Below are 56,336 nucleotides of genomic sequence, written 5' to 3' on the forward strand. Positions count from 1 at the left end.
AAATCGCCGTCCTTCATGCCCGTCGCACGCCACAAACCACGGGCCCCGGCCATGTTGCGGCCATGCGTCGTCGTACGAGAGCGATAGGGAGGCATCTTTTTAATCCTTTGACTGGCTTGATCCGGCTTGCGCCGACCGGGATCATGATCCTGATTGTTCGATCCGGCTTGTCTGCATGCGCGGGCCGATGCCGCAACGTCAGCCCGCGTTCACAGTCCTTGTGGCCCTTTTCAAACCCGGCGTAAAGGCGGACCCCAGCCAAACGGCTCCCGCAAGAAAGCGCTACAGATCGGTCAGCGTCCCCTCGAAGGCCTCGGCGGCGAAGCCCAGCGTTTCGGAAAGCGTCGGGTGCGGGTGAATGGTCAGCGCGAGATCCGCCGCGTCGGACCCCATCTCGATAGCGTGGCAGGCCGAGGCGATCAACTCGCCCGCATTGACGCCGACGATGGCGGCACCGAGGATGCGCCCCGTATCCGGGTCCAGCACCAGCTTTGTCAGGCCCTCGCCGCGCCCCATCGACAGCGCCCGGCCCGACGCCGCCCAGGGGAACGTGGCGGACTTCACCTTGCATCCTTCCGCCTTGGCCCGGGTTTCGGTGAGGCCGGTCCAGGCGATCTCGGGGTCGGTATAGGCGACGGAGGGGATGCAGCGCGGCTCGAACGCCGCCTTGTGGCCGCAGGCGACTTCGGTCGCCACCTTGGCCTCGTGCGTGGCCTTGTGAGCGAGCATCGGCTGGCCGACCACATCGCCGATGGCGAAGATGTGCGGCTGGCTGGTGCGCATCTGTGCGTCGACGGGGATGAAACCCTGTCCGGTGACGGTCACGCCCGCCGTCTCCGCCGCCAGCGCCGCGCCGTTGGGACGGCGGCCGACGGCGACCAGAATGGCGTCGAAGTCACCCTGCCATGCGCCGGACGGACCCTCGAAGCTGACGGTGAGGGCTTCACCCGGCTCGACAGCCGTGACACTGGTTTCCAGATGGATGGCTTCGTATCGGGCCTTCAGCCGGTTCATCAGCGGCTTGATGATATCGGCGTCCGCGCCGGGGATGAGCTGACCCATGCGCTCCGCTATGGTGATGCGCGAGCCCAGCGCGTGATAAACCTGCGCCATTTCCAAGCCGATGACGCCGCCGCCGAGAACCAGCAGACGCGACGGCGCGGTCTTCAGTTCCAGCGCGCCGGTGCTGTCGAAGATGCGCGGGTCGTCGGGCAGGAACGGCAGCCATACGGGGCTGGATCCGGCCGCGATGATCGCCTGATCGAAGCTGATGCGGCGTGGTCCGTCCGGCGTCGCCACCTCGACCTGGTGCTGCCCGGTGAAGCGCGCCGCGCCCTGTATGGTCGTGACCTTGCGCCGCTTCGCCAGCCCGGCGAGGCCGCCGGTCAGCTTGCCGACGACCCCTTCTTTCCAGTTGCGGACCGCATCGATGTCGATTTGGGGAGCGGAAAAGCTCACGCCATGTGAAGCGCCTTCGGCTGCGTTCCCGATCAGCCCAGCGACGTGCAGTAGCGCCTTGGAGGGGATGCAGCCGACGTTGAGGCACACCCCGCCCAGGGTCGGGCGCGCATCGACAAGCGTAACCTTGCGGCCAAGATCGGCGGCGCGGAAAGCGGCCGTATAGCCGCCCGGTCCCGCGCCGATGACCAGCAGATCGGCATGTTCGCTCATGCTCTTCTCCTCACAGGCTGATGCGCCGGAAATCGGACATGATGTCCTTGATGAAACCGAGGAATCGCGCCGCCGCCACCCCATCGACGGCGCGATGATCCCAGGACAGCGACAGCGGCTGGATCAGGCGCGGCTGAAAGGCTGCGCCGTCCCAGACAGGCTTGATCGCGGAGCGGGTCATGCCGAGGATGGCCACTTCCGGCGCATTGATGATGGGCGTGAAATTCGTCCCGCCGATACCGCCGAGCGATGAGATGGTGAAGGTCGCGCCCTGCATGTCGGAGGGCTTGAGGCGTCCGGCGCGGGCGTCGGCGGCCAGATCGGCCATCTCGGCGGCGATTTCGCGCAGGCCCTTGCGGTCGGCGTCCCTGACCACCGGCACCACCAGCCCTTCAGGCGTATCTGCGGCAACCCCGATGTTCCAGTATTTCTTCAGCACCATGTCGTCGCCGTCCAGCGACGAGTTGAAGGCGGGATAGGTCTTGAGCGCCGCCACCGCCGCCTTGACCACGAAAGGCAGGATCGACAGTTTCGGCGCGCCGTCCTGTGTGTTGATCTCCCTGCGGAAGGCTTCCAGATCGGTCACGTCGGCTTCGTCGAAATTGGTGACGTGCGGGATCATGATGGCGTTGCGCGTCAGCGCCGGGCCGGAGATGCGCACGATGCGTGACAGCGGCTTGCGCTCGATCTCGCCGAATTTGGCGAAATCGACGCGGGGCCAGTCAGGCAGGCCGAGGCCGATACCGCCGGCCGCAGACGGAGCCTGAAGCGCGGCCTTCACGAAGCCCTGCACATCCTCGCGGGTGATGCGGCCTTTGGGGCCGGTGCCGGCGATGCGGGCAAGGTCGACGCCCAGTTCGCGGGCGAGCTTGCGGATCGAGGGAGATGCATGCGGCGGCGAGCCATCCTGTGCAGATGGTGCCGGGGCTGGCGCGGCGGGCGATGGCGTCGCCGCGACCTGCGGCGCGGCTTCGGTCGGCGGTGCGGGAGCGGACGCCGGGGCCGGGGAAGGCGCAGGCGCGGCAGACGGCGCGTCCTGCATGTCGCCCTCCATCTCGATTTCGGCCAGCAGGGTGCCTTCGCTCACCTTGTCGCCCATGCCCACATGAAGCGCTGTGATGCGCCCGCCAATCTCGGTGGGCACGTCCAGTGTCGCCTTGTCGGACTCGACCACGACCAGCGTGTCGCCGGCGGCGATTATATCGCCGACCGCCACCGGCATTTCGATGATGGGCACGTCGCGGAAATCGCCCAGATCGGGAACCGCGATCTTCACCGGATTGCTCATCTCGGCTCCTCCTCAGACAGTCCACGGGGCGGGCGCGTCGGCCCCGACGCCGAATTCGGCGATGGCCTCCACGAGCACCTTCCGATCGACATGGCCATCGCGCACCAGCGCCTCGATGGCCGCCAGCGCGATGCTGGGCGCATCCACCTCGAAGAAGGCGCGCAACGCCGTTCGGGTGTCGCTGCGGCCGAAGCCATCGGTGCCGAGGGCGATGAAGCGTGCGTCGAGATAGGGCGCGATCATCTGCGGCAGGGCGCGCACATAGTCGGTCGCCGCCACGATGGGCATGTCTCCGGCCAGCAGCTTTGCTGCATGGCCGATCCGGGGCTCCTCGGCGGCGGAAAGCCGGTTGGCGCGCTCGATCCCGCGCGCCTCGCGCGCCAGCTCGGTGAAGGAGGTGGCGCTGAATATATCGCAGGCGATGCCGAAACGTGCGGCCAGCAGGTCGGCGGCGGCGATGACCTGTTGCAGGATCGTGCCCGAGCCCAGCAGCCGCACGCGGGTGGTTGCGCCCTCGTCGCCGCGGGTGGACAATTTGTAGAGACCCTTGATGATGTCCGCTTCCGTGCCCGGTTGCAGCGAGGGCTGGGCGTAGTTCTCGTTCATCACGGTGACGTAGTAGAACTCGTCGACCTGCTCCTCCATCATGCGGCGCATGCCGTAATCGAGGATGACGGCCAACTCGCCGGCGAAGGCCGGATCGTAGGCGCGACAGTTGGGGACGGTCGAGGCTATGAGATGGCTGGCGCCGTCCTGATGCTGCAGGCCTTCACCCGACAGCGTAGTGCGCCCCGCCGTCGCTCCCAGCAGGAAGCCCCGCGCGCGCTGGTCGGCCGCCGCCCAGATCAGGTCGCCGATGCGCTGGAAGCCGAACATCGAATAGTAGATGTAGAAGGGCAGGGTGGGGGTGTCGTGCACGCTGTAGGAGGTGGCGGCCGCCGCCCAGCTTGAGATCGCGCCGGCCTCGGTGATGCCTTCCTCCAGCAACTGCCCGTCCTTGGCCTCCTTGTAGTACATCATCGAGCCGGCATCCTCGGGCTCGTAGAGCTGGCCCTTCGGCGAGTAGATGCCGACCTGCCGGAACAGGTTGTCCATGCCGAAGGTGCGCGCTTCGTCTGCGACGATGGGCACGATGCGCGGGCCGATGCCCTTGTCCTTCAGCAGTCCGCCCAGCATGCGCACGGCGACCATGGTGGTGGACATCTCCTTGCCGTCGGCGCCGGTGGCGAACTTGCCATAGCTTTCCAGCGCGGGAACGGCGATGCGGCTTTCGGGCGTGCGGCCGGAGCGGCGGGCGGGCAGGGCCCCGCCGAGCGCCGCGCGTCGCTCGCGCAGATAGATCATCTCGCGGCTGTCCTCGGCCGGCTTGTAGAATTTCAGGCCCTCCAGATCGCTTTCCGAAAGCGGCAGGTCGAAGCGGTCGCGGAAGGCGACCAGAGCCTCCATGTCCAGCTTTTTGGACTGATGCGCGGTCATGCGGCTTTCGCCCGCATTGCCCATGCCGTAGCCCTTCTTGGTCTTGGCGAGGATCACCGTCGGGCGGCCCTTGTGCGCCCTGGCGGCGGCGAAGGCGGCGTGAAGCTTGCGGAAATCATGGCCGCCGCGCTTCAGCGCGTGGATTTCGGCATCGGTCATATGGGCGACAAGCGCGCGGCTGGCCGGATCGGCATCGAAGAATTTGGCGCGGTTATAGTCGCCGTCCTTGCTGCCGAGATCCTGATACTGGCCGTCGACGGTCTCGGCAAAGCGGCGCAACAGCACCAGATCCTTGTCGCGGGCGAACAGTCCGTCCCATTCCGAGCCCCACAGCACCTTGATGACGTTCCAGCCGGCGCCGATGAACAGGCTTTCCAGTTCCTGGATGATCTGGCCGTTGCCGCGCACCGGACCGTCGAGCCGCTGCAAATTGCAGTTGACGATGAAGGTGAGGTTGTCGAGGTTTTCGCGCGCGGCCAGCGTCAGACCGGCGATCGATTCCGGCTCGTCCATCTCGCCGTCGCCGAACACGCCCCAGACGTGGCGGCCGGCGGTGGTGGCGAGCCCCCGCCCCTCCAGGTAACGCATGTAGCGGGCCTGATAGACGGCGCTGATCGGCCCGAGGCCCATGGAACCGGTCGGAAATTGCCAGAAATCCGGCATCAGCCAGGGATGCGGATAGGAACATAATCCCTCGCCGCTGACCTCCTGACGGTAGTTGGCGAGCTGCTCCTCGCTCAGGCGGCCTTCCAGAAAGGCGCGGGCATAGACGCCTGGCGCGGAATGCGGCTGGAAGTAAACCAGATCACCGCCGAAACTTTCGGTGCGACCACGGAAGAAATGGTTGAAGCCTGTCTCGAAAATCTCGGCGACGCTGGCGTAGCTGGCGATGTGGCCGCCCAGTTCGCCATAGGCCTTGTTGGCGCGCACGACCATGGCCAGCGCGTTCCAGCGCATGATGGACGTGATGCGTTCTTCCAGTTCCAGATCACCCGGGTAGGGCCCCTGCTGGGCGACCGGAATCGTGTTGCGATAGGCGGAATAGGGCTGGCCTTTCGAAAAGACGCCATTGGCGCGGGCCACATCGTCGAGCTGGCGCAGCAGGAATCCGGCGCGCTCGCTGCCCGAACTGGCGGCGACGGCGGTGAGCGCCTCCACCCATTCCCGCGTTTCGACAGGGTCTATGTCGGACTGGTCGCTGCGGTCCGGAGAAAAGTCGCTCATATTGCCTCCTCCCAATTCTTCCGGAGACAACTGTAACGGCGGGTACGGAAAATATGATGCCGAAAATGCTTCTGCTCGCTAAAATATCAGCATGAACTGCCGCCATTCTGATAACTGTGAGCATAAAATATGGCAATGCCGTCCTGACGATGTGGTGGCTTATGGCGTGCGCAGCTGCCATGGCCGGAAAGTCAGATGGGGAGCGCGGTCTTGTACTTCACCTGCTTGAGGGCGAAACTGGAGCGAATGTTGGAGACGCCCGGTATCTTGGTCAGTTCGTTGACGATGAAATGTTCCAGCGCCTTCATGTCCGGCACGATGAGGCGAACCAGATAATCGCTGTCGCCGGTCATCAGATAGCACTCCATCACCTGCGGGAAGGAACCCATCTTCTGTTCGAAGGTCCGCAACGCCTGCTCGACCTGTTTTTCCAGCGTTACCTGGATGAAGACGTTGATCGACAGGTCGAGCGCTTCCGGATCGACAAGAGCGACATAGCCGCGGATGAAGCCATCGCGTTCAAGTTGCTTGACTCGGGCGAGACAAGGTGACGGGGACAGCCCGACCCGGTTGGACAGTTCGACGTTGGTGAGGCTGCTGTCTTTCTGCAATTGGGTCAGAATCCGGCGGTCGGTGTCGTCCAGCGGTCGCTTCGGCATGATGTGTTCCTGGTCGCTGATTTTGCGGCATATTCTCCTGACTATACGTGCGATGGCGGCGCAGAACACCATGAAAATGAGCATGCACGGTTATGCAGAGCCTGTCCTTGTGCGCGTGAAACGGGTCGAAATCATGCGTTCCGGCAGGTTGCGCCGCCGGTTTCGTGCAAGTGGAACGAGTCTGGAACGAAACGGCGACGAATCGCTGACTCTCGCCAGTTCGTGTTTCGTTCACGGCTATATGTAGATTTCCATGATGACCTCCATCTAGATGCTGAATCGGATGGGAAGGTATTTTCGGCGGAATCGCCATGAATCGCCCGGAAACGACGGCAGACAGCTCCCGCATGCGCTGAGGGAACATTGAACATGTTGAAAAATATGGATTTTATTAACCTGTGTTAAGCATTCCTCAATGCTATTGCCGGGATGACGTTAACGATCCGGCCAAAGGCGGAACGAAACGGCGACGAATCGCTGACACGCAAACTTTCCCGTTTCGTTCACCACCACATATTGTGGCTTGCACAGTCTATCCACAGGTCGTCCACAGGCTGGATGGGAAAACGGCGTGGCCGATGAGGCCGCGCCGTTAACGATGCTGTGCCTTACCGGCACATGTCCGATGCATCAGGTCAGATACTGCCCCCCATTCGCCGTGAGGGTGGAGCCGGTGATGAAACCGGCGTCGGCGGAAGCGAGGAAGACCACGCAACGCGCGATCTCTTCCGCCTCGCCCAGCCGGCCGACCGGAATCTGGGCGATGATCGCCTCGCGCACTTTTTCCGGCACCGCCATCACCATGTCGGTGGCGATGTAGCCGGGGCAGATGGTGTTGACGGTGATGCCGGCGCGCGCGCCCTCCTGCGCCAGCGCCTTGGTGAAGCCGATGTCGCCGGCCTTGGCCGCCGAATAGTTGGCCTGACCCATCTGGCCTTTCTGTCCGTTGATGGAGGAGATGGTGATGACGCGGCCGAACTTGCGGTCGCGCATGCCGGTCCACAGCGGATGCGTCATGTTGAAGACGCCGTTGAGGTTCGTGCCGATCACCTCGTTCCATTGCTCACGCGTCATCTTGTGGAACATGGAATCGCGGGTGATGCCGGCGTTGTTGACCAGAACCGAAACCGGACCGAGGTCGGCCTCGACCTGCGCGACGCCCGCCGCGCAGGCGTCGTAATCGGCAACCGACCATTTATAGACCGGAATGCCCGTCTCCTCGTTGAAGGTCCGGGCGGCCTCGTCATTGCCCGCGTAATTGGCGGCGACGCTGTAGCCGGCATCCCTCAGCTTTGTTGCAATGGCGGCGCCGATGCCGCGGGTTCCGCCGGTGACGATTGCGACTCTGCTCATGCTGATGGTTCTCCATTATCAGAGCAGTCCGCAACAGGCGACGGGATCAGAGACCGTCCGGTTTCTCGTCCTGTCGTCCTCTCATGGCCCGCCCTGCACCCCGTTGCTGCCTGCTTTATCCTTCAGGATCAGTTCAGTCCCTCAAGACACATGGCAACGCCCATGCCGCCGCCGATGCACAGCGTGGCCAGACCCTTCTTCGCGCCGCGGCGCTTCATCTCGTAAACCAGCGTGTTGAGAATGCGGGCGCCCGATGCGCCGATCGGATGGCCGATGGCGATGGCCCCGCCATTGACGTTGACGATATCGGTGTCCCAGCCCAGCCCCTTGTTGACGGCGCAGGCCTGCGCGGCGAAGGCCTCGTTGGCTTCGACCAGATCGAGATCACCGACAGCCCAGCCAGCCTTTTCGAGCGTCTTTTTCGAGGCGGGGATCGGACCGGTTCCCATGACCGCGGGATCGACGCCAGCCGTAGCCCAGGACGCGATGCGGACGATCGGCGTGATGCCGCGACGCTGCGCTTCGGCTTCCGTCATCAGAAGCATGCCGGCCGCGCCGTCATTGATGCCGGATGCGTTGGCGGCCGTCACCGTGCCTTCCTTGTCGAAAGCCGGCTTCAGTTTCTGCATGGCGTCGATGGTGGCGCCGTGGCGGATATACTCGTCGTCCTCGACGATGGTGTCGCCCTTGCGGCCCTTCACCGTCACCGAAACGATCTCGTCCCTGAACTTGCCGGCTTTCTGGGCGGCCTCGGCCTTGTTCTGCGACGCCAGCGCGAACTGGTCCTGTTCGTCACGCGAAATCTGGAATTCACGCGCGACGTTCTCGGCGGTGACACCCATGTGGTAGCCGTTGAAGGCGTCCCACAGGCCGTCCTTGATCATGGTGTCGATCATCTTGTAATCGCCCATTTTCACGCCGGCGCGCAGATGCTGGGCGTGCGGCGACAGCGACATCGATTCCTGCCCACCGGCCACCACGATGCGGGCGTCGCCGGTGGCGATCTGCTGCATGCCGAGCGCCACGGAACGCAGGCCCGACCCGCACACCTGGTTCATACTCCAGGCCGAAGCCTCCTTCGGCACGCCGGCCAGCATCGAGGCCTGACGGGCCGGGTTCTGGCCCTGCGCGGCAGTGAGCACCTGACCGAGGATCACCTCGTCCACCTCCGCGGCGTCGACGCCCGCGCGCGCCAGCACTTCCCTGATCACGATCGCGCCGAGTTCATGCGCCGGCATGTTTGCGAAAGAACCGCTGAAGGAGCCGACCGGGGTGCGCGCGGCGCTGGCGATGACGATGGAACTGGAAGCGGACATATGTTTCTCCGGACTTTGCGGGGTCTGCATTCGACGATTTCCCCCACTTTTGTTGCCCTTTCCGAAACGCCTGTCAAACCGGAAATGCCGCAGCCGGACGCGGCGGCTGAAGCCGGCTTTGCAATGCTGCGCAGCATTTTGCACCGCCGTTCCTGGCGCTCTCCATTCTGCACTGCACAAAATCTCTTGGAACCGGATCGATTTTGCGCCTATCCTGCAATTCAGGAACGCAAATTGTAAGTATTGGCTTACCAATGTGCCGAAGCTGATCGGGGAGGACGCTGATGGCTGCGAAAGACGAACCGGTGATCATCAAGAAATACGCCAACAGGCGGCTCTACAATACCGGAACCAGCACCTATGTCACGCTGGAGGATCTGGCCGCCATGGTCAAGCGCGGCGAGGACTTCTCGGTGCAGGACGCCAAAAGCGGCGTCGACATCACCCATTCGGTGCTTACCCAGATCATTTTCGAGCTGGAGAACAAGGACGGGCAGAACATGCTGCCGATCCCGTTCCTGCGCCAGCTCATCGCCTTCTATGGCGACCAGATGCAGATGATCGTGCCGTCCTTTCTGGAGCAATCGATGCTCGCTTTCGCCAAGGAGCAGGAACGGTTCCGTGAGCAGATGAAGGATGCGTTGCCGAAGACGCCCATGGACATGATGAAGATGCCGTCGCCCATGAAGGCGCTGGAGGAGCAGACGCGCCGCAACATGGAGATGTTCCAGAACGCGATGCGCATGTTCACGCCGTTCCCGCCCGCAGGGGCCGCCGCACAGCAGGCGGAAGCGCCTACGCGCAAGGAAGGTGGCGAGCGCGGCGACGATCTCCAGGAACTGAAGGAGCAGATCGCCGCAATGCAGCGCAAGCTCGACAATCTGGCGTAGTTTTTCCCGAAAGCGTCGCCGGCCGCATCCCGTTCCGTTTCGGCTCAGGAACTTCCGGGAGCGAACCGTCCGGCGCTTTCGAGAATTTTTTCGGGCGTGATTTCCCCCGAGCGCTTCGTAACGCGTCCTGTCGGTCGCGGTCTCGGTATTCCCACCGTGCAGAAATGCTATTATGTGACCGGCGACGCCGATTTCGTCCTCATCGTCACGGTCGATTCCATGTCCGGCTATGATGCGCTGACGAGACGGTTGTTCTTCGCAAACCACAATGTCCGGCGTTTTCGTGCGCTGGTGGTGATGGACCGCATCAAGGCGGGTCTTGCCGTACAATTGCCAAACGGGTCGCGAGAACCAATCTGACAGTTTTCAGCCCGCTCCCCCAAAATGCCTAAGGACATGACGACGTGACAGAACTGATCCCAGTCTTCGATGGCCACAACGACACGCTGATGAAGCTCTATCAGGCGCCCGAACGAGACAAGGAAAAACTGTTCATCGAAGGCAGCCCGGCGAGCTGGCACATCGATCTGCCGCGCGCCCGCAAGGGCGGCTTCGTCGGCGGCATGTTCGCAATCTTCCCGCCGCCTCTGGAGTCTGCGCCGGCGCGCGTGACGAGGCCCGCCCTCGACGAGCCGCTGGCGCCGGAGCTCGAGCGGGCGGAGGCGCTGACTTCCACCACCGCGATGGCCTCCATCCTGTTGCGATTGGAGCGCGCGGGCGCGCTCAGCGTGTGTCGCAGCGCGGCTGAGGTCAGGACCGCCATTTCCGCGGGAACGCTCGCCGCAGTCTTCCACATCGAAGGCGCGGAAGCCATCGACACAGACCTTGCCGAACTCGATGTGCTGCATGCGGCGGGCCTGCGCTCCCTTGGAATCGTATGGAGCCGGCCAAATGCGTTCGGTCACGGGGTTCCGTTCCGCATGCCGTCGACGCCGGATACCGGCCCCGGCCTCAGCGACGCCGGCAAGGCGCTGGTCAGGGCGTGCAACCGGCTGCGTATCATGATCGATCTGTCGCATCTCAATGAAAAGGGTTTTCGTAATGTCGCCGACCTGAGCGATGCGCCGCTGGTCGCCACCCATTCCAATGTTCACGCGCTGTGCCCGCACGCCCGCAATCTGACCGGGTGGCAGCTCGGCGCCATTCGCGAAACGAAGGGCATGGTGGGCCTGAATTTCGCCACCGGCTTCCTGCGCGACGACGGCAGGATGAACCCGAACACCAGCCTCGACGTGATGGTCCGTCACATCGACGCGCTGCTGGAGGCGCTGGGCGAAGACCATGTCGGTTTCGGTTCCGACTTCGACGGAGCCACGATTCCGGCCGCAATCGGCGATGTTTCGGGCCTGCCGAACCTCATCGGGGCGCTGGCCGAAAAAGGTTACGGGCGTGAACTGATCGAGAAGATCGCCTGGAAAAACTGGGTGGGCGTGCTGGAACGCACGATCGGATAGTCAACCCCAGGCTGTCATCGGGGCGGAACTAATCCGCCCCACATCACGTTTAGGTCGCGGTCCCGTACATGTCCGCGGCTTCTTCGCGACATGCGGGCATAGCGCATCGAGTGTCGGAATGTCGTGATGATCCAGGACAGCATAGAACGCAATTTCATCCGCGCCGCCATGGCCGCGCCCTATCTGGAGCGTGGGGAGGAACAGGCGCTGGCGCAGAGCTGGCGCGACCGGCGCGATCAGGAATCCCTGAACCGGATGACGGTTTCGCATATGCGCCTCGTGATCTCCATGGCGACGAAGTTCCGCAATTACGGGCTGCCGATCGGCGATCTGATCCAGGAGGGGCATGTCGGCCTGATGGAAGCGGCCGCGCGTTTCGAACCGGAGCGCGAGGTGCGCTTCTCCACCTATGCGACATGGTGGATTCGCGCCTCCATGCAGGATTACATCCTGCGCAACTGGTCGATCGTGCGTGGCGGCACCAGTTCGGCCCAAAAGGCGCTGTTCTTCAATCTGCGCCGGCTGAGGGCGCGGCTTGCCGCCGGCGACGACACACTTTCCAGCGCCACCATCTATCAGGAGATCGCGACCGCGCTCGGCGTTGCGGAAGATGATGTGGCGACCATGGATTCGCGCCTTTCCGCGCCGGACAGCTCGCTCAATGCGCCGCTTTCGGGCGAGCCGGATTCGATGGAGCGCATGGATTTCCTCGTCTGCGGCGATCCTCTGCCAGACGAGGTGGTGTCGCAAACCATCGACATCGAGCGCCGCAGCATCTGGCTCAGGGATGCGCTTGGCGCGCTCAATCCGCGCGAACTGCGTATCATCAAGGAACGGCGGCTGAAGGATGAAGGGGCGACGCTTGCCGAACTCGGCGAGGCCATGGGCATCTCCAAAGAGCGCGTGCGTCAACTCGAAGCGCGGGCTCTGGAGAAGCTGAAAGTGGCGCTGGTGGCGCGCAATCCGGAGTTCATGGCCGCCTGAATCTGGGACCCCGCTGGTGCTTCAGTCCCCGGTACGTCAGTTCCCGGTGGCGGTTTCCGGGGCGATGAGGTCCGGTCGCCTTTCGCGCGTGAGTTTTTCCGCTTGCGCCCGCCGCCACGCCGCGATCTTCGCGTGATTGCCGGATGTCAGCACCTCCGGGATCGGCCTGCCCTCGAATTCCTGTGGGCGCGTATAGTGCGGGTGCTCCAGAAGTCCACCCTCGAAACTTTCCTCCTCGCCCGACAGCTCGTTGCCCATGACGCCCGGAAGCAGGCGCACCACGGCGTCGAGCAGCACCAGCGCCGCCGGTTCGCCGCCGGACAGGATGTAATCGCCGATCGACACTTCCTCCAGCTGCCGGGCTTCGATGAGGCGCTCGTCGACGCCTTCGAAGCGGCCGCACAGGATGACCGCGCCGGGCCCGGCGGCGAGTTCACGCACGCGCCGTTGCGTCAGCGGGCGGCCGCGCGGGCTCATGAGAAGGCGCGGGCGGGGGTCGGATGGCGGAGCGGCATGGTCGATGGCGCGGGCCAGCACGTCGGCGCGCATCACCATGCCCGCGCCACCGCCGGCCGGCGTGTCGTCCACGGTGCGATGGCGGTCAGTGGCGAAATCGCGGATCCGCACCGTCTCCAGCGACCAGGCGCCGGCTTCAAGCGCCCGGCCGGCAAGCGACATTCCAAGCGCCCCCGGAAACATTTCCGGATAGAGCGTCAGCACCGAAGCGGAAAATCTCACCGGTTTCCTCCGGCGTCTTTCGGTCCGCGAGGGCGACCGGATGGGTTGGGACCTTCACCCTCGCTATCCGGGTGATCTGGGGGACGGTCGTCATCGTTGTCGTCCTCCACCAGCCCGGCCGCGACGGGATCGACGCGGATGAAGCCCTCGGAGATCGCCACTTGCGGGACGGCTGCCTGCGTGAAAGGAATGAGCACGCCTTTTCTTCCGCCGATCATCAGGTCGAGAATATCGCCGCCGCCGAAATTCTGCACGGCCAGCACCTTGCCGAGCGCGGCGCCGGTATCGTCGCGCACGTCGAGGCCGATCAGGTCGGCATGGTAGAATTCGTCCTCCTCTTCCGGCTCGGGCAGCACTGATCGGTCGACGAAGAGCTCCGTCCCGGTCAGCGCCTCGGCTGCATTGCGGTCCTTCGCCTCGGCGAAACGCACTACGGCCATGGCGCCGGCAGCGCGGATGCTGAGGACCGTGAAGGCGCGGCCGTCCTGGGTGTAGAGCGGGCCGTAATCGCCCAGCGCCTCGGGGTCGCCGGTGAAGGTCTTGACGCGCAGTTCGCCCTTTATGCCATGCGGTGCGCCGATCACGGCCATCTGGACGGGGTTTTCGAGCTTGGCCATGGCGTTCGATCCTTGCGATTCCATGTTGTCCTAGTTTCAGGACGTCTGCTTTTCAAGCAAGCTTCACCGCTTCCTAACCCGATGGGAGGAAGATGCGCGCATGAAGACACAGGAACAATTCCTCATTTCGGCAAAACCGGACCTGCAGGCCGTGCGCGTCGAATGGCTGGCGGCGCTGGCGGGAGAACGGCGGCTGGCGGGGCTGACGGTGGAAGCCTATGAGCGCGACACGCGCCAGTTCCTGCAATTCCTGACCGGTCATTGCGGCGGGCCGCCCGGCATCGCTGACATCGCCGAGCTGAAGCCGGCCGACCTGCGCGCCTTTCTCGCGGCGCGGCGCGGGGCGGGAGCGGGCGCGCGCACGCTGGGGCGGGGGCTGGCCGGCGTTCGCTCGCTGCTGCGCTTTCTGGAACGTCGCGGCATGGTGAACGCCGCCGGAGCCGCCGCCATGCGCGCCCCTCGCCAGCCCAAATCCCTGCCCAAGCCGTTGACCGCGCCCGACGCAAAACGCGTGGTGTCGACCGGCGAGCAACTCGCCGAAGAACCATGGATCGCGGCGCGAAACGCTGCGGTGCTGACCCTGCTCTATGGCTGTGGCCTGCGTATCGCCGAGGCGCTTGGCCTTGTCGGCGGCCACATTGCCGGCGGCGACGAAACGGTGCTGCGGGTGACCGGCAAGGGCGGCAAGACGCGGCTGTCGCCATTGCTGCCGGTCGCCGTGAAGGCGGTGATGGAGTATCGCCGCTTGTGTCCTCACCACCTTGAGGCCGATAAGCCGCTGTTTCGCGGGGCGCGTGGCGGGCCGCTCAACCCGGCCATCATCCAGCGCGAAATGCGCAAGCTGCGCTCGGCCCTCAACCTGCCGGATACGGCGACGCCGCATGCGCTGCGCCATTCTTTCGCCACGCATCTGCTGGGGCGCGGCGGCGACCTGCGCACCATTCAGGAACTGCTCGGCCATGCCAGCCTTTCCACCACGCAGGTCTACACCGGCGTCGATACGGCGCGGCTGCTGGAAATCTATGAATCCGCCCATCCACGTGCGTGACGGTCTTTTCGATTAACTGTTTCGCCGCGATTTGAGGGTAAGGGAGGGGCATGACCCGTGCTCCCGCATTCGCCGACCGCGCCGCGCTGTTCTGCCTGAAGCTTCTGGCGGGGCTGAACCTCGTGTTCTTCCTGTCTTTCCTCATCATGCTGGCCCTGGCGACCGGCAGGGCGCAGGCCGAGGCGATCGCCTGCGCCGGCGTCGACCTGATGGAAAAACTCGAAAGGGACGATCCGGCCGCCTATGCGAAAGCGCGACAGGAGGCCGATGCGGTCCTTAACGGCAAGGGTGTTCTGTGGAAACTGGGGAAGGAAGGCGTCGCGCCGTCCTATCTGTTCGGCACCTTCCATCTGAGCGATCCGCGCGTGATCGAGCTGCCGCCGGCGGCGCAGGCTGCCTTCGACGGAGCCGGCACGGTGGTGATCGAGACCACGGACGTGCTTGACCCCTCGCGCATGATGGCGAGCATGGCCGGGGATCCGGAACTGATGATGTTCACCGGTTCCGAAACGCTCACCTCGCAGCTTTCGGCGGAGGATGCCGAGGTGCTGGGGCAGGCGCTGCGGGCGCGCGGCATTCCCCCCGGCAGCGTTGCGAAGATGAAGCCGTGGATGCTGCTGGCGATGGTGGCGGTGCCGCAATGCGAGACCGACCGCCGCTCCGCCGGCCAGCCAATCCTCGACATCGCGCTGGCGCGGGAAGCGCAGGAAGCCGGCAAGAAGCTGGGCGGGCTGGAAACGGCGGCCGACCAGCTTCGCGCCATGGCCTCCCTGCCGATGGAATTCCACATGCAGGGGCTGATGGAGACGATCCGGCTGGGCGACGGCATCAATGACATGACCGAAACGATGATCCGGCTCTACCAGAAAGGCGAAGTCGGCATGATCATGCCGATGTTCAATGTCGTGATGCCGCAGCAGGCGCAGGATTCCGCCGGCTATGCTGCTTTCGAGGAAGCGCTTATCAACCGCCGCAACAAGGGCATGGTCGAACATGGCCGGCACTATCTTGATGGAGGCAATGCGTTCCTCGCGGTCGGGGCCCTGCATCTGCCGGGGCCGGAGGGATTGGTGGAAGGATTCCGCAAGGTCGGCTACACCGTGACCATGGTTCCCTGATCCGGTCGATCGCCATCTGATGGGGGTCGATGCAACCTGTTGGCGTTCTTTGCGTTGGTCTGGGTTGCTTGATCCTTTTTCAGGAGGACAGAATGGCCAATCCCCACCCACCGGGCCCGGACGATCAGCGCCCGCTCGATCCTTTGAACCCGGTGCCGCCCCTTTCGGGGTCCGATCCGCGCCTCGATCCCCTTCCACCTCCACGTGGTGGTGGCAGCGCCTGGATCATCGCCCTGATCGTCGTCGTGCTGGCGCTTGCCGCCTACTACATCTTCGCTGGCGGCCAGCAGCCCGCACCGGAGGCGCCGCCTCCCGCCGCGACGGAACCGGCGCCTGCTCCGGTCGAACCCACGCCTGCGCCTGCGGAACCTGCGCCTGCGGAGCCTGCTCCAGCTCCGGCTGAACCTGCACCCGCAGAGCCGGCTCCGGGCCCGACCGACAGCGCTCCGGCGCCCACCGAGCCCGCACCCACAGAGCCCGCTCCGGCCGAGCCTGCCCCCGAGCAGCCCGCCAACTGATGGCTACGCAGGGGGCGTGAACGAAAAACGGCCCGCCAACCGGCGGGCCGTTCCTGCCTGCGATAAATTGTCGGCCGATCAGATGTGGATCGGCTTGAAGAAGGTGGCCAGCGCCGCCTCCTTGACCGCTTCCGACATGGTCGGGTGCGCGTGGCAGGTGCGGGCCAGATCTTCCGACGAACCGCCGAACTCCATGAGCACCGTCGCCTCGTGGATCATCTCGCCGGCGCCGAAGCCGACGATATGGACGCCCAGCACGCGGTCGGTCTCCTTGTCCGCCAGCACTTTGACGAAGCCGTCCGTATGCTGCATGGCGCGCGCGCGGCCATTGGCGGTGAAGGGGAATTTGCCGGACTTGTAGGCGACCCCGGCCTTCTTCAACTCTTCCTCGGTCTTGCCGACCGACGCGACCTCGGGGCTGGTGTAGACGACGCCCGGAATGACATCGTAGTTCACATGACCGGCCTGACCGGCGATGATTTCGGCAACGGCCACGCCTTCGTCCTCGGCCTTGTGGGCGAGCATCGGCCCAACCACCACGTCGCCGATGGCGTAGATGCCCGCCACATTGGTGCGCAGGTGACCGTCCGTCCTGACGCGGCCGCGCTCGTCCAGCTCGACGCCGGCTTCCTTCAAGCCCAACCCTTCCGTGTAAGGCTTGCGGCCGGTGGCGATCAACACGGCGTCGGCCTCGATCGTCTCGGCGTCGCCGCCCTTCACGGGCTCGAAGGTCACGGACGCGCCGTTTTTGGCCTTCTTCACGCCGGTGACCCTGGAGCCCAGCTTGAAGGTGAAGCCCTGCTTGCCGAGCATGCGCTGGAACTGTTTCGCGACCTCGCCGTCCATGCCGCCAAGGATGGTGTCGAGGAACTCGACCACCGTGACCTTCGCGCCAAGCCGGGCCCAGACCGAACCGAGCTCCAGCCCGATGACACCGCCGCCGACGACGACCAGGTGCTCCGGAACCTTGCCGAGAGACAGCGCGCCGGTTGAGGAGACGATCACCTTCTCGTCAATATCGACCTCGACGCCGGGAATGCCGGCAACGTCGGAGCCGGTGGCGATGACGATGTTCTTCGTCTCGATTTCCTGCGTGGCGCCATCTTCGGCGACGACCGCCACCTTGCCGGCGGCGACGACCTTGCCGACGCCACGGAACGAGTCGATCTTGTTCTTCTTGAACAGGAAGGCGACGCCGGCGACATTGGCGGACACGGTGGTGTCCTTGTGCGCCATCATCTTTCCGAGATTCAGCTTGGGCGCGGGGATCTCGACGCCGAGCGCATCAAAGGAATGGCCGGCCTCCGCGAACATTTCGGAAGCGTGCAGCAGCGCCTTGGAGGGGATGCAGCCGATGTTCAGGCAGGTGCCGCCGAAGGTTTCGCGCTTCTCCACCACGGCGACCTTGAGGCCGAGCTGCGCCGCCTTGATGGCGCACACATATCCGCCGGGGCCCGAACCGATGACGACGACATCATATGCCATTTGTCCAATCCTTTCCTGCTGGCCGCGTGGGCCATTCGATCGAGTCGCGGCGGCCGGACAGATGGCGCGCCGGTGAAAAATCTATTCCTGACAGCCGCTCAGCATGAAAACGTCGCCGGGAAGTTCGGCCTCGTCGGCATCTTCCGCGAAGATGGAAGCCTGACGCAAGGTCGGCCCAAGATCGGGCAAGATCAACGCCTGCGGGGCAGGGCTGCCCTCCGCCGGCAGCAGTCCGGCCTTGCCATCCGCTCCCACAGCATAGACCGGGCCTTCCCACAGCGTGCATTCGGCGATCTCGTCGCCGGTGACGTCGCCTTCGGGACATTGATAGAGCAGCGAGGCATAGGGGCGCGGCGTTTCCTCGCTCCACATGACGATGCCGTCGAGCTGGACGCCGCTATGCAGATTCATCCTGAAGCTGTTCGTCACCACCATGGATTCGCCTGTCGGCCGGAAATCGATCCCGGCCGTCTTCGCCTCGTCTTCATAGACGGACAGTTCCATGGGGCAGGCCGCCTGCGCGGCGGAAACCCGGGCGATGAGCAGGGCGGCAAGGCATGCCGCCCCGCCGACGCGCCGGATGCGATGCTTCGTCGCCACGGACGGCAGCTCCCTGATCAGAGGTCGAGGACCAGACGCTCCGGATCCTCCAGCGTTTCCTTGACGCGAACGAGGAAGGTGACCGCCTCCTTGCCGTCGACGATGCGGTGATCGTAGGACAGCGCCAGATACATCATCGGCCGGATGACGATCTGACCGCCAACCACCACCGGACGCTCCTGGATCTTGTGCATGCCGAGGATGCCCGATTGCGGGGCGTTGAGAATCGGCGTGGACATCAGCGAGCCGTAGACGCCGCCGTTGGAGATGGTGAAGGTGCCGCCCTGCATGTCGGCGACGGAGAGCTTGCCGTCACGCGCGGCCACGCCCAGACGGCCGATTTCCTTCTCGATCTCGGCGATGGACATGGCGTCGGCGTCGCGCACCACTGGCACGACGAGGCCCTTTTCGGTGCCGACCGCCACGCCGATATGGGCGTAGTTCTTGTAGATGAGGTCGGCGCCGTCGATCTCGGCGTTGACGGCCGGGATTTCCTTCAGCGCATGGGTCACCGCCTTGGTGAAGAAGCCCATGAAGCCGAGCTTCACGCCGTGCTTCTTCTCGAACAGGTCCTTGTACTTGGCGCGCAGGTCCATCACCGGCTTCATGTCCACCTCGTTGAAGGTGGTGAGCATGGCGGCGGTGTTCTGCGCATCCTTGAGGCGACGCGCGATGGTCTGGCGCAGCCGTGTCATCTTCACGCGCTCTTCGCGTTCCCCGTCATCCGCCGCGGATGGCGCACGGGCGGCGACGGGAGCCTCCGCCGGCTGCGAAGGCGCACCCCTGGCGATGGCGTCGAGCACGTCGCCCTTCAGCACCTGACCACGCTTGCCGGAGCCCGAAACCTGGTCGGTCGCCAGGTTGTTCTCGGCCAGAAGCTTGGCGGCCGAAGGGGCCGGCGGCATGGCGCGCTCCTCAATCGGACCCTCGCCGGCGATCTGCGCCTGCTGTGCGGCCGCTTCCTTGGTGGTGGACGCGGCGGTCGGCGCCGACGCCTGCGCCACGGCCACGTTCTGCTTCGGCGCGGGCGCCGCGCCCTTGCCTTCGCCGATGGCGCCCAGCAGCGCGTCGATGCCGACGGTCTCGCCTTCCTGCGCGGTGATTTCGACCAGCGTGCCAGCGGCAGGCGCTGGCACTTCGACCGTCACCTTGTCGGTTTCAAGCTCGACCAGAGGTTCGTCAGCGACGATCGCGTCGCCAACCTTCTTGAACCACTTGCCGATGGTCGCCTCGGACACGGATTCGCCGAGAGTGGGAACGCGGATTTCGGTAGCCATTGTGCCTGTCCGTTCTCTTTATCCAGTTGTTATTCGCCGAGAGCATCTTCGAGGAAGGCGGCGAGCTGCGCCAGATGCTTCGACATCAGGCCCGTCGCCGGGGAGGCGGCGGCCGGGCGGCCTGTGTAGCGCACGCGCTGATGTCTGGCGTCGATATGGGCCAGCACCCATTCCAGATAAGGGTCGATGAACGACCAGGCGCCCATGTTCTTGGGCTCCTCCTGGCACCACACCATTTCCGCATTGCGGAAGCGCGACAGCTCGGTGATCAGCGCCTTGGCCGGGAACGGGTAGAGCTGCTCGACGCGCAGCAGATAGATGTCGTTGACGCCGCGCTTCTCGCGTTCCTCATAGAGGTCGTAATAGACCTTGCCCGAGCACAGCACGACGCGGCGGATCTTGGAATCCTTGACCAGCTTGATCGGCTGGTTGTCGAGATACTGCGCGTCGTCCCAGAGCAGGCGGTGGAAGGAGCTTTCGCCTGACAGCTCCGCGATGGTCGACACGGCGCGCTTGTGGCGCAGCAGCGACTTCGGCGTCATCAGGATCAGCGGCTTGCGGAAGTCGCGCTTCAGCTGCCGGCGCAGGATATGGAAGTAGTTGGCCGGCGTGGTGCAGTAAGCCACCTGCATGTTGTCTTCCGCACAAAGCTGGAGGAAGCGTTCGAGACGGGCCGAGGAATGCTCCGGACCCTGACCCTCATAGCCGTGCGGCAGCAGGCACACCAGACCCGACATGCGCAGCCACTTGCGCTCGCCCGACGAGATGAACTGGTCGAACACCACCTGCGCGCCGTTGGCGAAGTCGCCGAACTGGGCTTCCCAAAGGGTGAGCGTCTTCGGCGCGGACAGCGAATAGCCATACTCGAAACCGAGCACCGCTTCTTCCGACAGCATCGAGTTGATGACCTCGTAGCCGGCCTGTGCGGCCGACAGATTGTTCAACGGGATGTAGCGGTTTTCGTCGCGTTGGTCGTAGAGTACCGAGTGGCGCTGGGAGAAGGTGCCGCGCTCCGAATCCTGACCCGACAGGCGTATATGATTGCCATCGAGCAGGATGGAGCCGAAGGCCAGCGCCTCGGCGGTCGCCCAGTCGACGCCTTCGCCGGTTTCGATGGCGTTGCGCCGGTTGTCGAGGAAGCGCTGGATGGTGCGATGGACCTCGAAATCCTTCGGCACCTCGGTGAGCTTCTTGCCGATCTCCTTCAGCGACTTGACCGGAACGGCGGTCTTGCCGCGGCGCAGCTCGTCCTGATGGTCGGCCACGCGCAGGCCCGACCAGACGCCGTCCAGCCAGTCCGCCTTGTTGGGCTTGTAGCTCTGCCCGGCTTCGAACTCTTCCTCCAGACGAGCGCGCCAATCGGCTTTCATCTTGTCGATGTCGCCCTGCGTGACGAGGCCTTCGCCGATGAGGCGTTCACCATAGAGCTGCACCGCCGTCCTGTGGGCGCGGATGGCGCGATACATGATCGGCTGGGTGAATGCGGGCTCGTCGCCTTCGTTGTGGCCGAAGCGGCGATAGCAGAACATGTCGATGACGACCGGCTTGTGGAACTTCATGCGGAATTCCGTCGCCACCTTGGCCGCGAACACCACGGCCTCCGGATCGTCGCCATTGACGTGAAGGATCGGCGCCTCGATCATCTTGGCGACGTCGGACGGGTAGGGCGACGAACGCGAAAAGCGCGGATTCGTGGTGAAGCCGATCTGGTTGTTGATGATGACGTGCAGCGTGCCGGCGACGCGGTGGCCGCGCAGGCCGGAGAGGCCGAGGATTTCCGCGACAACACCCTGACCGGCGAAAGCGGCGTCGCCATGGATGAGCAGGGGAAGCACCTTGGCGCGCTCGTCCAGCGGCACGATCTCCTCGCGGCTGCGGCCGAAGATCTGGTCCTGCTTGGCGCGGGCCTTGCCCATCACCACCGGATTGACGATTTCCAGATGGGACGGGTTGGCGGTCAGCGACAGATGCACCTCATTGCCGTCGAAAACGCGGTCCGACGATGCGCCGAGGTGATACTTCACGTCACCCGAGCCTTCCACTTCGTCAGGCGCGTAAGAGCCGCCCTTGAACTCATGGAAAATGGCGCGGTGGGGCTTGGCCATCACTTGCGAAAGCACGTTGAGGCGACCGCGATGGGCCATGCCGAGCACGATTTCCTTGAGGCCGAGCGCGCCGCCGCGCTTGATGATCTGCTCCAGCGCCGGGATCAGCGACTCGCCGCCGTCGAGGCCGAAGCGCTTGGTGCCCTTGTACTTGACGTCGATGAACTGCTCGAAGCCTTCCGCCTCGATCAGCTTGGACAGGATCGCCTTCTTGCCCTCGGCGGTGAAGGTGATTTCCTTGTCGGTGCCCTCGATGCGCTCCTGGATCCAGGCCTTCTCTTCCGGGTCGGAAATGTGCATGAATTCGACGCCCAGCGTCGAGCAATAGGTGCGGGTGAGGATGTCGAGCATCTGCCGCACAGTGGCGTATTCGAGGCCGAGAACGTTGTCGAGGAAGATCGGACGGTCGTAGTCTGCCTCGGAGAATCCGTAATTCTGTGGCGACAGCTCGTTGTAGTCTTCCTGCGGCTTGGCGATGCCCAGCGGGTCGAGATTGGCGTGCAGGTGGCCGCGCATGCGGAAGGCGCGGATCATCATGATGGCGTGAACGGAATCACGCGTCGCCTGATGCACGTCCGCCTTGGCCAGAGGACCCGCGGTGTCCGCGCTCTTTTCCCTGACCTTCTTGCCGATGACCTTCTCGATCAGGCCCCAGTCGCCATCGAGCGCCGAGATCAGCTCGCCATTGGCCTGCAACGGCCAGTTGGGCTTTTTCCACGATGCGCCCTCAGCATTCTTCTTTACGATCGAGGCGTCATCCTTCAGGGCGGCGAAGAAATCCCGCCACTCCTGATCCACTGCGGAGGGATCGTCCTGCCAGGCGGCGTGAAGCGCCTCGATATAGTCGGCGTTACCGCCATAGAGGAAGGAGGTGAGAGAGAATTGGTCGTTGTTCTGGTCTTGTCTCGACATGTCGCTTTTGAAGCCTTTGCTTCAACTCCTGACGGTTAGCGGCTGTGCTGCCGATGGTGGGTGGCCAGACGGCCATCCCGTGAATACGTCCCCTCCTTGCCAATCGCGCCGGGCAGGAGGACCGCCCGGCGCGTCGATCAGCCCTTGATGGCTTCGACCAGGGTCTTCCCCAGTCGCGCCGGCGATGGGGAAACCCGGACGCCGGCCGCTTCCATGGCAGCGATCTTGTCCTCGGCCCCGCCCTTGCCGCCGGAAATCACGGCGCCGGCATGGCCCATGGTGCGGCCGGGAGGAGCTGTGCGGCCAGCGATGAAGCCGGCCATCGGCTTGGCTCGGCCCCGCTTCGCTTCATCACGCAGGAACTGCGCGGCCTCTTCCTCGGCGGAGCCGCCGATCTCGCCGATCATGATGATGGACTTGGTTTCGTCGTCGGCCAGGAACATCTCCAACACGTCGATGAACTCCGTGCCCTTGACCGGGTCGCCGCCGATGCCGACGGCCGTGGTCTGGCCGAGGCCCTCATTGGTGGTCTGGAACACTGCCTCATAGGTAAGCGTTCCCGAACGGGAAACAACGCCCACCGAGCCCTTGCGGAAGATGTTGCCGGGCATGATGCCGATCTTGCACTCGTCCGGGGTGACGATGCCGGGGCAGTTCGGGCCGATCAGACGCGACTTCGACTTCTCGAGCCTGGCCTTGACCTTGACCATGTCCATGACCGGGATGCCCTCGGTGATGCACACGATCAGCTCCATTTCGGCCTCGATGGCCTCGATGATCGCAGCCGCCGCGCCCGCCGGCGGCACATAGACGACCGACGCCGTTGCGCCGGTCCTGTCCCTGCCTTCGGCGACGGTGGCGAAGATCGGCAGGGTTTCGCCCTTTGCGCCGGTCCAGCTCTCGCCGCCCTTCTTGGGATGGATGCCGCCGACCATCCTGGTGCCGTGATAGGCCAGCGCCTGCTCGGTGTGGAAGGTGCCGGTCTTGCCGGTCAGACCCTGAACGAGGACCTTGGTGTCTTTATTGATGAGAATGGACATCTGGGGTCAGTTCCCTTTCACGGCCTTGACGATCTTCTGGGCGGCGTCGTCGAGATCATCCGCCGAGATGACGTTGAGCCCGCTCTCGTTGATGATCTTCTTGCCCAGTTCGACATTGGTGCCTTCGAGGCGCACCACCAGCGGCACCTTCAGGCCCACTTCCTTGACGGCGGCGATGACGCCTTCGGCGATCACGTCGCATTTCATGATGCCGCCGAAGATGTTGACGAGGATGCCTTCCACTGCCGGGTCGGCGGTGATGATCTTGAAGGCCGCCGTCACCTTCTCCTTCGAAGCGCCGCCGCCGACGTCGAGGAAGTTGGCGGGCTCGGCTCCGTAGAGCTTGATGATGTCCATGGTCGCCATGGCGAGACCGGCGCCGTTGACCATGCAGCCGATGTTGCCGTCCAGCGCCACATAGGCGAGGTCGTATTTGGAGGCCTCGATTTCCTTCTCATCTTCCTCGCTCGTGTCGCGCAGCTCGACGATGTCGGAATGGCGGAACAGCGCATTGCCGTCGAAGGAGACCTTGGCGTCGAGAACACGCAGGCGGCCATTGGTCATGACGATCAGCGGGTTGATCTCAAGCAGGCTCATGTCCTTCTCGACGAAGGCCTTGTAGAGCAGCGGGAACAGCTTCCCGCCATCCTGGGCCGCCTCGCCGGTGAGCTTCAGCGCCTCGTTGATGCTGGCGACGTCGGCGTCGGTGACGCCCGCATCGGGGTCGATAGCGACGGTGATGATCTTCTCCGGCGTCGCCTCGGCGACGGCCTCGATGTCCATGCCGCCCTCGGTGGAAACCACGAAGGCGACGCGGCCGACGGTGCGGTCGACCAGCAGAGACAGGTAAAGCTCGCGGTCGATGTCGGCGCCGTCCTCGATATAGAGACGGTTGACCTGCTTTCCGGCCGCGCCGGTCTGCTTGGTCACCAGCGTGTTGCCCAGCATTTCCCTCGCGTTGGCGACGACTTCCTCGACCGATTTGGCGAGACGCACGCCGCCCTTGGAATCGGCGGACAGCTCCTTGAACTTGCCCTTGCCGCGGCCGCCGGCATGGATCTGGCTCTTCACCACATAGAGCGGGCCGGGAAGCTTCTTCGCCGCCGCCTCGGCCTCATCCGCCGAGAAGATCGGCACGCCGTCGGCGACGGGCGCGCCATAAGCCTTCAGGAGCTGCTTGCCCTGATATTCATGAATGTTCATTTGCGGGCCTCTCCTTGATTATTTCTGGGCGAGTTGCGGCGCGATGCCCGTGCAGGCCTCGGTGAGGCCCTGGACGGCGGCAAGCGACTTGTCGAACATCGCCTGCTCTTCCTTGTTGAATTCGAGCTCGATGATGCGCTCCACGCCGCCGGCGCCGATCACCACCGGAACGCCGACATAGGTGTCTTTCACACCATACTGGCCATTAAGGTGCGTGGCGCAAGGCAGCACGCGCTTCTTGTCCTTCAGGTAGCTCTCGGCCATGGCGATCGCCGAGGAGGCCGGGGCGTAGTAGGCGGAGCCGGTCTTGAGCAGGCCGACGATTTCGCCGCCACCCTTGCGGGTGCGCTCGACGATGGCGTCCAGCTTCTCTTTCGAAGTCCAGCCCATCTTGACCAGATCGGGCAGCGGAACGCCGGCGACGGTGGAGTACCGCACCATCGGCACCATATCGTCGCCATGGCCGCCCAGCGTCATGGCCGACACGTCCTCGACCGAGACGTTGAACTCCTCGGCGAGGAAGTAGCGGAAGCGGGCGGAGTCCAGCACGCCGGCCATGCCCACGACATGGCTCTTGGGCAGGCCGGAGAATTTCTGAAGCGCCCAGACCATGGCGTCGAGCGGATTGGTGATGCAGATGACGAAGGCGTTCGGCGCGTATTTGGCGATGCCTGCGCCGACCTGCTCCATCACCTTGAGGTTGATGCCCAGAAGATCGTCGCGGCTCATGCCCGGCTTGCGCGGCACGCCGGCGGTGACGATGCACACATCGGCGCCCTCGATGCCGGCATAGTCGTTGACGCCGACATAGCGGGCGTCGAAGCCGTCGACCGGCGAAGACTCGGCGATGTCGAGACCCTTGCCCTGCGGGATGCCTTCGGCAATATCGAACAGGACGACGTCGCCCAGTTCCTTAAGGCCGATCATGTGGGCGAGGGTGCCGCCGATCATGCCGGAGCCAATCAGTGCTATCTTCTTGCGTGCCATGTCAGGATGATTTCCCTATGCTATGACGGCGCCGCGATGGCGTCGAGGTGAAGGCAGGTGGGATATGGAAAGCCCCGCGAATTTTCGCCGACCCCATAGCCCCGGCGTCAAAAAAATTCAATCGGTTATTTCGACTCCTGAAATTTCAATCGTTTAGAACCGGTTTGAATTACGTAAACGTCAAAATTTTCGGCGGCTGTCCCCGAACCGGCGGCAATTAAGCAAAAGATTGTCTCCAAATGGTGACGGTTCGCTCAAGCGCCGCTCGCGGCTGCGGCGGCCGGCTCCCGGGTTTCGCCCGCCGACGCCCTTTGGTTGCGTTTCGTCCACACATCGCGCCAGTCGCGGCTCTGCATTTCGATGAGGCGCGAGGCGGTGCGGTCGAATTCGAAGGCTTCGACGCCCTTGCGTCCGACATAAAGGCCGGTGGGCGGCGCGTCGGCGCTCAGCACCAGCCGCAGTTGCTGGTCATAGATCACGTCGATCAGCAGGATGAAGCGCTTGGCCTCGTTGCGGCGGCTTTCGTCGAGCACCGGCACGTGGTCGATGAATATGGTGGAGTAATGCGAGGCGATGGCGAGAAAATCACGCGCGCCGAGTGGCTTTTCGCACAGGTCGGCGAAGCTGAAGCGGGCGGCGTCACCGGCCGAGCGGGGCACGGGTATGATGCGGCTCTTCACCGTGATGCTGGACGGCGCGGTCGCGTGACCTTCGGTCATCGCTTCCCAGGCGGCGTCGAGCGCGGTGTCGGCGGCCGCATCGGCCGGGGTGATGTAGACCGGCAGGCTGTTCAGCTTCTCCAGCCGGTAGTCGGTGTCGATGTCGAGGTTCAGCACCTCGGCATGGCGTTCCAGCACGGCGATGAAGGGCAGGAAAAGCTGGCGGTTGAGGCCGTTGTGGTAGAGATTGCGCGGGGCCACGTTCGAGGTCGCCACCAGCACCACGCCATTGTCGAACAAGGCCGCGAACAGCCTCGACAGGATCATCGCGTCGGCGATGTCGGTGACGGCGAACTCATCGAAGCAGAGCACCCAGGCCTCTGCGGCCAGCGCGCGCGCCACCGGCGGAATGGGATCGTCTTCACTGACGCTGCCCTCCTTGCGCGCCTGCCGGTGCTTCTGGATGCGATCATGCACATCGGCCATGAAGTCGTTGAAATGGGCCCGGCGCTTGGCGCGTGCCGGGACCATTTCGAAAAACATGTCCATCAGCATTGTCTTGCCGCGACCGACGCCGCCATAAATGTAGAGGCCGCGCACTTCAGTTTTCTTTTCGCGCTTGCGGGCGAACAGCCAGCCGAGCGCGCTGGATTTTCTGGTGAGCCGTTTTGCGGCGATCTCGTCGATCAGATCATCGAGCCGGTCGGCGATGGCGAGTTGCGCCTCGTCGCGGCGCACCGCGCCGGTTTCGACACGGTGCAGATAGCTCTGCCTGACGGTCGCGCGCGTCTGGATACCGTCACGCAGATGCATTGTGATGTGGCCCTGCGGATAGCTCTAGCGGGTCAGCGAGATGGGCATGCCATTGGAGGTCTGACCCTCGAAACGGCCGCCGCCCGACGAAAAGAGGCGCGCCAGAGAGCCGCCGTCCTGATCGTAGAGGGTAAGCTGCTTGCCGGCCACGTTCCATGACTTCACGCTATCGACCGGAGCCGGGCAGCGCAGCGGGCCGGCCCGGTAGCCCTGGCCGAACTTGGTCTGCGGCGTCGCCACCTTGCAGCTCTGGCCGCTGACATTGACGGTCCACACGCCGGCGACGCTGGCGGGCGTCAGGTCCGTCGCCGTCGCAGGCGCGCCGCCATCCGGCGGCAGGGACGCCATCTGCTGGTCCTGCTGGGGTGCGACGGGGAACTGCGAGGGGTCGGTCGGAGCGCCGGGGCCCGTGGGCGGGGGAAGCTGATTGGAGGAAATGGTGCCCGAAGGCGAAGCCTGAAGCGGCTCGGGGCGGGTATTGTCCATGGAGGAGAAGCGCGAACTCGTGCACCCGCTCGCCAGAAGTGCAGCGCCGATCGCCGCAACCGCGCCCGTTCTCAAAAATGCCATACCAACCTCCGCGGGCCTGACCGGCGCCGTCACAAAATACGCCCCTACCAATTCGGTGAAGGTGGCAGAATTTCAACGCCATATGGTTAAAATACAGTTTGTGTCAGTGATTGTTGTATTTTTGCAACGTCATTAGCCGCCAAAGCGGGCATATCTATGGCCTGTCGCCCCGTATATCCATGCCCTGCCGGTTTGTGCGAACCGGATCGCCCGGCCGCCCCCAAAGGCTGGTCCGCACTGGTAATTCACGCCCGTTTCCGCCATATAGCGGGCTAAAGCAGGCCTTCCGAACGCAGAAACCGTTTTTCCCCGGAAAGGCCGATCAATTTCAAGGCTCACAGGCGGCGCGCAACACGACGCCTGCAAGGCAAGCTGGAAACGAAACGGAAATGGCAGCTCCGGCTCCCTTCGCCAGGATGAACGGCATCGGCAACGAGATCATCGTCGCTGACATGCGCGGCCGCGCCGACCAGGTTTCGCCGCAGGCGGCGCTGGCGCTGGCCGCCGATCCGGCCACGCATTTCGACCAGATCATGGCCGTTCATGACGCCCGCACGCCGGGCACGGACAATTTCATCGAGATCCTGAATGCCGACGGTTCGTTCGCGCAGGCCTGCGGCAACGGCACGCGTTGCGTGGTGCAGGCGCTGGCGGCGGAAACGGGCAAGAGCGTGTTCACCTTCGAGACCGTGGCCGGCGTCCTCAATGCGCGCAAGCACGAGGATGGGCTGATCTCCGTCGACATGGGCCGGCCTCGCTTCGGCTGGCAGGAAATACCGCTGGCGGAAGAGTTCCGCGACACGCGCATGATCGAATTGCAGGTCGGGCCGATCGACGCGCCTGTGCTGCATTCGCCGTCCGCCCTCTCCATGGGCAATCCGCACGTCATCTTCTGGGTGGACAAGGATGTATGGTCCTATGAGCTCGACCGTTTCGGGCCGCTGCTGGAAAACCATCCGCTGTTTCCCGAGCGCGCCAACATCACCATCGCGCAGCTGACCGGGCCGGATCATCTGACGATCCGCACCTGGGAGCGCGGCGCTGGTCTGACAAGGGCTTGCGGCTCGGCCGCCTGCGCCGCCGCCGTGGCCGCCGCGCGAATCCGCCGCACCGGACGCAGCGTTTCGCTGACGGCGCCGGGCGGCCCGCTCCACGTCGAATGGCGCGGCGACGATCATGTCGTTCTGACGGGCGCCGCCGAATGGGAGTTCTCCGGCACGTTCGATCCTGCGACGGGCGCATGGCGGCGCGATGAAGAGAGCGCGGCCTGATGAGCGACGGCGACGCCATACAGAGGGAAAAGGGCATCGAGGTGGTCACCTTCGGGTGCCGGCTGAACACCTATGAATCCGAAGTGATGCGCCGCGAGGCCTCGGCTGCGGGGCTCGGCGAGCTTGCCGGCGGCGCGATCATCTTCAACACCTGCGCGGTGACGGCGGAAGCGGTGCGGCAGGCCAAGCAGTCGATCCGCAAGGCGCGCCGCGAAAACCCTGATGCGCGCATCATCGTCACCGGCTGCGCGGCGCAGACCGGGCCGCAGGATTTCGTCGCCATGGACGAGGTGGACCTCGTTCTCGGCAACGAGGAGAAGCTGAAAAGCCATTCCTATCGCGCCCTTCCTGATTTTGGCGTCAACCTGTTCGAGAAGGCGCGTGTCAACGACATCTTCTCGGTGCGTGAGACGGCCTCGCATATGGTCGACGCCATCGAGGGGCGGGCCCGCGCCTTCGTGCAGGTGCAGAACGGCTGCGATCATCGCTGCACCTTCTGCATCATCCCGTATGGACGCGGCAATTCCCGTTCCGTGCCGATGGGCGCGGTGGTGGAGCAGGTGAAGCGGCTGGCCGGCAATGGCTACGCCGAAGTGGTGCTGTCGGGCGTCGACATGACCAGCTATGGCGGCGACCTGCCGGGTGCGCCTAAGCTCGGGCGGCTGGTGAAGGCCATTCTGCGTGAAGCGCCCGATGTGAAGCGGCTGCGCCTGTCTTCAATAGATTCCATCGAGGCAGATGATGAATTGCTGGACGCCATCGCCACGGACAAGCGGCTGATGCCGCATCTGCATCTGTCTTTGCAGGCCGGCGACGACCTGACGCTCAAGCGCATGAAGCGGCGGCATCTGCGCGCCGATTCCATCCGCTTTTGCGCCGAGGTGCGCAAGCTGCGTCCCGAAATCGTGTTCGGGGCGGACATCATCGCCGGTTTCCCGACCGAGACCGAGGACATGTTCCAGCGCTCCCTCGACATCGTGGGGGAATGCGGCCTCACTCATCTGCATGTCTTCCCCTTCAGCCCGCGCGAGGGCACGCCGGCGGCGCGCATGCCGCAGGTGCGGCGCGAGGTGGTGAAAGAGCGGGCGGCGCGACTGCGGGCCGCCGGCGAGGCGGCCTATCGACGCCATCTGGATTCGCTTGCCGGCACCGCTCAATCAATCCTGATCGAGCGCGACGGGATCGGTCGCACGGAAGGTTTCACCCTTGCCGCCATCAACGCCGGCCAGCCGGGCGAGATCATCGAGGCGGTGGTGACCGGCAATGACGGCGCGCAGCTTCAGGCAGTTGCGCTGGCTGCACGCGCGGCCTGAGACAGGAAACAGCATGGCGTTCGACTTCATCAAGAAGGTCTTTTCCTTCGGCAGGAAGGAAGCGGTCGAGGAAAAACCCGACGAGGCGGCACCGCTTCCGCCGCTGAACTTCGACGCGCTGAAGCCGGCGGAGGAGGGGAAGAGCGAGTCTGCGCCTTCCGAACCGGCACCGGAAATCCAGCCGCAACCCGTACCGGAAACGCAGCCCGCTCCGCCACCGGAACAGCCGGTAACGCCGGAGCCTCAACCGCAAGAATCTCCGGCAAAACCGCAGGAGATTCCTCCGGAACCGGTCGGGCCGGAACCCGAGCCGGCCAAACCCGAACCACCGGAAGTTCCCCCGGCACCTGCGCACCGGCCCGAGAAGCCGGAGATTCCCGCGCCCGCGCCGGAGTTGCCGAAGCCGCCGGCGGAAGTTCCCGCACCATCGCCGCAGGAAGAGCCTGCCGCACCGCCGGTCGAGATACCGGCCGAGCCTGAGCAGGTTCCGGCCGAAGTGCCGGGGGAAGCGCCGCCCTCCACCTCCCTCTTGAGGGAAGGTGATGCCGAAGACGCGGATACCCCGGCGGAAGCGCTTGCGCCCGACACCTCCCACGAGGAGGAGAGTGAGCCGGCCGCGATTGATGAGATCGGGCAGGACATACCGGCTGCACCGGCAGGGGCCATCCAGCCGCAGGTGGAACTTGAGCCGGCCGCTATCACGCAGCCGCCTGTCGAAATCGTCTCCGACCCGAAGCCCGCCGCCGGCAAGGTGACGGTGACGAAGAAGGTCGAGGAGAAGGCGGAAGCGCAGCCCGCGCCCGCCGAAGCCCCGAGGAAGTCCTGGTTCCAGCGCATGAGGGAGGGGCTGGCCCGCTCCTCGCGCGAGCTTTCCGGCAACATTGCCGGCGTCTTCACCAAGCGCAAGCTGGACGAGGAGACGCTTCAGGACCTGGAGGATGTATTGATCCGTGCCGATCTCGGCGTCGAAACGGCGCTACGCGTCACCGATGCGCTGGCGGCCAGCCGCTACGGCAAGGATGTCTCCGACGCGGAAGTGCGCGCCGTTATGGCGACGGAAGTGGAGAAGGTGCTGGGTCCGGTGGCGAAGCCGCTGGAGCTCGATCTTTCACACAAACCGCATGTCATCCTCGTTGTCGGCGTCAACGGCACAGGCAAGACCACGACCATCGGCAAGCTTGCCGCCAAGCTTACCGAAGGCGGGCTTTCGGTCATGCTGGCGGCCGGCGACACGTTCAGGGCCGCAGCCATCGAGCAGCTCAAGATCTGGGGCGAACGCACCAAATCCCCAGTGATCGCGACAAAGCTCGGCGCCGACGCCGCCGGTCTCGCCTACGACGCCTTCGAGCAGGCGAAGGCGGCCGGCTCCGACGTGCTGATCGTCGATACGGCCGGCCGTCTTCAGAACAAGGCCGAGCTGATGGCCGAGCTGGAAAAGATCGTGCGCGTGCTTGGCAAGCTCGATCCGGAAGCGCCGCACACGGTGTTGCAGACGGTTGACGCAACCACCGGCCAGAACGCGCTCAACCAGGTCGAGATCTTCCGCAACGTGGCCGGCGTCAACGGGCTGGTGATGACCAAGCTGGACGGCACGGCGCGAGGCGGTATCCTTGTCGCCATAGCCGCCAGGCACAAGCTTCCGGTCTATTTCATCGGGGTCGGCGAAGGTGTCGAAGATCTCGAACCGTTCTCGGCCGGCGATTTCGCCAAGGCCATCGCCGGAACGGGATGAGGCGCGGTAGCGCGCGTGAACGTGCAAGCGATTTGACAGATAGCGAGCCCAAATGAACCAGCCCCTATTCGAGCGTGACCCTTCCGAAACCCGCAATCGGGCTAAGGAAGGCGTCAACCCCCTGCTCAAGCTGGCGCTGGAGCTGGGGCCGTTGATGGTGTTCTTCTTCGCCAATTCGCGCGGCGAATGGCTGGCGCAGAAATTCCCGGTTCTGGCCGAATTCGGCGGGCCGATCTTCATCGCCACCGGCCTGTTCATGGGGGCGACGGCGCTGGCGCTGGCCATTTCATGGCTGCTCACCCGCACCCTGCCGATCATGCCGTTGGTGTCGGGGGCCGTGGTGCTCGTGTTCGGCGCGCTGACGCTCTATTTGCAGGATGAGCTGTTCATCAAGATGAAGCCGACCATCGTCAACACGCTGTTCGGCGCGGCGCTGCTTGGCGGGCTGGCCTTCGGCAAGTCGCTGCTCGGCTATGTGTTCGATTCCGCCTTCCGCCTCGACGCCGAGGGTTGGCGCAAGCTCACCTTGCGCTGGGGCGTGTTCTTCCTGTTCCTCGCCGTGGTCAACGAAATCGTGTGGCGCTTGTTTTCGACCGATTTCTGGGTGGCGTTCAAGGTCTGGGGCATCATGCCCATCACCATCGCCTTCACCATGAGCCAGATGCCGCTCATCATGCGCCATTCGCTCGACGAGCCGTCGGGCAAGAAATAAGCCGGCTACGGCTGCGCGGCCAGAGCCTTTTCGATCTCGGGCATGAGTTTGCCCGCCAACGAGGCGGGGGTGAGCGGGCCGACATGCTTGTAGGCGATGCGGCCGTCCTTGCCGACAAGGAAGGTTTCCGGAACCCCGTAGACGCCCCAGTCGATGCCGGCGCGGCCGTTGTCGTCGGCGCCTATGGCGGTGTAGGGGTTGCCGAGTTCGGTCAGGAACCGCAACGCATTGGCCGGCTTGTCCTTGTAATTGAGGCCGGTGACCGCGAAGCGGCCGTCGCGTCCAAGCTCCATCATCACCGGATGTTCGTCACGGCAGGGCACGCACCATGAGGCGAAGACGTTGACCAGCGTCACCTTTCCGGCGAACGCATCGGAGTCCAGGCCCGGCAGGTTCGCTCCGGCCAGAGGCGGAAGCCGGGTGGCGGGCGCAGGCTCGCCAATCAGGGCCGACGGGATTTCGGAAATGTCGCGGCCGGACAGCAACTGCATCAGAAAGACGCCGCACAGGGCAAGGAACAGGCCGAGCGGCAGCAGAAGAAACAGCCGCCGCGAGGCTGCTCCGGGCGCTTTTCCGCTCATGGCTTCGCGGCCTTGCGGGCGGAGCGACGGCGCACGCCGGCGGCTTCCAGTTCGGCAAGCTCCCGGCGGCGGGCGCGCTGGTCCAGCAATATCCACCCGATCAGGCATCCCAGCACCAGAACGGCGATCCCGTAGGCGGCCGCGACATAAAGATCGTGCGTGGTCACGGCCGCGTCTCCTGCGTCCGGTCGCCTGTCAAGGATGGCTCGTTCAGGGTCGCCATGGCTTTCCTTGCAGCATGTCGCAATATTCAGGCGGCCTTGCGGCTGCGCCACTTGTTCGTTGGACAAGGTTTAGCGTTCCGGTTTCCACCATGCAATCAGTCGCCGCTGCGACGTAACGCCAGCGCCGCGCCCAGCGGCCCGATGACGGCGAGGAACAGCGTCAGCGCGACCAGGATCAGGAAAGGTTGCAGGAAGGGGGCAGGGTCACCCGTCGCGCCATAGCTTGCCGAGACGCCGAAGATCAGCGCCGGAATGGTCAGCGGCAGCACGAGGATCGAGATCAGCAGGCCGCCGCGCGGCAGGGCGACGGCGACGGCTGCGCCCGCAGCGCCGACGAAGGTGATGGCCGGCGTGCCGGCGAGCAGGGTCAGCGCCGTCGCCCCGATCGCCAGCGGCTCCATGTTCATGAACAGCCCGAGCAGGGGGGAGGCTATCACCAGCGGCAGCACCGCACCGGTCCAGTGAGCGAGGCATTTGACCAGCACGGTCAGGGCCAGCATATGGCGATCCGCCTCCAGCACCAGAAGGTCGAGCGAGCCGTCCTCACGGTCGGCCTGAAACAGCCGGTCGAGGGCGAGCAGCGAGGCCAGCAGCGCGCCGATCCACAGGATCGCCGGGCCGATGCGGGCAAGCAGGTTGAGGTCGGGGCCGACGCCGAAGGGTATGGTGGCGATGACGGCGAGGAAGAAGATGATTCCGGTCAGCGCTCCACCGCCGACACGCATGGAAAGGCGCAGGTCGCGCAGGAAAAGAGCCCACATTATCGTGCTTCCCCGCTGAAGCCGGCGAAAGTCTCAGCCACGCAATGCGTCTCCCATGCGCAGTTCCCTCGCCGCGATGCCGAGCGGCAGATGTGTCGCGGCGACGATGATGCCACCTTCGGCAAGATGCTGGTCCATCATTTCGGACAGCCGCGCCTCCGACGCCTTGTCGAGGCCCGCGGTCGGTTCGTCAAGCAGCCAGACCGGCCGATGGCTGACGAGCAGCCGGGCAAGGGCCGCGCGCCGCTTCTGGCCGGTGGAAAGATAGCCGAAAGGCAGGTGCCCGATATGGCCGAGGCCCACCTCTTCCAGCGCCTCGGCGACGCCGAGCGCGGGTTCGCCGGCGAATCGCCGCCAGAAGTCGAGGTTCTCGTTCACCGTCAGCGCCGTCTTCATCGCGTTGAGATGACCGACATAGTGGCAGGCCGCGGCCGGCGTCGGCCAGTCCTCGCTGCCGCCTTCCAGCCGGACCTCGCCGTCGGCGGCGGGCAGCAGACCGGCGACGACCCGCAGCAGCGTCGACTTGCCCGATCCGTTGGGGCCGGTCACGATCAGCGCCTCACCGTCTTCCAGCGCAAAGCCGATATTGGCGAAAACCGGCTCGCCGCCGCGTTCTCCACCCAGCTTGTCGGCGATCAGCCGCATTGGACCTCCTTTTGCCGTTTCCACGTCGCGCCGCATCACGCTGCGGCAAAATTGCCCAAACACCGTCTAGAACTATTCCAGAATATTCTCTATATGCAGCTTACCAACCCCAGCGGTCGGGGAAGGCAAACCATATTGCGCCGAACCGGTGCGCGAGCCGCCTTGAACGGCCCGAGCGCTTGGGAGCGGACAGCGGAAATGGCCGTACCCGCACCTTTGCGCGTGATGAGCATGCCATCGGAGTCCGTTCCCCATCAGGCTGAACTGACTTTAGGATGGGATCGCACGTGTCCAAATCTCTCGATAGCTTCAACTGCCGCCGCACGTTGACCGCTGGCGGCTCCGAATATGTTTACTACGATCTGGTCGAGGCCGAGAAGAACGGCCTTGCCGGTATTTCCAGACTTCCCTACTCGATGAAAGTGCTGCTGGAAAACCTGCTGCGCAACGAGGACGGGCGTTCGGTCACCAAGGAATCGATCCAGGCCGTCGCCAGCTGGCTCGCTGACAAGGGCTCCGCCGGCGTCGAAATCGCCTATCGTCCCGCCCGCGTGCTGATGCAGGACTTCACCGGGGTTCCGGCTGTCGTCGACCTCGCGGCCATGCGCGACGGCATCGCCTCCCTCGGCGGCGACCCGCAGAAGATCAATCCGCTGGTGCCCGTCGATCTGGTCATCGACCACTCGGTCATCGTCGATGAGTTCGGCACGCCGATGGCCTTCGCCCGCAACGTCGAGCTGGAATATGAGCGCAACGAAGAGCGCTACAAGTTCCTGAAATGGGGCCAGCAGGCGTTCGACAATTTCCGCGTCGTGCCGCCCGGCACCGGCATCTGCCATCAGGTGAACCTCGAATATCTCGGCCAGGTCGTCTGGACGAAGGATGAGGACGGCGCCACGACCGCCTATCCCGACACCTGCGTCGGCACCGACTCCCACACCACCATGATCAACGGCCTCGGCGTTCTGGGCTGGGGCGTGGGCGGCATCGAGGCCGAGGCGGCCATGCTCGGCCAGCCGGTCTCCATGCTCCTGCCGGAGGTGATCGGCTTCCGCCTCACCGGCAAGGTTCGCGAAGGCGTGACCGCCACCGACCTCGTGCTCACCGTCACCCAGATGCTGCGCAAGAAGGGTGTTGTCGGCAAGTTCGTGGAGTTCTTCGGACCCGGCCTCTCCAACATGACGCTGGCCGACCGCGCCACCATCGCCAATATGGGACCCGAATATGGCGCGACCTGCGGGTTCTTCCCCGTGGACAGCGAGACCATCCGCTACATGACGACGTCCAGCCGCTCGGACGAGCGCATCGCGCTGGTCGAGGCCTATTCGAAGGCGCAAGGCATGTGGCGCGACGACAGCTCGGCCGATCCGGTGTTCACCGACACGCTGGAGCTCGACCTCGGCACGGTGGTGCCTTCCATGGCCGGTCCCAAGCGCCCCGAGGGTCGTGTCGCGCTGGAGGAAATTCCCGCCGGCTTCGTCAAGGCGATGGAGACCGAGTACAAGAAGATCGCCGAAATCTCCAGGCGCTATGCGGTCGAAGGTACGGACTATGACCTCGGCCATGGCGACGTGGTCATCGCGGCCATCACCTCCTGCACCAACACCTCCAACCCGTCGGTGCTGATCGGGGCGGGCCTGCTCGCCCGCAACGCCAACCGCCTCGGCCTCAAGCAGAAGCCATGGGTGAAGACCTCGCTGGCTCCCGGATCGCAGGTCGTCGCCGAATATCTGGAGAAATCGGGGCTGCAGAAGGAACTGGACCAGATCGGTTTCAATCTGGTCGGCTTCGGTTGCACCACCTGCATCGGCAATTCCGGTCCGCTGCCGGCGCCGATCTCCAAGACCATCAACGACAAGGGTCTGATCGCGGCGGCCGTTCTTTCCGGCAACCGCAACTTCGAAGGCCGCGTCTCTCCCGACGTGCAGGCGAACTATCTCGCCTCGCCGCCGCTGGTGGTCGCGCATGCGCTGGCCGGCACCGTCACCATGGACCTGACCAAGGAGCCGCTGGGCGAAGATCGCGAGGGCAACCCCGTCTATCTGCGCGACATCTGGCCGACCTCCGTCGAAATCCAGGAGTTCATCGAGAAGAACGTCACCCGCGAGCTGTTCGCCCGCAAATATGCCGACGTCTTCAAGGGCGACGAGAACTGGCAGAAGGTGCAGGCCCCGAGCGGCCAGACCTACGCATGGGACGACAAGTCGACCTATGTGCAGAACCCGCCTTATTTCGCGGGCATGGGCAAGGGTGTTGGCAAGATCTCCGACATCAGGGGCGCGCGCATCTTGGGCCTGTTTGGCGACAAGATCACCACCGACCACATCTCGCCGGCCGGCTCGATCAAGGCCGCTTCACCGGCGGGCAAATACCTGCTCGACAATGGCGTGAACGTCGCCGACTTCAACCAGTACGGCACGCGCCGCGGAAATCACGAGGTGATGATGCGCGGCACCTTCGCCAATATCCGCATCCGCAATCACATGCTGGGTGAGAACGGCAGGGAAGGCGGCTACACGATCCACTATCCTTCCAAGGAAGAGATGTCGATCTACGACGCCGCCATGGAGTACAAGAAGGACGGCGTGCCGCTGGTGGTCTTCGCCGGCGTCGAATACGGCAACGGTTCGTCCCGCGACTGGGCGGCCAAGGGCACCAACCTGCTCGGCGTTCGCGCCGTGATCGCCCAGTCCTTCGAGCGTATCCACCGTTCCAATCTGGTCGGCATGGGCGTCATCCCCTTCGTGTTCGAGGAGGGGACTTCCTGGGCCTCGCTCAACCTCAAGGGCGACGAAACGGTCGAGATCGACGGGGTCGAGACCATCAGGCCGCGCCAGAAGATGGTGGCCCGGGTCACCTATGCCGACGGTTCGGTAAAGGAGGTTCCGATCCTGTGCCGCATCGATACGGTGGATGAGCTGGACTACTACAAGAACGGCGGCATCCTGCAGTATGTGTTGCGCGATCTCGCCGCTTAATCAGGCGTAGCCGCCACAGTCGAAAGGCCGCCGGCGTCGTGCCGGCGGCCTTTCACATTCGGCGGGTGTTTTCTCACCGCAACGTGACTTTCCGTTGAGCGCGGCATCTGCCAAACAGGTCGGCAAACAAAACCAGGCCGGGCAAGCCGGCGGATTCGGAAATCGCCATGCCAATCGGAACATCGTTGCGGCTTAGCCTCGTTGCGCTCGCGCTGTTGCTGGCTGGCGGACCGGCTGTCGCAGCCGGGGCGGAGCCCATGGGCGAGACGCCGACGGGGGTGGTCGAACTGTTCACCAGCCAGGGCTGCAATTCCTGCCCGCCGGCGGACAGGCTCTTCACCGAACTGGCTGGCAAGGACGATGTTGTCGCGCTAGCCTATCATGTCGACTACTGGGATTATCTCGGCTGGCACGACACGCTGAGCAGCAAGGCCAATACCGAGCGTCAATACGCCTATATGCGCGCCTTCGGGGGGCGTTCCATCTATACGCCGCAGGCGGTCATCAACGGCCGCGCCCACGTCAACGGCGCCAGTCGCGCGGCGGTGGACGGCACGCTTTCCATGCTGAAATCGTCCGGTAACGGCCTGCTGGTGCCGATCAGGGTCATGCGCGAGGGAGATGGCGTGATCATCGAGACCGGTGACGCCGACCCCGGCGCCGATCTGCCTGAGAGCGCGCATGTCGTTCTCGCCTATTTCGAGCCGCCCCGGACGGTTGAAATCGGGCGCGGTCGCAATCGCGGCCGGCAGATGACCTACTGGAATGCTGTTTCGTCCATGCAGACGGCCGGGATGTGGCACGGCAAGGCGCAGCGCTACGAATTGCCGGCAAGCGAAGTGATGAAGAAGGGCGGCTGCGCGGTGCTGCTGCAATCTGTGACCGGAGACGGCCTGCCGGGGCCGATCATCGGGGCGGCGTTCGTCAATCGAACGACGCCATAAATCACAACGATTTCAGGAGCTTGAAAATAAAGGAGGCTTGCCTCCATGCCGAGGTTGGTTCGATCCGACTCAGGCCCGTGGGCGGGGGGCTTGGGGGTTACGAGCCAGTGCCGGACCGAACCGTCTCAGGCAACGAGGGTAGAGTCGTTTCACAATGGGGCGGGAGCGCGGATAAAAAATGGCAAAAATGTGTCGGCGGATCACCAATTTCAACACGCATTCACAAATGTAAGCCGCCGCCTACCTATGCTTTTGCGCATCTGCCCGAAAAAGGGGCAGGCGTCCTTTCAAGCGCCCAAGGGACGATCTGACACCTCAAATCTGCGCATCGTGCTTTCCGAAAGTCGATTGCGGCCTTCGGGCCGATGCTGAAGCCGGCGTACTTGCAATTGTTGCCGGAAAGGGCGAACCTGTTCGCGTGGCTGTTGCATTTGCAAGGATTTCGGCATGAGCGAAGGCGGCGCAGGCGCGGGAGAAGGAGACGCATCCGCAATACTTGTCCCGCTCCACGAGGCGCGCCGCGAGTGTCTCGGCATGCCGGTGGCTTTCGACCGCCGGGAACTCGACCTGATCCTGCGGCTCTATGGGCGCATGGTCGCGGCCAACGAGTGGAAGGATTACGCCATCGATCATCTGGAGGACCGGGCGGTGTTCTCGGTCTACCGGCGCGCCAGCGAGGTGCCGCTGTTCCAGATCGTCAAGGATCCGAAGCTGGCGAAGCGTCAGGGCGCTTTTTCGGTGGTGGCCGCGGGCGGGCGCATCCTCAAGCGTGGACACGAGTTGGCGCGAGTCCTGAACATCTTCGACAACAGGCTGAAGCTGGTGAAGGCGTAGCGGCCTTCGCTGGAGCGGTTCTGGTTTTCACAGCAGCGGCAGAACCGCTCTGTCTCTTTATTTTAGCCGCATTTCCGGACGCAACACCGCTTCACATTTTTGCTGGAAACGCTCTATTCCCCTGCCGGGGAGCGCGTGGGTCTCGGCTCAGCCGTCCTTCAGGGCCCTTTCCGGCCATGAGTTGGGGTCCGGCGGTTGGTTCGCGCCGCCATTCATCTCAAGCTGCATGAAGGTGGTGTCCAGCCAGCGTCCGTGCTTGTAGCCGGACCCTTCCAGCTTGCCGGTATGGCGGAATCCCAGCTTCTCGTGCAGGCGCACGGAAGGGCTGCCTGGCGTTCCATCGCCGATCACGGCGACAAACTGTCGGAAACCCAGTCTGCGCACCTCCTCGATCAATTCCTGCATCAGGGCCATGCCGATGCCACGCCCCTTGGCTTCCGGAGCGAGATAGATCGAATCCTCGACGATGAAGCGATAGGCGGGCCGCGCCCGGAAGGGGCCGGCATAGGCATAGCCGAGCACGCCGCCGTCTTCGTTCGTGGCGACCAGCCAGGGGTAGCCTTTCGCGCGCAGTCCGTCATAGCGGCTATGCATCTCGTCGAGCGACGGTGGCTCCAGTTCGTAGGTGGCGGCGCCGTTGAGCACGGCGTCGCGGTAGATTTCCGTAATGCGGGGAAGATCGGCCTCGGTCGCCGCGCGTATCATGGGGTGGCCTGTCGCGTTGGGTATGTTCGCCGATCTATAGCGCTGCGAAGGCGCAAATGAAAAGGGCGGCCCTGAAGCCGCCCTTTCGTTTCATCCGTTCCAGCCGGTTCAGCGGCGGTCGCCCATGAACTGGAGCAGGAACATGAACAGGTTGATGAAGTCGAGATAGAGCGTCAGTGCGCCCATGATCGACTTGCGGCCGGCCACTTCGGCGTCGTCGGACTCGTAGTACATCTCCTTGATCTTCTGGGTGTCGTAGGCGGTGAGGCCTGCGAAGATCAGAACGCCGATGGCCGAGACCGCGAAGGACAGGGCCGACGACTGCAGGAAGATGTTGATGACCATCGCGATGATCAGACCGAACAGGCCCATGATCAGGAACGAGCCGATGGCCGTCAGGTCACGCTTGGTGGTGTAGCCGTAGAGCGACAGCGCACCGAAGGCGGCGGCCGTGGCGAAGAAGGTCTGGGTGATCGAGGCGCTGGTGTAGACTAGGAAGATCGACGACAGCGACAGGCCGACCAGGCCCGCATAGACCCAGAACGTGGTCTGCGCCGCGCTGACGCTCATCGACTGCACGCGGAACGACAGGAAGAACACCGCCGCCAGCGGAGCCAGAATCACCACCCACTTGAGCGGCGAGGCGAAGATGGCATAGCCGAAGGAAGTCAGCATCTGGCCGCTCGGCAGCGTGGCGACCGCTGCGGCCGGATTGTTGGTGGTGGCCAGCATGATCGTGGCGACGGCTGCGAGGCCGGTGATCAGGAGGCCAAGGCCCATCAGATTGTAGACGCGCAGCATGTAAGCGCGCAGGCCCTCATCGATGGCCATGTCGGCGCGGCCATACGGGGCCGTGCGCGTCTGGTAGTTGTGAAGGGGGTCAGCCATTGAAGTCCTCTGTTGCTTCTTGCCCCGTCGGGGTCGGGCGCGTGCCCAGGCGCCGCTGGCGGGGCCTCCAGCATGCCTGCCCCGAAATATGAGGGTTATTCCCATCGGGAACAAGACCCGTAACGGCACGAAATCGTTCGTGAGCTTGAAAAATCGCGTAAATTTGATGCCGGTGGCGGCCAAGGTTAACGCAAATTAATCAAACAGACCGGACAAATCTCCGATCCTTGCCTTTCACAGGTTGCGAAGAACGGGGGCGGCCTTGTGGCCCAGCACCCGCCATGTGCCGACAAGCCCGATGCCGACGGTCAGCACCAGCGCCAGCACGATGGTCCCGAGCGCAACTTCGGCTGAGAACTGCGAAGGCAGGGTCATGATGCGGGTGACGACATACCACGCAGCCACGCCGCCGGCGGCCAGCGCGAAGATGGCGGTGGCGAGGCCGAGCAGCATATATTCCAGCGCATAGGCGGAGATCAGCGTGCGACGCGTGGCGCCAAGCGTCTTCAGCACCACCGCGTCATGGATGCGGGCGCGGTTGCCGGCGGCCAGCGCGCCGGCCAGCACCAGCACCGAGGAAATCAGCGCCACGCCGGCGGCGGCGCGGATCGCCGTGCCGAGTTCGCCGACGAGCTGGTTGACGATATCGAGCGCGTCCTTGACGCGCACCGTGGTCACCGCAGGAAAGGCGCGGGTGACGGCGTTGAGGATGCGGGCGTCGTCGGCGACGGTCGCCGTTCCGTCGGAAACCGTCGCCAGCCAGCTATGCGGCGCGCCGGCGAAGGTGTTGGGCGAGAACACCATGACGAAATTGATGCCGAGCGTTTCCCACTGCACCTGCCGGAAATTGGCGATGCGCGCCGTGACGTTGCGCCCGAGCACATTGACCGTCACCGTGTCGCCAAGGGCGAGGCCGAGTTCCCCCGCTTCCTTGTCCGAGAAGGAGACCAGCGGTTCGCCGGAATAATCCTGCGGCCACCAGCTTCCCCCCGTGAGCGAGGAATTGCGCGGCTGCTCGGCCTCATAGGTAAGGCCACGATCGCCGCGCAGCACCCATGCGCCGGCTGGCGGAATCTCCAGCTCCCGCACATCGACGCCATTGAGCGCGATGACACGGCCACGCAGCATCGGCACCTTGACCAGCGTTCCCTGCGGCGATTCCTGTTCGATGAGCGAGGAAAACGCATCGACGTCAGCCGCCTGGATGTCGACGAAGAAGAAGTTCGGCGCTTTCTCCGGGAGGCTGTCGGAAATCTGCCGGCGCAGGTTGCCGTCGATCAGCGCGAGTGTGACCAGCAGCGTCAGCCCGAGGCCCAGCGCCAGCACCACGGATGGGGTGAGCGCGCCGGGTCTATGGATGTTGCCGACCGCCAGCCGGAGCGCCGTCGAGTTGAGGCGCGGGGCTTTTCTCGCCAGCCATTGCACGAAAAGGGCCACGAGCCGCAGCACGAGAAAGGACAGCACCGCAGCGCCGACGAAGGTGACGGCGATGCGGCGGTCATGCGCAGTGAAGATTGCCAGCGCCGCCAGGACAAGAGCGATGCCGACAGCGGTCGCGATGTAGACGAAGCGGGGACGGCCACGGCCCTCGAAGCCGAGTTCGCGGAACAGCGCGGTTGCCGGCACGTCGCGGGCGCGGCCGAGCGGCAGGATCGCGAAGGCGAGCGTGACGAGGATGCCGAATGCGGCGGCCAGCCCCAGCGCCGCCGGGTAGATGCCCGCCTCGGCCGGCACCGGGATGATCGCCTGTAGTGCGCCCGAGGCGGCGAAGGGCATGAGAATGGCCAGCGCCAGCCCCACGGCGATGCCGATTGCGGCGATCAGCAGGGTCTGCACCAGATAGACGGTGAAGACGAAGCCGCCCGATGCGCCGAGGCTTTTGAAGGAGGCGATGACGCCGCGCTTGCCATCGAGATAGGCGCGCACGGCATTGGCGACGCCGACGCCGCCGACAACAAGCGAGGTGAGGCCGACCAGAGTGAGGAACTGCGAAAACCGCTCGATATTGGCCGAGAGCGCCGGCGCGGCGTTGGAGCGGGTGCGGATCGACCAGCCGGCCTCGGGCAAAGCCTCGCGCGCCTGCGCCTCGATCTGAGCGATGCGGGCGTCGCCGGCTCCGGGCTCCAGCCGCAGCTTGTAGGAATGTTCCACCAGACTTCCGGCGACGATGAGGCCGGAAGCACGCAGGCCCTCCACGGACACCAGCAGGCGGGGCGCGAAACCGAAGCCTTCCGAAACGGCGTCAGGTTCGCTCACCAGTTCGGCGCGAAGCTCGAAGCTGGCGTTGCCGAGCATGATCCGGTCGCCGACCTTGAGGCCGAGGCGTTCGAACAGCAGTTCGGGCGCGGCCGCACCGAAGCTGCCGGCCTTTTCATCAAAAAGTTCGTCATGCGTCAGCGCCGGTTCGGTGTCCAGCGCGCCATAGAGCGGATAGGCGTCGTCCACGGCCTTGACCTCGACCAGAGCCTGATCGGAGCCATCGGGCAGGCGGGCCATGGAGCGCATGCTGGCGCTGTGCGACAACTCGCCCTTGGCGTGCAGGAAGGCGAGTTCCGCCGCATCCGCCTCGCGTTGGTTGAGGCGGAATCGCAAATCGCCGCCGAGCAGCGGCTGGCCTTGCGCGGCCACGCCTTCGCTGATCGAGCGGGCGACGGAATTGACGCCGCCTATCGCCGCGACGCCGAGCGCGATGCAGGCGAGGAAGATGGCGAAGCCGGACAGGCCGCCGCGCATTTCGCGCAGGGCGAAGCGGAAGGCAAGCGCGAGTTGTCGGGGCATTTTCATCACGCGATGGCCGTTTCCACCAACGCCGGCTCCGTCTCGATGCGGCCGGAGCGCATGGCGATGCGGCGCGAGCAGCGCGCGGCCAGCGCCGGATCATGGGTCACCAGCACCAGCGTCATGCCACGCTCGGCGGCCTTGGAAAACAACAGGTCGGCGATCTGCCTGCCTGTCGCCTGGTCGAGATTGCCGGTCGGTTCGTCGGCGATCAGGATGGGCGGGGAGGGAGCGAGCGCACGGGCGATGGCCACGCGCTGCTGCTCGCCGCCGGAAAGCTCGCCCGGATAGTGGGTCAGGCGCTCGCTGAGGCCCACGGCCGCCAGTTCCTGCCGGGCTGTCCCGAAGGGATCGGGGTGGCCGGCCAGTTCCAGAGGCACCGCCACGTTTTCCAGCGCGGTCATATTGGGGATGAGGTGGAAGGACTGGAAGACGATGCCGATATTGCGGCCCCGGAAAGCGGCGATCTCATCCTCGCTCCTGCCGTTCAGCGTCAAGCCGGCGATGCTCACGCGCCCGTCATCGACGCGCTCCAGACCGGCCAGAACCATCAGCAGCGTGGATTTGCCCGAACCGGAGGGGCCAACGATACCGGCGATCTCGCCCTGCCGGACAGTGAGATCTATGCCTTTCAGCACATGCACGGAGGACGCGCCTTCGCCCAGCGTCAGCGATACGTTTTCCAGTTCGATGACGGCTTTTGTCAAAATGGATTGATCCTATATGGAAGGCAGGCGCACGCCCGTGTGCGGAAACTCCACGGACATATGGGGGCAAAAGCATGGCTTTCAAATACAAGTTTTTGTGCCCTGCCGTGCTTTGGAGCGTCATGCTTCTGGGTGCGATGTTTGCGCCCGCCGCGCCTGCGCGCGCGGAGCCCGTGCAGATCGTCGGCTTCGGCGACAGCCTGATGGCCGGCTTCGGGCTGGGGCCGGGCGAGGGCTTCACCGAACAGTTGCAGGACGCGCTGCGGGCGAAGGGCCATGATGTTGTGGTCGCCAACGCCGGCGTTTCCGGCGACACGACCAGCGGCGGGCTTGCGCGCCTCGACTGGTCGGTGCCGGACGGGACCGATCTGGTCATCGTCGAGCTTGGCGCCAACGACATGCTGCGCGGCATCGACCCGGCTATCGTGGAGAAGAACCTGGACGAGATGATTTCGCGGCTCAAGGCGCGGGGCGTCGACGTGCTTCTGGCCGGCATGCTGGCCGCGCCCAATCTCGGCCACGCCTATGGAGAGGCGTTCGGATCGCTCTATCCGCGACTGGCGCAGAAGCACGGCGTCGTCCTCTATCCCTTTTTCCTCGACGGCGTGGCCGCCGAGAAGGACCTCCTGAGCGAAGACGGGATGCATCCCAGCGTGGACGGAATCCGCACGATCGTGGACCGGATTGCACCGGCCGTGGAGCAGGCGATCGCGGCCCTGCCGAAAGGATGACCGGAGCATGACGCTTTCCCCAGCGGAAATATGCGTTGTGGAACATTTGGCTTGCCCAGCCGTCATATCGATGATTCGCTGCTGATCGAGAGTTTCGATTCGAGGACAGGAGGCTTCGCCATGCCGCGTCTTTTCACCGCCCTCGAAATTCCGCGCGACGCCGCGCTATCGCTCTCTCTGTTGCGGGGCGGCCTTCCCGGCGCCCGGTGGATCGATGTCGAGAATTATCACATCACGCTGCGCTTCATCGGTGACGTGGAGGGCCATGTGGCCGACGACATCGCCGATGCGCTGGACAGGATTCGCAGGCCGTCCTTCACGCTGGCGCTGGCCGGCGTCGGCGCCTTCGGTCAGAAGAAGCCGCATTCGGTCTGGGCGGGCGTGACCGCTTCGCCGGACCTTGGGGCGCTTCAGGCCGAGATCGACCGCATCTGCCAGCGTCTCGGCATCGGGGCCGATCCGCGCAAGTTCACGCCGCATGTCACGCTGGCCAGACTGCGCAACGCCCATCCAGCCGATGTTGCGCGATATCTGTCGGCGCGCGGCAATTTCGCCGCAGCGCCCTTCAAGGTCGGCCGTTTCGTGCTGATGTCGTCGCGCGATTCGGTGGGTGGCGGGCCCTATATCGTCGAGGAGGCCTGGCCGCTGGCGGGCAACTATCCGACTAGCCGGTCCGACAATGCTTCCGACGCCTCGCGGATCATGCGGTAGACCTTCTCGAAGCCATCCGCCCCGCCGTAATAGGGGTCGGGGACGTCGCGCGCGGTTCCGAGCGCATAGCCGAGATAGAGATGGATGCGGTCCCGCGCGCTTTCCGGCGCTGCGCGGCGCAGATCCTGCACGTTGGAGCGATCCATGCCGAGGATGAGATCGAACCGGGTGAAATCCGGTATGTCGACCTTGCGTGCCGACTGGCCGGAAATGTCAACGCCATAACGGGCGGCGACCGCAACGGAACGCGGATCGGGCGGCGAGCCGGCATGCCAGCCGCCGGTTCCGGCCGAATCGAGCAGGAAATGATGCGAAAGCTGCTTTTCCGCTGCCACTGCTGCGAAGACCCCTTGCGCCAGCGGCGAACGGCAGATGTTGCCAAGACACACGAACAGGATCGAGTTTTTGGGTTTGGCGTCCATGAAGGCGGGCCCTATGTTCTGTTCCGTGCAGCCGATAACATGGAGGCGAGCCATGGCAAGAGAGAAACTCCCACGCGATGACGTCGATGCGGCCCTTGGGGAGCATCCCGACTGGAAGCTGACCGAAGACGGGATCGCCATCGAACGGCGTTTCGTCTTCCGTAATTTTTCCGAGGCTTTCGCCTTCATGACGCGGGTGGCGATGGTTGCCGAAAAGATGAATCACCATCCGGAATGGTCGAATGTCTACAAGACGGTCGAGGTCAGGCTGACGACGCATGATGCGGGCGGATTGACCGAACTCGATTTCGACTTCGCCCGGCATATCGACCGGCTTCTCGCAAGTTGACGCGTTTGAAATCTCGCAGCGCAAATCTTGCAGGAAAAAGCGCGCGTCACCACATAGCGGCCAAGGCGTGCATCGTGCACGCCGGCGCAAGGAGGCACTGACACATGGCTGAAAGGACCGATTTCGATCTCTTCGGCTTTGCAGGCAAGGTTGGCGGGGAAAAGGAAGTGCGCGAAAAGTTCTGGCGCACCGCCCGCAAGGCTGCGCGCCACATGCCCTTCATGGAAGATGTGGTAGCCGCCTATTATTGCGTTCTCGATAACAAGACGCCGCTGAGGGCGAAGGGCATTTTGTTGGCGGCGCTCGGCTACTTCGTGTTGCCGACCGATGCTATTCCCGATTTCATTTTTGGACTCGGCTTTACGGACGATATCGCCGTGCTGAGCGCGGCGATCGCCGCGGTTCGCGCGCACATCACGCCCGCCCACAAGGCTGCTGCGAGAGAAGCGCTTTCCCAGGACAACTGATCGGCCCAGGACAACTGATCGGCGGCCATATCGCCGGGTTGACCGCCGATTTGGCGGAAAGTCAAATTCTTGCCTTTTTCCTCCATTCCAAGTCCCCCGCAGGGACATCGCGCCCGAGTCTGTAAACATGAATTTGCAGGCGAAAGCGCGGAGATGGCGGCGGTTTCTATAGCGGGAGCCTTTTTTTGACGGTCTTCACGCTTTGGTAACCCAGATTAAATCAAATTGAAGGGATCGGGCAGGACGAGACGCCGGCCTGCTCCCGCACCGTTTGGAATATGGGAATCACAATGCGCCGATTGATTGCTACAGTTTCTGGTCTGATCATGCTCGCCACCGCTTCGCCGGCACTGGCGCAGCAGGCGACCAAGATTGGCCAGCACAATGCATGGGGCACCTACAGCTACCAGGCTTCGGGCGGCAAGGTGTGCTACGTGCTGACCGTTCCGACCGACAAGCAGCCGACCACGCTCAACCATGGCGATATGTTCTTCTTCGTCTCGCAGCGTCCGGGCCAGCAGGTCTCCTATGAACCGCAGTTCATTGCCGGATATGATTTCCAGGCCAACTCAAAGGTCACGGTGACGGTGGGCGACAAGTCCTTCAGCATGTTCACTCGCGGCAAGTCGGCCTGGGTCGAGAATGCGGCCGATGAGCCGCAACTGATTACAGCGATGCGTGGTGGGGCCGACATGAAGGTGCAGGCCAAATCCGGCCGCGGCAACACAACCAGCTATGTATTCTCGCTGAAGGGCATCACGGCCGCGCTCAATTCCATTTCGAGCTGCAAGTAAGCCTCCATCTGCAAGGCAAATTCAGGCCGGGCCGTCGGGTCCGGCCTTTTGCGTTCGGGATAGAGCATGTCGCCCGAAAGTGGGAACCGGTTTCGGGGCGACGACATGCGTAAGAACAAGTACTTCAAGCGTGGGAGCGAATCTGAAAGATAGCGACACGCTTTAGAGGCCATGACTCCGGGTCAAACTTGTGCTATCGGGCCCCTTTCACCCACATCCGCTGCTGAAATCGGCCGCAAACCGCTTATATTGGGCCAGCCATGAGCCTCTCACTCGATCTCACCCCCGCCGGCGCACGCGCTGCGCCGCGCATTCGCCCCGCGCCGGAGAAGCCGTCTCTGATCGGCCTCACGCGCGAGGAAATGGCCGAGGCGCTGGTCGGGTCCGGCATCGTGTCGCAAAAGCAGGCGAAGATGCGCGTCAGCCAGCTCTGGCACTGGCTTTATGTGCGCGGCGTTTCCGACTTCGCGCAGATGTTCAACATCTCCAAGGACCTGCGCGCGGCGCTCGACCGCGCCTTCGCCATCGCGCGCCCTGAAGTCGTCGAGGAGCAGATTTCCAATGACGGCACGCGCAAATGGCTGTTCCGCTTTCCGCCGCGCGGCGCGGGCCGGCCGGTCGAGATCGAGACCGTCTATATCCCGGAAGAGGGGCGGGGCACATTGTGCATTTCCAGCCAGGTCGGCTGCACGCTCACCTGCTCCTTCTGCCACACCGGCACGCAGAAGCTGGTCCGCAACCTGACGGCGGAAGAAATCCTGGCGCAATTGCTGACCGCCCGCGACCGGCTGGGCGATTTCCCGGACACCGACACGCCTGCGGGCGCCATCGTGCCCGCGGAAGGACGCAAGGTCTCCAACATCGTCATGATGGGCATGGGTGAGCCGCTCTACAATTTCGAGGCGGTCAAGAAAGCGCTGCTGATCGCCTCCGACGGCGACGGGCTGTCTCTGTCGAAGCGCCGCATCACGCTTTCCACCTCGGGCGTCGTGCCGGAAATCTACCGGACAGGCGAGGAGATCGGCGTCATGCTGGCGATATCGCTGCACGCCGTGAACGACGATCTGCGCGACCTTCTGGTGCCGATCAACAAGAAATATCCGCTGGAACAGCTCATGAAGGCCTGCCGCGAATATCCGGGCCTGTCCAATGCGCGCCGCATCACCTTCGAATATGTGATGCTGAAGGACGTCAATGACAGTCTCGAAGACGCCAGGCAGATGGTGAAGCTGCTCCGGGGCATTCCGGCCAAGATCAACCTCATTCCGTTCAATCCCTGGCCGGGCACCAACTATCAGTGCTCGGACTGGGAAACGATCGAGCGTTTCGCCGACTACATCAACGCCGCCGGCTACGCCTCGCCGATCCGCACCCCGCGCGGGCGTGACATTCTCGCCGCCTGCGGCCAGCTCAAATCGGAATCGGAGCGCATGCGCAAGAGCGACAGGCTGGCTCTGGAGGCGATGATGATCGCCGGGCACGGCGAGGCTTGAGCGGCGTTTTCGCCGTTCTCAGGCGTTTCGCCGTGGTTCTGGCGGGATACGCCGCCGCCTGCCTCGCAGCCAGCGCCTTCATTCATGTGCTTTTTTTTGGCTGGTCCGGTCTGGCGGAAGGGGAGACACTTCCGGCCCTCACCACGGGCATGGTGATTTCGGTGCCTTTGCTGGCGCTGGTCGTGGCCCATCTCAACTTCTGGCCGGCTGTCGCCGCCATCGCCATTGCGGAATTTCTCGGCAAGCGCGACTGGCTGTTCTATTCGCTGGCCGGCGGTTTCGTCGCGCTGGCTTTCGCCGGCCTGTTTTATCGCGATGTCGAGGGCGCATCCGGCCCGGGCGATACGGCGTTGCTGCTGGCCATGACCGGCAGCGGCATTGTCGGCGGTCTGGCCTACTGGCTGGTGGCCGGCATCTGGACGCCGAACTGGCGTGGCTCCGGCTCCGACAAGCTGCCGCCTATTTCGTCTGGGTCGTCAGGATCTTGAACGCGAAGGCCGAGAACACGCCGGCAAACAGATAATCCGTCAGCCGCGTGACGCGCGGGCTCTTCTTCAGCAACGCCGCCAGGCGATCCGCCGCGATCACCATGGGCACCGTGAAGGGCAGCGCAATCACGATGAACATCAGCCCCAGGAAGAAGAGCTTGCCCGGCGCATGTGGATCATGCGCGGAAACGAACTGCGGCAGGAACGTCATGAAGAACAGGATGATCTTGGGGTTCAGCAGGTTGATGCCCAGTCCGGTCGCCCAGTTGCGAGCCAGAGAATGCGTGCTGCGGCCGTTGAGTTCCGGCGAAAAGGCCGATCCATGGCGTATCGCCTGGATGGCCAGCCAGATCAGATAGAGCGCACCGACGATCTTGAGCACGAAGAACGCCTGTGGCGAAGCCAGGATCAGCGCCGACAGGCCGAGCGCGACAAGAGCCGTATGGAAGATGACGCCGGTCATCGCGCCCAGCATGCAGGCGAAACCCGCCGCCTTGCCCTGCGACAGGGCCCGGCCGACGAACAGGGTCATATCCGGCCCCGGGGTGATCGTCAGGACCACGGTGGCGATCGCGAATTGCACGAGCACGGCGGCGTCGGGGATGAAATTCATGGATGGGCCTGTTGATATCGCGCAAAAAGAACAAGGGCGCCGCACTGCGCGGCGCCCTCTTATAACCGATCTGCCGACGCAGTTCGAGGTGGGATCAGCTGTCGAAATAGCTCTGCGTGCCGTGGGCCTCGATGGCTTCGGCAAGGCGGCTCAGCGCGTGGACATAGGCAGCTGTGCGCGGCGTCACGCCACGGTCGACCGACAACTGCCAGATCGCCCGGCCTTCACGCTCCATGATGGTGCGCAGCTTGGTATGGATTTCCTCCAGCTCCCAATAATAGCCCTGCTTGTTCTGCACCCACTCGAAATAGGAGACGGTGACGCCGCCCGCATTGGCCAGGATGTCGGGCAGAACCACGACATCGCGCTGGGCCAGGATCTCGTCGGCTTCCGGGGTGACCGGGCCGTTGGCGAGTTCCAGCACGAGGCGGGCCTTCACGGTGGGGGCATTGTGCTTGTGGATCATGTTCTCCAGCGCCGCGGGCACCAGCACGTCGCATTCGACGCCGACCAGTTCATCGGCGGCGATGACCTGGTGGCCGTTTTTGCCGGCGGTGTGGACGACGGAATGGCCTTCGTTCTTGGCCGCCATGAGCGCATCGAGATTCAATCCCTCGGCGGCATGCACGGCGCCGCCGGAATCCGACACGGCCACGATGGTGTGGCCGTCATTGGCGAGCAGCGAGGCGATATACTGGCCGGCGTTGCCGAAGCCCTGGATGGCGATGCGCAAGGCGCCGGTCAGGCCAAGCTCCTCGGCAAGGTGGCCCACCAGATAGTAGCCGCCGCGCGCGGTGGCGTCGCTGCGACCGACGGAACCGCCGAGCGCCAGCGGCTTGCCGGTGATGACGGCGGGCGAGCCCTGGCCGACGATCTGGCTGTACTCGTCCGCCATCCAGCCCATGATCATGGAGTTGGTGTAGACATCCGGGGCGGGAATATCGCGATCCGGGCCGATGATGCGCGAGAATGCCTGAATGTAGGAGCGTGAAAGGCGCTCCAGCTCGGCCTTGGAAAGCTTGCGCGGATCGACCTGAACCGCACCCTTGCCGCCGCCATAGGGCAGGTTCATCACGGCGCATTTGAAGGTCATCCAGAACGCCAGCATCTCGACCTCTTCGGCCGTCGCGTCGGGATGGAAGCGGATGCCGCCCTTGGTCGGCCCGCGGGTGTCGTCATAGCGGCATCGCCAGGCCAGGAAGGATTTTCGTGAGCCGTCGTCCATGCGGATCATGAGGCGGGCCTTGGTGGTTTCGCGCGGATATTTCAGCTTCTCGATGACATCAGCGTCGACGTTGAGGTGCCTTGCGGCCTCGTCCAGACGTACCAGTGCGCTATCAAGAAGACTTTCTTCCGCCATCATGTAATCCTGTCGGTTCGGTGTGGAAATGAAGCGGCCTGCCGGTCGCGGCGCTTGAAATGCACGAAAATCCGCAGATTCACAAGAAAAGGTTTTATATCGCGGGCATTTTGACAGTTTGTTGCACGCTCTGGGGAAAATGGCCTCGCCGCCGATGAGCGTTCCTGCGCTTGTCCGGCGCAGCTTTCCTGCTATGACTGCGCACGCAGTTTTGCGCCTCGCCGCAGTCCCAGAACGAACACCGGAAACGCCCATGTCCAAGCTGAAAGACGTCAAGAAGGTCGTGCTCGCCTATTCGGGCGGTCTCGACACCTCCATCATCCTCAAATGGCTGCAAACCGATCTCGGAGCGGAGGTCGTCACCTTCACCGCCGATCTCGGGCAGGGCGAGGAACTGGAGCCGGCGCGCCGCAAGGCCGAGATGATGGGCATCAAGGACATCCGCGTCATGGACCTGCGCGAGGAATTCGTGAAGGACTTCGTCTTCCCGATGTTCCGCGCCAATGCGCTTTATGAGGGCACCTATCTGCTCGGCACCTCGATCGCCCGGCCGCTGATCTCCAAGCATCTGGTCGAGATCGCGGAGGAAACCGGGGCCGACGCCATCGCCCACGGCGCGACCGGCAAGGGCAACGATCAGGTGCGCTTCGAGCTTTCGGCCTATGCGCTCAATCCCGACATCAAGGTCATCGCCCCGTGGCGCGACTGGTCGTTCAAGTCGCGCACCGACCTCATCGAATTCGCCGAAAAACACCAGATCCCGGTGCCGAAGGACAAGCAAGGCGAAGCGCCGTTCTCGGTCGACGCCAACCTTCTGCACTCGTCCTCCGAGGGCAAGGTGCTGGAAGACCCGTGGAGCGAGCCGCCGGAATATGTGCACCAGCGCTCCGTCTCTCCGTTCGATGCGCCGGATGCGGCGACGGAGATCGAGATCGAGTTTCTCAAGGGCGACGCGGTTGCGCTGAACGGCAAGAAGCTGTCGCCGGCCGCGCTGCTCGCCGCTCTCAACGACCTCGGCCGTGACAATGGCATTGGCCGCATCGATCTGGTCGAGAACCGTTTCGTCGGCATGAAGAGCCGCGGCGTCTACGAGACCCCCGGCGGCACGATCCTGCTCGCCGCGCACCGCGCCATCGAGTCGATCACGCTGGATCGCGGCGCGGGTCATCTCAAGGATGAGCTGATGCCGCGCTACGCCGAGCTGATCTACAACGGCTTCTGGTTCTCGCCGGAGCGCGAGATGCTGCAAGCGCTGATCGACAAGAGCCAGGAAGACGTCGAGGGCACGGTGCGGCTGAAGCTCTACAAGGGCAATGTGATCGTCACCGGCCGCAAGTCGGCGAAGTCGCTCTACCGCGACGATCTCGTCACCTTCGAGGACGATCGCGGCGCTTATGACCAGAAGGACGCCGAGGGCTTCATTCGCCTGAACGCGCTGCGCTTGCGCACGCTGGCGGCCCGCCGCCGCAACACGCGGTAGGATTTCAGACGGCGCGCATCAATCGAGCAGATGCGCGCTGCCGCTGACCGTGAGGCGGGCGCTTGTGCCCACTTGCGGCGAGCCGGTCGCCGGGCGGCGCAGGACGAGGGCGCTTGCCTCGCCTGCATCGTTCGCCACCTGCACAACGAGCGTGCAGGTCGGCCCGCTGAATTCCGATTCTCTCACGACGGCGTTCGCCCCATCGGCATTGCCGGGCTCCAGCTCGATCTGCTCGGGTCGCAGCAGGATTTCGGCGGTTTCGCGCAATGCGTCGCTGTCCACGCGGACAGCGCCGAGAACGCAGTGGGCGCAACCGCCCTCGATACGGGCCGGCAGGATGATCGCTTCGCCCAGAAATTCCGCTACCATACGGTTGCGGGGCCTGAGGTACAGATCGCGCGGGGAGCCTGCCTGCATGAGCGCGCCCGCGCGCATCACCGCCACCTGATCGGCGAAGGACAGCGCCTCCTCCTGATCGTGGGTGACGAGAATGGTGGTGACGCCGGCCGCCTCCAGAACGCCCGCCACCATCTTGCGCATGGCCGCACGCAAGCTGGTGTCCAGCGCCGAAAACGGCTCGTCCAGCAGCATCAGGCGCGGCTTGCGGGCAAGCGCGCGCGCCAGCGCCACGCGCTGCTGCTGGCCGCCGGAAAGCTGGTGCGGACGCCGGTGCAGGAAACCATCGTCGAGGCCCACCAGTCGGAGCAGTTTTGAGACCTGCGTTTCGCGATCCGGTGCACCGCGGGGAATGCCGAAGCCGATATTGGCGGCGATGGACAGATGCGGAAACAGAGCGCCATCCTGCGCGACGAGACCGATGGGGCGCTTGTAGGCGGGCACGAAGATATCAGGGCCGGCAAGCATTGCGCCATCGAGTTCGATGCTGCCGCAGTCCGGTCGCTCAAAGCCGGCGATGAGGCGCAAAAGCGTGGTCTTGCCGCAGCCGGAGGGGCCGACAATGGCCGTGCGGCTGCCGGAGGGAACGGCAAGATCGACACCGCTCACAGCCGTGACCGGACCGTAATTCCTGCGCAGGCCGGCAAGCTCGAGAAAACTCATTGTCCGGCCATCTTCCTCGATTGCACGTATAGCAGCCATGTCAGCGGCAGCGACGCTCCCACCATGATCAGCGCATAGGGCGCGGCGGCCGCATAGTCGATCTCGCCGCTGTAGGACCAGAAGGCGAGAGCCAGCGTGCGGGTGCCGCTGGGCGCCAGCATCTGCGTGGCGGTCAGCTCGTTGAGGATGCCGAGCGCCACCAGCGCCATGCCGGCCGCCGCTCCGGGCGCGGACAGGCGGATGGTGGTGGACCACAGGGCGTCGAGCGGACGGCGACCGAGATTCATCGCCGCCTGCTCCAGCTCCGGCGGGGCCTGCGCAATGGAGGCGCGCAGGCTGATGAGGGCCCGCGGCAGGAACATCAGCATGTAGGCGATGAGGATGGTGGCGAGCGTCTGGTAGAGCGGCAGCAGATAGCGCACGGCGAGAGTGACCAGCGCCAGCGCTATGACGACGCCGGGCAGGGAGCCCACCATATAGTTGCAGCCTTCCAGAATGCGTTGCAGGCGGCCCGGCGCGCGGATCGACAGCCAGGCCATGGGAATGGCGGCGAGCGTCGCCAGCACTGCGCCGCCCAATGCGAGCACCGTGGTGTGGCCGAGTGCTGAGCTTATCTCGTCCATGCGCCACACCTGCCAGCCGCCGGTCCCCAGCCAGCGGGCGATGGTGTAGAAGGGCACGCCCAACGACAGCGCCGCCACCAGCACAAGCAGCAGCAGGCAGGGCAGGGCGGCGCGACCGAGCACCGCCTTCACCGGATGGCGGGCCGCGCCGGAGCCGACGCGGGCGTAGCGCTCGTCGCCGCGCGCCAGCATTTCCAGCGTCAGCAGCGCGAAACAGCAGGCGATCAGAACGCCGGCCAGCATGTTGGCTGCGGGGCCGTTGAAGGTGGACTGGAACTGGTCGACGATGGCGGTGGTGAAAGTGTCGAAGCGCACGAAGACGAAGAGGCCGTATTCGGCGAGCAGATGCAGGCCGACCAGCAGCGCGCCGCCGCACAGCGCCAGCCGAAGCTGCGGTAGGACCACGCGCAAGAACACGCTCCACGGACCGTGGCCAAGGGCCGCCGCCGCATCCTCCAGCGCCGGGTCGAGACGGCGCAGCGCCGCCGAAACCGGCAGATAGAGGAAGGGGAAATAGGCCAGAACCGAAACCAGCACGCCGGCGCTCAAGCCATTGAGGCCGGGAACGATGGTGACCCACGCATAGGAATGGATGAAGGCCGGCACCGCAAGCGGCGCGACGCACAGCCACGACCACAGGCGCGCGCCGGGCAGGTCGCTACGCTCCG

Annotated in this window: 52 protein-coding genes and 1 pseudogene (1 of these 53 running past the window's edge); 23 read left to right on the forward strand and 30 right to left on the reverse strand. The window is 64.4% G+C overall.

Annotated features, from left to right (window positions below):
- Positions 1-282: 282 nt before the first annotated feature.
- From lpdA (ABID44_RS12890) to ABID44_RS12915, 6 genes are all read right to left on the reverse strand, one after another.
- Positions 283-1,671, reverse strand: coding sequence for a dihydrolipoyl dehydrogenase (gene lpdA / locus ABID44_RS12890; RefSeq protein ID WP_354152120.1), 1,389 nt, complete (start codon positions 1,669-1,671; stop codon positions 283-285).
- 10 nt (positions 1,672-1,681) lie between these two features.
- Positions 1,682-2,959, reverse strand: a complete 1,278-nt coding sequence (locus tag ABID44_RS12895; protein WP_354152121.1) for a 2-oxo acid dehydrogenase subunit E2 — start codon at positions 2,957-2,959, stop codon at positions 1,682-1,684.
- Positions 2,960-2,971: 12 nt separating this feature from the next.
- Entirely contained in the window at positions 2,972-5,659 is a 2,688-nt protein-coding gene (mdeB, locus tag ABID44_RS12900; RefSeq protein ID WP_354152122.1) for an alpha-ketoglutarate dehydrogenase, read from the reverse strand.
- Positions 5,660-5,850: 191 nt separating this feature from the next.
- The gene (locus tag ABID44_RS12905) at positions 5,851-6,318 is read right to left on the reverse strand and encodes an Lrp/AsnC family transcriptional regulator (RefSeq protein WP_354152123.1); all 468 of its coding nucleotides are present in this window, start codon (positions 6,316-6,318) and stop codon (positions 5,851-5,853) included.
- A 630-nt stretch (positions 6,319-6,948) separates the two neighbouring features.
- The gene (phbB, locus tag ABID44_RS12910) at positions 6,949-7,671 is read right to left on the reverse strand and encodes an acetoacetyl-CoA reductase (RefSeq protein ID WP_354152124.1); all 723 of its coding nucleotides are present in this window, start codon (positions 7,669-7,671) and stop codon (positions 6,949-6,951) included.
- Positions 7,672-7,799: 128 nt separating this feature from the next.
- Positions 7,800-8,987, reverse strand: coding sequence for an acetyl-CoA C-acetyltransferase (locus ABID44_RS12915; protein ID WP_354152125.1), 1,188 nt, complete (start codon positions 8,985-8,987; stop codon positions 7,800-7,802).
- Here ABID44_RS12915 and ABID44_RS12920 point away from each other — a divergent pair, their 5' ends adjacent.
- From ABID44_RS12920 to ABID44_RS12940, 5 genes and pseudogenes are all read left to right on the forward strand, one after another.
- Positions 8,988-9,227, forward strand: a complete 240-nt coding sequence (locus tag ABID44_RS12920; RefSeq protein ID WP_354152126.1) for a hypothetical protein — start codon at positions 8,988-8,990, stop codon at positions 9,225-9,227.
- A 44-nt stretch (positions 9,228-9,271) separates the two neighbouring features.
- The gene (phaR, locus tag ABID44_RS12925; RefSeq protein WP_354152127.1) at positions 9,272-9,877 is read left to right on the forward strand and encodes a polyhydroxyalkanoate synthesis repressor PhaR; all 606 of its coding nucleotides are present in this window, start codon (positions 9,272-9,274) and stop codon (positions 9,875-9,877) included.
- Positions 9,878-10,027: 150 nt separating this feature from the next.
- A pseudogene (locus tag ABID44_RS12930) lies at positions 10,028-10,237 on the forward strand (Lrp/AsnC ligand binding domain-containing protein); the annotation flags it as partial.
- A gap of 44 nt (positions 10,238-10,281) precedes the next feature.
- Complete coding sequence (locus ABID44_RS12935) at positions 10,282-11,331, forward strand: dipeptidase (protein ID WP_354152128.1); 1,050 nt, start codon at positions 10,282-10,284, stop codon at positions 11,329-11,331.
- Between the two features lie 126 nt (positions 11,332-11,457).
- Entirely contained in the window at positions 11,458-12,315 is an 858-nt protein-coding gene (locus ABID44_RS12940; protein ID WP_354152129.1) for an RNA polymerase factor sigma-32, read from the forward strand.
- A 36-nt stretch (positions 12,316-12,351) separates the two neighbouring features.
- Here ABID44_RS12940 and trmD read toward each other — a convergent pair whose 3' ends face one another.
- Complete coding sequence (gene trmD, locus ABID44_RS12945; protein WP_354152130.1) at positions 12,352-13,053, reverse strand: tRNA (guanosine(37)-N1)-methyltransferase TrmD; 702 nt, start codon at positions 13,051-13,053, stop codon at positions 12,352-12,354.
- On the reverse strand, positions 13,050-13,670 hold the full coding sequence (gene rimM, locus ABID44_RS12950) for a ribosome maturation factor RimM (RefSeq protein WP_354152131.1): 621 nt from the start codon (positions 13,668-13,670) through the stop codon (positions 13,050-13,052). The genes trmD and rimM overlap by 4 nt, the downstream gene beginning before the upstream one ends.
- Positions 13,671-13,770: 100 nt before the next feature.
- Here rimM and ABID44_RS12955 point away from each other — a divergent pair, with 100 nt between their 5' ends.
- From ABID44_RS12955 to ABID44_RS12965, 3 genes are all read left to right on the forward strand, one after another.
- Positions 13,771-14,718 (forward strand): tyrosine recombinase XerC, encoded by a 948-nt coding sequence (locus tag ABID44_RS12955; protein ID WP_354152132.1) that lies wholly within the window; start codon positions 13,771-13,773, stop codon positions 14,716-14,718.
- Positions 14,719-14,768: 50 nt separating this feature from the next.
- Complete coding sequence (locus tag ABID44_RS12960) at positions 14,769-15,836, forward strand: TraB/GumN family protein (RefSeq protein WP_354152133.1); 1,068 nt, start codon at positions 14,769-14,771, stop codon at positions 15,834-15,836.
- A gap of 92 nt (positions 15,837-15,928) precedes the next feature.
- Entirely contained in the window at positions 15,929-16,354 is a 426-nt protein-coding gene (locus ABID44_RS12965) for a hypothetical protein (protein WP_354152134.1), read from the forward strand.
- A 78-nt stretch (positions 16,355-16,432) separates the two neighbouring features.
- On the opposite strand, the gene lpdA (ABID44_RS12970) is transcribed toward ABID44_RS12965, so the two are convergent.
- From lpdA (ABID44_RS12970) to ABID44_RS13010, 9 genes are all read right to left on the reverse strand, one after another.
- Positions 16,433-17,839 carry a dihydrolipoyl dehydrogenase gene (gene lpdA / locus ABID44_RS12970; RefSeq protein ID WP_354152135.1) on the reverse strand — a complete coding sequence of 469 codons (1,407 nt, stop codon included), beginning with the start codon at positions 17,837-17,839 and terminating at the stop codon, positions 16,433-16,435.
- A gap of 81 nt (positions 17,840-17,920) precedes the next feature.
- The gene (locus ABID44_RS12975) at positions 17,921-18,439 is read right to left on the reverse strand and encodes a hypothetical protein (RefSeq protein WP_354152136.1); all 519 of its coding nucleotides are present in this window, start codon (positions 18,437-18,439) and stop codon (positions 17,921-17,923) included.
- A 17-nt stretch (positions 18,440-18,456) separates the two neighbouring features.
- Positions 18,457-19,716 carry a 2-oxoglutarate dehydrogenase complex dihydrolipoyllysine-residue succinyltransferase gene (odhB, locus tag ABID44_RS12980; protein WP_354152137.1) on the reverse strand — a complete coding sequence of 420 codons (1,260 nt, stop codon included), beginning with the start codon at positions 19,714-19,716 and terminating at the stop codon, positions 18,457-18,459.
- Between the two features lie 29 nt (positions 19,717-19,745).
- A complete protein-coding gene (locus ABID44_RS12985) occupies positions 19,746-22,733 on the reverse strand; it encodes a 2-oxoglutarate dehydrogenase E1 component (protein WP_354152138.1) in 2,988 nt (995 codons plus the stop codon).
- Positions 22,734-22,870: 137 nt separating this feature from the next.
- Positions 22,871-23,773, reverse strand: coding sequence for a succinate--CoA ligase subunit alpha (gene sucD / locus ABID44_RS12990; protein WP_354152139.1), 903 nt, complete (start codon positions 23,771-23,773; stop codon positions 22,871-22,873).
- Positions 23,774-23,779: 6 nt separating this feature from the next.
- On the reverse strand, positions 23,780-24,976 hold the full coding sequence (gene sucC / locus ABID44_RS12995) for an ADP-forming succinate--CoA ligase subunit beta (protein WP_354152140.1): 1,197 nt from the start codon (positions 24,974-24,976) through the stop codon (positions 23,780-23,782).
- An 18-nt stretch (positions 24,977-24,994) separates the two neighbouring features.
- Positions 24,995-25,963, reverse strand: a complete 969-nt coding sequence (mdh, locus tag ABID44_RS13000) for a malate dehydrogenase (RefSeq protein ID WP_354152141.1) — start codon at positions 25,961-25,963, stop codon at positions 24,995-24,997.
- Positions 25,964-26,217: 254 nt separating this feature from the next.
- Positions 26,218-27,435, reverse strand: a complete 1,218-nt coding sequence (zapE, locus tag ABID44_RS13005) for a cell division protein ZapE (protein ID WP_354152142.1) — start codon at positions 27,433-27,435, stop codon at positions 26,218-26,220.
- Positions 27,436-27,459: 24 nt separating this feature from the next.
- Positions 27,460-28,005 carry a protease inhibitor Inh/omp19 family protein gene (locus tag ABID44_RS13010; protein ID WP_354152143.1) on the reverse strand — a complete coding sequence of 182 codons (546 nt, stop codon included), beginning with the start codon at positions 28,003-28,005 and terminating at the stop codon, positions 27,460-27,462.
- A gap of 389 nt (positions 28,006-28,394) precedes the next feature.
- Between ABID44_RS13010 and dapF the strand changes: the two genes are divergently transcribed.
- From dapF to ABID44_RS13030, 4 genes are read left to right on the forward strand one after another with little or no spacing between them, the layout of a single operon-like run.
- Entirely contained in the window at positions 28,395-29,276 is an 882-nt protein-coding gene (dapF, locus tag ABID44_RS13015; RefSeq protein ID WP_354152144.1) for a diaminopimelate epimerase, read from the forward strand.
- Complete coding sequence (mtaB, locus tag ABID44_RS13020) at positions 29,276-30,589, forward strand: tRNA (N(6)-L-threonylcarbamoyladenosine(37)-C(2))-methylthiotransferase MtaB (RefSeq protein ID WP_354152145.1); 1,314 nt, start codon at positions 29,276-29,278, stop codon at positions 30,587-30,589. The genes dapF and mtaB overlap by 1 nt, the downstream gene beginning before the upstream one ends.
- 13 nt (positions 30,590-30,602) lie before the next feature.
- The gene (ftsY, locus tag ABID44_RS13025) at positions 30,603-32,321 is read left to right on the forward strand and encodes a signal recognition particle-docking protein FtsY (protein ID WP_354152146.1); all 1,719 of its coding nucleotides are present in this window, start codon (positions 30,603-30,605) and stop codon (positions 32,319-32,321) included.
- Between the two features lie 52 nt (positions 32,322-32,373).
- Positions 32,374-33,033 (forward strand): septation protein A, encoded by a 660-nt coding sequence (locus tag ABID44_RS13030; RefSeq protein ID WP_354152147.1) that lies wholly within the window; start codon positions 32,374-32,376, stop codon positions 33,031-33,033.
- Positions 33,034-33,038: 5 nt separating this feature from the next.
- Here ABID44_RS13030 and ABID44_RS13035 read toward each other — a convergent pair whose 3' ends face one another.
- The 4 genes from ABID44_RS13035 to ccmA form a co-directional block, all read right to left on the reverse strand.
- On the reverse strand, positions 33,039-33,614 hold the full coding sequence (locus tag ABID44_RS13035) for a DsbE family thiol:disulfide interchange protein (RefSeq protein ID WP_354152148.1): 576 nt from the start codon (positions 33,612-33,614) through the stop codon (positions 33,039-33,041).
- Entirely contained in the window at positions 33,611-33,781 is a 171-nt protein-coding gene (ccmD, locus tag ABID44_RS13040) for a heme exporter protein CcmD (RefSeq protein WP_354152149.1), read from the reverse strand. The genes ABID44_RS13035 and ccmD overlap by 4 nt, the downstream gene beginning before the upstream one ends.
- Before the next feature lie 152 nt (positions 33,782-33,933).
- The gene (gene ccmB / locus ABID44_RS13045; RefSeq protein ID WP_354152150.1) at positions 33,934-34,599 is read right to left on the reverse strand and encodes a heme exporter protein CcmB; all 666 of its coding nucleotides are present in this window, start codon (positions 34,597-34,599) and stop codon (positions 33,934-33,936) included.
- Positions 34,600-34,632: 33 nt separating this feature from the next.
- Positions 34,633-35,244 (reverse strand): heme ABC exporter ATP-binding protein CcmA, encoded by a 612-nt coding sequence (ccmA, locus tag ABID44_RS13050; protein ID WP_354152151.1) that lies wholly within the window; start codon positions 35,242-35,244, stop codon positions 34,633-34,635.
- A 275-nt stretch (positions 35,245-35,519) separates the two neighbouring features.
- Between ccmA and acnA the strand changes: the two genes are divergently transcribed.
- From acnA to ABID44_RS13065, 3 genes are all read left to right on the forward strand, one after another.
- Complete coding sequence (acnA, locus tag ABID44_RS13055) at positions 35,520-38,222, forward strand: aconitate hydratase AcnA (protein ID WP_354152152.1); 2,703 nt, start codon at positions 35,520-35,522, stop codon at positions 38,220-38,222.
- Between the two features lie 167 nt (positions 38,223-38,389).
- A complete protein-coding gene (locus tag ABID44_RS13060; RefSeq protein ID WP_354152153.1) occupies positions 38,390-39,166 on the forward strand; it encodes a DUF1223 domain-containing protein in 777 nt (258 codons plus the stop codon).
- A 447-nt stretch (positions 39,167-39,613) separates the two neighbouring features.
- Positions 39,614-40,000, forward strand: a complete 387-nt coding sequence (locus ABID44_RS13065) for a DUF2794 domain-containing protein (protein ID WP_354152154.1) — start codon at positions 39,614-39,616, stop codon at positions 39,998-40,000.
- 147 nt (positions 40,001-40,147) lie between these two features.
- On the opposite strand, the gene ABID44_RS13070 is transcribed toward ABID44_RS13065, so the two are convergent.
- The 4 genes from ABID44_RS13070 to ABID44_RS13085 form a co-directional block, all read right to left on the reverse strand.
- Positions 40,148-40,705, reverse strand: a complete 558-nt coding sequence (locus ABID44_RS13070) for a GNAT family N-acetyltransferase (RefSeq protein WP_354152155.1) — start codon at positions 40,703-40,705, stop codon at positions 40,148-40,150.
- Positions 40,706-40,813: 108 nt separating this feature from the next.
- Positions 40,814-41,593 (reverse strand): Bax inhibitor-1/YccA family protein, encoded by a 780-nt coding sequence (locus ABID44_RS13075; protein WP_354152156.1) that lies wholly within the window; start codon positions 41,591-41,593, stop codon positions 40,814-40,816.
- 234 nt (positions 41,594-41,827) lie between these two features.
- On the reverse strand, positions 41,828-44,377 hold the full coding sequence (locus tag ABID44_RS13080) for an ABC transporter permease (protein ID WP_354152157.1): 2,550 nt from the start codon (positions 44,375-44,377) through the stop codon (positions 41,828-41,830).
- Positions 44,377-45,078, reverse strand: a complete 702-nt coding sequence (locus ABID44_RS13085) for an ABC transporter ATP-binding protein (protein ID WP_354152158.1) — start codon at positions 45,076-45,078, stop codon at positions 44,377-44,379. The genes ABID44_RS13080 and ABID44_RS13085 overlap by 1 nt, the downstream gene beginning before the upstream one ends.
- Positions 45,079-45,152: 74 nt before the next feature.
- On the opposite strand from ABID44_RS13085, the gene ABID44_RS13090 reads away from it, so the two are divergent.
- The gene (locus ABID44_RS13090; RefSeq protein ID WP_354152159.1) at positions 45,153-45,809 is read left to right on the forward strand and encodes an arylesterase; all 657 of its coding nucleotides are present in this window, start codon (positions 45,153-45,155) and stop codon (positions 45,807-45,809) included.
- A 120-nt stretch (positions 45,810-45,929) separates the two neighbouring features.
- Complete coding sequence (gene thpR / locus ABID44_RS13095) at positions 45,930-46,520, forward strand: RNA 2',3'-cyclic phosphodiesterase (RefSeq protein ID WP_354152225.1); 591 nt, start codon at positions 45,930-45,932, stop codon at positions 46,518-46,520.
- On the opposite strand, the gene ABID44_RS13100 is transcribed toward thpR, so the two are convergent.
- Positions 46,466-46,942, reverse strand: a complete 477-nt coding sequence (locus tag ABID44_RS13100; protein ID WP_354152226.1) for a low molecular weight protein-tyrosine-phosphatase — start codon at positions 46,940-46,942, stop codon at positions 46,466-46,468. The genes thpR and ABID44_RS13100 overlap by 55 nt on opposite strands.
- A gap of 52 nt (positions 46,943-46,994) precedes the next feature.
- On the opposite strand from ABID44_RS13100, the gene ABID44_RS13105 reads away from it, so the two are divergent.
- The 5 genes from ABID44_RS13105 (at position 46,995) to ABID44_RS13125 (ending at position 50,533) form a co-directional block, all read left to right on the forward strand.
- Complete coding sequence (locus ABID44_RS13105; RefSeq protein WP_354152160.1) at positions 46,995-47,291, forward strand: 4a-hydroxytetrahydrobiopterin dehydratase; 297 nt, start codon at positions 46,995-46,997, stop codon at positions 47,289-47,291.
- A gap of 104 nt (positions 47,292-47,395) precedes the next feature.
- Entirely contained in the window at positions 47,396-47,758 is a 363-nt protein-coding gene (locus tag ABID44_RS13110; protein WP_354152161.1) for a YkvA family protein, read from the forward strand.
- A gap of 290 nt (positions 47,759-48,048) precedes the next feature.
- Positions 48,049-48,552 (forward strand): invasion associated locus B family protein, encoded by a 504-nt coding sequence (locus ABID44_RS13115; RefSeq protein WP_354152162.1) that lies wholly within the window; start codon positions 48,049-48,051, stop codon positions 48,550-48,552.
- Between the two features lie 260 nt (positions 48,553-48,812).
- A complete protein-coding gene (gene rlmN, locus ABID44_RS13120; RefSeq protein WP_354152163.1) occupies positions 48,813-50,045 on the forward strand; it encodes a dual-specificity RNA methyltransferase RlmN in 1,233 nt (410 codons plus the stop codon).
- The gene (locus tag ABID44_RS13125; protein WP_354152164.1) at positions 50,042-50,533 is read left to right on the forward strand and encodes a hypothetical protein; all 492 of its coding nucleotides are present in this window, start codon (positions 50,042-50,044) and stop codon (positions 50,531-50,533) included. The genes rlmN and ABID44_RS13125 overlap by 4 nt, the downstream gene beginning before the upstream one ends.
- Here ABID44_RS13125 and ABID44_RS13130 read toward each other — a convergent pair.
- Both ABID44_RS13130 and ABID44_RS13135 read right to left on the reverse strand, forming a co-directional pair.
- A complete protein-coding gene (locus tag ABID44_RS13130) occupies positions 50,505-51,146 on the reverse strand; it encodes a LysE family translocator (RefSeq protein WP_354152165.1) in 642 nt (213 codons plus the stop codon). The two genes, ABID44_RS13125 and ABID44_RS13130, sit on opposite strands and share 29 nt — an antisense overlap.
- Before the next feature lie 94 nt (positions 51,147-51,240).
- Positions 51,241-52,506 carry a Glu/Leu/Phe/Val family dehydrogenase gene (locus ABID44_RS13135; RefSeq protein ID WP_354152166.1) on the reverse strand — a complete coding sequence of 422 codons (1,266 nt, stop codon included), beginning with the start codon at positions 52,504-52,506 and terminating at the stop codon, positions 51,241-51,243.
- Between the two features lie 253 nt (positions 52,507-52,759).
- Between ABID44_RS13135 and ABID44_RS13140 the strand changes: the two genes are divergently transcribed.
- Complete coding sequence (locus ABID44_RS13140; protein WP_354152167.1) at positions 52,760-53,986, forward strand: argininosuccinate synthase; 1,227 nt, start codon at positions 52,760-52,762, stop codon at positions 53,984-53,986.
- Positions 53,987-54,004: 18 nt separating this feature from the next.
- Here ABID44_RS13140 and ABID44_RS13145 read toward each other — a convergent pair whose 3' ends face one another.
- Together ABID44_RS13145 and ABID44_RS13150 are read right to left on the reverse strand one after the other, a co-directional pair.
- Positions 54,005-55,045 carry an ABC transporter ATP-binding protein gene (locus ABID44_RS13145; RefSeq protein ID WP_354152168.1) on the reverse strand — a complete coding sequence of 347 codons (1,041 nt, stop codon included), beginning with the start codon at positions 55,043-55,045 and terminating at the stop codon, positions 54,005-54,007.
- On the reverse strand, positions 55,042-56,336 hold the 3' portion of the coding sequence (locus tag ABID44_RS13150) for an ABC transporter permease (RefSeq protein ID WP_354152169.1). It continues 286 nt past the right edge of the window; only the last 1,295 of its 1,581 coding nucleotides appear in the window; the start codon falls outside the window, past its right edge; its stop codon occupies positions 55,042-55,044. The genes ABID44_RS13145 and ABID44_RS13150 overlap by 4 nt, the downstream gene beginning before the upstream one ends.

Origin of the sequence: Aquamicrobium ahrensii (assembly GCF_040545755.1) — a bacterium.
In the GTDB taxonomy this organism is placed as follows: Bacteria; Pseudomonadota; Alphaproteobacteria; order Rhizobiales; family Rhizobiaceae; genus Mesorhizobium; species Mesorhizobium ahrensii.

Excerpts from the sequence above, each read along its gene's own strand:
- ABID44_RS13060 (WP_354152153.1), top strand. The coding sequence starts at position 38,390 with ATGCCAATCGGAACATCGTTGCGGCTTAGCCTCGTTGCGCTCGCGCTG.
- rimM (WP_354152131.1), bottom strand. The coding sequence starts at position 13,670 with ATGGCCAAGCTCGAAAACCCCGTCCAGATGGCCGTGATCGGCGCACCG.
- ABID44_RS12955 (WP_354152132.1), top strand. The coding sequence starts at position 13,771 with ATGAAGACACAGGAACAATTCCTCATTTCGGCAAAACCGGACCTGCAG.
- phaR (WP_354152127.1), top strand. The coding sequence starts at position 9,272 with ATGGCTGCGAAAGACGAACCGGTGATCATCAAGAAATACGCCAACAGG.
- dapF (WP_354152144.1), top strand. The coding sequence starts at position 28,395 with ATGGCAGCTCCGGCTCCCTTCGCCAGGATGAACGGCATCGGCAACGAG.
- odhB (WP_354152137.1), bottom strand. The coding sequence starts at position 19,716 with ATGGCTACCGAAATCCGCGTTCCCACTCTCGGCGAATCCGTGTCCGAG.
- ABID44_RS12985 (WP_354152138.1), bottom strand. The coding sequence starts at position 22,733 with ATGTCGAGACAAGACCAGAACAACGACCAATTCTCTCTCACCTCCTTC.
- ABID44_RS13135 (WP_354152166.1), bottom strand. The coding sequence starts at position 52,506 with ATGGCGGAAGAAAGTCTTCTTGATAGCGCACTGGTACGTCTGGACGAG.
- ABID44_RS13065 (WP_354152154.1), top strand. The coding sequence starts at position 39,614 with ATGAGCGAAGGCGGCGCAGGCGCGGGAGAAGGAGACGCATCCGCAATA.
- ABID44_RS13115 (WP_354152162.1), top strand. The coding sequence starts at position 48,049 with ATGCGCCGATTGATTGCTACAGTTTCTGGTCTGATCATGCTCGCCACC.
- ABID44_RS13035 (WP_354152148.1), bottom strand. The coding sequence starts at position 33,614 with ATGAGCGGAAAAGCGCCCGGAGCAGCCTCGCGGCGGCTGTTTCTTCTG.
- ABID44_RS13030 (WP_354152147.1), top strand. The coding sequence starts at position 32,374 with ATGAACCAGCCCCTATTCGAGCGTGACCCTTCCGAAACCCGCAATCGG.
- ABID44_RS13100 (WP_354152226.1), bottom strand. The coding sequence starts at position 46,942 with ATGGACGCCAAACCCAAAAACTCGATCCTGTTCGTGTGTCTTGGCAAC.
- ABID44_RS12895 (WP_354152121.1), bottom strand. The coding sequence starts at position 2,959 with ATGAGCAATCCGGTGAAGATCGCGGTTCCCGATCTGGGCGATTTCCGC.
- lpdA (WP_354152135.1), bottom strand. The coding sequence starts at position 17,839 with ATGGCATATGATGTCGTCGTCATCGGTTCGGGCCCCGGCGGATATGTG.
- mdeB (WP_354152122.1), bottom strand. The coding sequence starts at position 5,659 with ATGAGCGACTTTTCTCCGGACCGCAGCGACCAGTCCGACATAGACCCT.
- phbB (WP_354152124.1), bottom strand. The coding sequence starts at position 7,671 with ATGAGCAGAGTCGCAATCGTCACCGGCGGAACCCGCGGCATCGGCGCC.
- ABID44_RS12915 (WP_354152125.1), bottom strand. The coding sequence starts at position 8,987 with ATGTCCGCTTCCAGTTCCATCGTCATCGCCAGCGCCGCGCGCACCCCG.
- ABID44_RS12965 (WP_354152134.1), top strand. The coding sequence starts at position 15,929 with ATGGCCAATCCCCACCCACCGGGCCCGGACGATCAGCGCCCGCTCGAT.
- sucD (WP_354152139.1), bottom strand. The coding sequence starts at position 23,773 with ATGTCCATTCTCATCAATAAAGACACCAAGGTCCTCGTTCAGGGTCTG.
- zapE (WP_354152142.1), bottom strand. The coding sequence starts at position 27,435 with ATGCATCTGCGTGACGGTATCCAGACGCGCGCGACCGTCAGGCAGAGC.
- rlmN (WP_354152163.1), top strand. The coding sequence starts at position 48,813 with ATGAGCCTCTCACTCGATCTCACCCCCGCCGGCGCACGCGCTGCGCCG.
- ABID44_RS13075 (WP_354152156.1), bottom strand. The coding sequence starts at position 41,593 with ATGGCTGACCCCCTTCACAACTACCAGACGCGCACGGCCCCGTATGGC.
- ABID44_RS12940 (WP_354152129.1), top strand. The coding sequence starts at position 11,458 with ATGATCCAGGACAGCATAGAACGCAATTTCATCCGCGCCGCCATGGCC.
- acnA (WP_354152152.1), top strand. The coding sequence starts at position 35,520 with ATGGGATCGCACGTGTCCAAATCTCTCGATAGCTTCAACTGCCGCCGC.
- ABID44_RS13140 (WP_354152167.1), top strand. The coding sequence starts at position 52,760 with ATGTCCAAGCTGAAAGACGTCAAGAAGGTCGTGCTCGCCTATTCGGGC.
- sucC (WP_354152140.1), bottom strand. The coding sequence starts at position 24,976 with ATGAACATTCATGAATATCAGGGCAAGCAGCTCCTGAAGGCTTATGGC.
- ABID44_RS13090 (WP_354152159.1), top strand. The coding sequence starts at position 45,153 with ATGGCTTTCAAATACAAGTTTTTGTGCCCTGCCGTGCTTTGGAGCGTC.
- thpR (WP_354152225.1), top strand. The coding sequence starts at position 45,930 with ATGCCGCGTCTTTTCACCGCCCTCGAAATTCCGCGCGACGCCGCGCTA.
- ABID44_RS13080 (WP_354152157.1), bottom strand. The coding sequence starts at position 44,377 with ATGAAAATGCCCCGACAACTCGCGCTTGCCTTCCGCTTCGCCCTGCGC.
- ccmB (WP_354152150.1), bottom strand. The coding sequence starts at position 34,599 with ATGTGGGCTCTTTTCCTGCGCGACCTGCGCCTTTCCATGCGTGTCGGC.
- ftsY (WP_354152146.1), top strand. The coding sequence starts at position 30,603 with ATGGCGTTCGACTTCATCAAGAAGGTCTTTTCCTTCGGCAGGAAGGAA.
- ABID44_RS12960 (WP_354152133.1), top strand. The coding sequence starts at position 14,769 with ATGACCCGTGCTCCCGCATTCGCCGACCGCGCCGCGCTGTTCTGCCTG.
- ABID44_RS13070 (WP_354152155.1), bottom strand. The coding sequence starts at position 40,705 with ATGATACGCGCGGCGACCGAGGCCGATCTTCCCCGCATTACGGAAATC.
- mtaB (WP_354152145.1), top strand. The coding sequence starts at position 29,276 with ATGAGCGACGGCGACGCCATACAGAGGGAAAAGGGCATCGAGGTGGTC.
- ABID44_RS13130 (WP_354152165.1), bottom strand. The coding sequence starts at position 51,146 with ATGAATTTCATCCCCGACGCCGCCGTGCTCGTGCAATTCGCGATCGCC.
- ccmA (WP_354152151.1), bottom strand. The coding sequence starts at position 35,244 with ATGCGGCTGATCGCCGACAAGCTGGGTGGAGAACGCGGCGGCGAGCCG.
- ABID44_RS13145 (WP_354152168.1), bottom strand. The coding sequence starts at position 55,045 with ATGAGTTTTCTCGAGCTTGCCGGCCTGCGCAGGAATTACGGTCCGGTC.
- ABID44_RS13105 (WP_354152160.1), top strand. The coding sequence starts at position 46,995 with ATGGCAAGAGAGAAACTCCCACGCGATGACGTCGATGCGGCCCTTGGG.
- lpdA (WP_354152120.1), bottom strand. The coding sequence starts at position 1,671 with ATGAGCGAACATGCCGATCTGCTGGTCATCGGCGCGGGACCGGGCGGC.
- ABID44_RS13110 (WP_354152161.1), top strand. The coding sequence starts at position 47,396 with ATGGCTGAAAGGACCGATTTCGATCTCTTCGGCTTTGCAGGCAAGGTT.
- ABID44_RS12920 (WP_354152126.1), top strand. The coding sequence starts at position 8,988 with ATGTTTCTCCGGACTTTGCGGGGTCTGCATTCGACGATTTCCCCCACT.
- ABID44_RS12905 (WP_354152123.1), bottom strand. The coding sequence starts at position 6,318 with ATGCCGAAGCGACCGCTGGACGACACCGACCGCCGGATTCTGACCCAA.
- mdh (WP_354152141.1), bottom strand. The coding sequence starts at position 25,963 with ATGGCACGCAAGAAGATAGCACTGATTGGCTCCGGCATGATCGGCGGC.
- ABID44_RS13010 (WP_354152143.1), bottom strand. The coding sequence starts at position 28,005 with ATGGCATTTTTGAGAACGGGCGCGGTTGCGGCGATCGGCGCTGCACTT.